48 protein-coding genes and 1 other annotated feature (2 of these 49 running past the window's edge) are annotated in these 57,671 nt (G+C 38.0%); of the genes, 30 read left to right on the top strand and 18 right to left on the bottom strand.

Annotated elements, in window-relative coordinates; translation table 11 throughout:
• From ACIQVU_RS06660 to ACIQVU_RS06630, 7 genes are all read right to left on the bottom strand, one after another.
• A protein-coding gene (locus ACIQVU_RS06660) for an MFS transporter (RefSeq protein WP_340807008.1) crosses the window boundary here: on the bottom strand, window positions 1-239 show its 5' end (the start). The gene continues 958 nt to the left of window position 1, outside the view; 239 of the gene's 1,197 nt are visible here — the first part of the coding sequence; the start codon lies at window positions 237-239; its stop codon lies off the left edge, out of view.
• 12 nt (window positions 240-251) lie between these two features.
• Window positions 252-1,520 carry a TRAP transporter large permease gene (locus tag ACIQVU_RS06655; RefSeq protein WP_340808607.1) on the bottom strand — a complete coding sequence of 423 codons (1,269 nt, stop codon included), beginning with the start codon at window positions 1,518-1,520 and terminating at the stop codon, window positions 252-254.
• Entirely contained in the window at window positions 1,501-1,998 is a 498-nt protein-coding gene (locus tag ACIQVU_RS06650) for a TRAP transporter small permease (RefSeq protein WP_340807007.1), read from the bottom strand. Before ACIQVU_RS06650 ends, ACIQVU_RS06655 begins: the two co-directional genes overlap by 20 nt.
• Before the next feature lie 209 nt (window positions 1,999-2,207).
• Complete coding sequence (locus ACIQVU_RS06645; protein WP_340807006.1) at window positions 2,208-3,254, bottom strand: DctP family TRAP transporter solute-binding subunit; 1,047 nt, start codon at window positions 3,252-3,254, stop codon at window positions 2,208-2,210.
• Window positions 3,255-3,311: 57 nt separating this feature from the next.
• Complete coding sequence (locus tag ACIQVU_RS06640) at window positions 3,312-4,355, bottom strand: DctP family TRAP transporter solute-binding subunit (protein WP_340807004.1); 1,044 nt, start codon at window positions 4,353-4,355, stop codon at window positions 3,312-3,314.
• 223 nt (window positions 4,356-4,578) lie between these two features.
• Window positions 4,579-5,247 carry a response regulator gene (locus tag ACIQVU_RS06635; RefSeq protein WP_340807003.1) on the bottom strand — a complete coding sequence of 223 codons (669 nt, stop codon included), beginning with the start codon at window positions 5,245-5,247 and terminating at the stop codon, window positions 4,579-4,581.
• Window positions 5,244-6,815 carry an ATP-binding protein gene (locus ACIQVU_RS06630; protein WP_340807001.1) on the bottom strand — a complete coding sequence of 524 codons (1,572 nt, stop codon included), beginning with the start codon at window positions 6,813-6,815 and terminating at the stop codon, window positions 5,244-5,246. The genes ACIQVU_RS06635 and ACIQVU_RS06630 overlap by 4 nt, the downstream gene beginning before the upstream one ends.
• An 837-nt stretch (window positions 6,816-7,652) precedes the next feature.
• On the opposite strand from ACIQVU_RS06630, the gene ACIQVU_RS06625 reads away from it, so the two are divergent.
• Together ACIQVU_RS06625 and ACIQVU_RS06620 are read left to right on the top strand one after the other, a co-directional pair.
• The gene (locus ACIQVU_RS06625; protein ID WP_340807000.1) at window positions 7,653-8,924 is read left to right on the top strand and encodes an L-lactate MFS transporter; all 1,272 of its coding nucleotides are present in this window, start codon (window positions 7,653-7,655) and stop codon (window positions 8,922-8,924) included.
• Between the two features lie 185 nt (window positions 8,925-9,109).
• The gene (locus ACIQVU_RS06620; protein WP_340806998.1) at window positions 9,110-9,802 is read left to right on the top strand and encodes an AIM24 family protein; all 693 of its coding nucleotides are present in this window, start codon (window positions 9,110-9,112) and stop codon (window positions 9,800-9,802) included.
• A gap of 39 nt (window positions 9,803-9,841) precedes the next feature.
• Here the strand turns inward: ACIQVU_RS06620 and ACIQVU_RS06615 are convergent, their stop codons facing one another.
• On the bottom strand, window positions 9,842-11,092 hold the full coding sequence (locus tag ACIQVU_RS06615) for a BaiN/RdsA family NAD(P)/FAD-dependent oxidoreductase (RefSeq protein WP_402894497.1): 1,251 nt from the start codon (window positions 11,090-11,092) through the stop codon (window positions 9,842-9,844).
• A 260-nt stretch (window positions 11,093-11,352) separates the two neighbouring features.
• Between ACIQVU_RS06615 and asnB the strand changes: the two genes are divergently transcribed.
• The 4 genes from asnB (at window position 11,353) to ACIQVU_RS06595 (ending at window position 17,571) form a co-directional block, all read left to right on the top strand.
• Window positions 11,353-13,200 (top strand): asparagine synthase (glutamine-hydrolyzing), encoded by a 1,848-nt coding sequence (gene asnB / locus ACIQVU_RS06610; RefSeq protein WP_340808606.1) that lies wholly within the window; start codon window positions 11,353-11,355, stop codon window positions 13,198-13,200.
• A 374-nt stretch (window positions 13,201-13,574) separates the two neighbouring features.
• Complete coding sequence (locus ACIQVU_RS06605; protein WP_340806995.1) at window positions 13,575-15,188, top strand: putative polysaccharide biosynthesis protein; 1,614 nt, start codon at window positions 13,575-13,577, stop codon at window positions 15,186-15,188.
• A gap of 9 nt (window positions 15,189-15,197) precedes the next feature.
• The gene (locus ACIQVU_RS06600; RefSeq protein WP_402894493.1) at window positions 15,198-15,911 is read left to right on the top strand and encodes a pseudouridine synthase; all 714 of its coding nucleotides are present in this window, start codon (window positions 15,198-15,200) and stop codon (window positions 15,909-15,911) included.
• Window positions 15,912-16,074: 163 nt separating this feature from the next.
• The gene (locus tag ACIQVU_RS06595) at window positions 16,075-17,571 is read left to right on the top strand and encodes a GGDEF domain-containing protein (RefSeq protein WP_340806992.1); all 1,497 of its coding nucleotides are present in this window, start codon (window positions 16,075-16,077) and stop codon (window positions 17,569-17,571) included.
• Window positions 17,572-17,617: 46 nt separating this feature from the next.
• On the opposite strand, the gene ACIQVU_RS06590 is transcribed toward ACIQVU_RS06595, so the two are convergent.
• Both ACIQVU_RS06590 and ACIQVU_RS06585 read right to left on the bottom strand, forming a co-directional pair.
• Entirely contained in the window at window positions 17,618-18,787 is a 1,170-nt protein-coding gene (locus ACIQVU_RS06590; RefSeq protein ID WP_340806990.1) for an MDR family MFS transporter, read from the bottom strand.
• 281 nt (window positions 18,788-19,068) lie between these two features.
• Window positions 19,069-19,290, bottom strand: coding sequence for a DeoR family transcriptional regulator (locus ACIQVU_RS06585; RefSeq protein ID WP_053996610.1), 222 nt, complete (start codon window positions 19,288-19,290; stop codon window positions 19,069-19,071).
• Between the two features lie 356 nt (window positions 19,291-19,646).
• On the opposite strand from ACIQVU_RS06585, the gene pepV reads away from it, so the two are divergent.
• From pepV to ACIQVU_RS06550, 7 genes are all read left to right on the top strand, one after another.
• Window positions 19,647-21,053, top strand: coding sequence for a dipeptidase PepV (gene pepV / locus ACIQVU_RS06580; protein WP_340806984.1), 1,407 nt, complete (start codon window positions 19,647-19,649; stop codon window positions 21,051-21,053).
• A 27-nt stretch (window positions 21,054-21,080) separates the two neighbouring features.
• Window positions 21,081-21,935: a D-amino-acid transaminase gene (dat, locus tag ACIQVU_RS06575; RefSeq protein ID WP_340806982.1), complete on the top strand. Its 855-nt coding sequence runs from the start codon at window positions 21,081-21,083 to the stop codon at window positions 21,933-21,935.
• A 178-nt stretch (window positions 21,936-22,113) separates the two neighbouring features.
• The gene (locus tag ACIQVU_RS06570) at window positions 22,114-23,118 is read left to right on the top strand and encodes an NERD domain-containing protein (RefSeq protein ID WP_340806980.1); all 1,005 of its coding nucleotides are present in this window, start codon (window positions 22,114-22,116) and stop codon (window positions 23,116-23,118) included.
• Window positions 23,119-23,120: 2 nt separating this feature from the next.
• Entirely contained in the window at window positions 23,121-24,068 is a 948-nt protein-coding gene (locus ACIQVU_RS06565) for a diacylglycerol/lipid kinase family protein (RefSeq protein WP_340806978.1), read from the top strand.
• A gap of 76 nt (window positions 24,069-24,144) precedes the next feature.
• Window positions 24,145-24,795 (top strand): tRNA (guanosine(46)-N7)-methyltransferase TrmB, encoded by a 651-nt coding sequence (gene trmB / locus ACIQVU_RS06560; protein WP_340806976.1) that lies wholly within the window; start codon window positions 24,145-24,147, stop codon window positions 24,793-24,795.
• A gap of 11 nt (window positions 24,796-24,806) precedes the next feature.
• A complete protein-coding gene (locus ACIQVU_RS06555; protein ID WP_340806975.1) occupies window positions 24,807-25,670 on the top strand; it encodes a YtnP family quorum-quenching lactonase in 864 nt (287 codons plus the stop codon).
• A gap of 120 nt (window positions 25,671-25,790) precedes the next feature.
• Window positions 25,791-27,017: a carboxylate--amine ligase gene (locus ACIQVU_RS06550; protein WP_340806972.1), complete on the top strand. Its 1,227-nt coding sequence runs from the start codon at window positions 25,791-25,793 to the stop codon at window positions 27,015-27,017.
• 62 nt (window positions 27,018-27,079) lie between these two features.
• On the opposite strand, the gene ACIQVU_RS06545 is transcribed toward ACIQVU_RS06550, so the two are convergent.
• A complete protein-coding gene (locus ACIQVU_RS06545; RefSeq protein ID WP_340806971.1) occupies window positions 27,080-27,394 on the bottom strand; it encodes a hypothetical protein in 315 nt (104 codons plus the stop codon).
• Between the two features lie 159 nt (window positions 27,395-27,553).
• Here ACIQVU_RS06545 and ACIQVU_RS06540 point away from each other — a divergent pair, with 159 nt between their 5' ends.
• The 9 genes from ACIQVU_RS06540 (at window position 27,554) to ACIQVU_RS06500 (ending at window position 37,497) form a co-directional block, all read left to right on the top strand.
• A complete protein-coding gene (locus ACIQVU_RS06540) occupies window positions 27,554-28,630 on the top strand; it encodes a M42 family metallopeptidase (protein WP_340806970.1) in 1,077 nt (358 codons plus the stop codon).
• A gap of 59 nt (window positions 28,631-28,689) precedes the next feature.
• Window positions 28,690-29,211: a DUF84 family protein gene (locus ACIQVU_RS06535; RefSeq protein WP_340806968.1), complete on the top strand. Its 522-nt coding sequence runs from the start codon at window positions 28,690-28,692 to the stop codon at window positions 29,209-29,211.
• Between the two features lie 84 nt (window positions 29,212-29,295).
• A complete protein-coding gene (locus tag ACIQVU_RS06530) occupies window positions 29,296-29,814 on the top strand; it encodes a hypothetical protein (RefSeq protein ID WP_340806967.1) in 519 nt (172 codons plus the stop codon).
• 155 nt (window positions 29,815-29,969) lie between these two features.
• Window positions 29,970-30,794, top strand: coding sequence for a DUF1444 domain-containing protein (locus tag ACIQVU_RS06525; RefSeq protein ID WP_340806966.1), 825 nt, complete (start codon window positions 29,970-29,972; stop codon window positions 30,792-30,794).
• Window positions 30,791-31,405 carry a YtpR family tRNA-binding protein gene (gene ytpR / locus ACIQVU_RS06520; RefSeq protein ID WP_340806964.1) on the top strand — a complete coding sequence of 205 codons (615 nt, stop codon included), beginning with the start codon at window positions 30,791-30,793 and terminating at the stop codon, window positions 31,403-31,405. The genes ACIQVU_RS06525 and ytpR overlap by 4 nt, the downstream gene beginning before the upstream one ends.
• Before the next feature lie 253 nt (window positions 31,406-31,658).
• The gene (locus ACIQVU_RS06515) at window positions 31,659-34,712 is read left to right on the top strand and encodes a DNA translocase FtsK (RefSeq protein ID WP_340806963.1); all 3,054 of its coding nucleotides are present in this window, start codon (window positions 31,659-31,661) and stop codon (window positions 34,710-34,712) included.
• Window positions 34,713-34,943: 231 nt separating this feature from the next.
• Complete coding sequence (gene murC, locus ACIQVU_RS06510; RefSeq protein ID WP_340806962.1) at window positions 34,944-36,257, top strand: UDP-N-acetylmuramate--L-alanine ligase; 1,314 nt, start codon at window positions 34,944-34,946, stop codon at window positions 36,255-36,257.
• Window positions 36,258-36,364: 107 nt separating this feature from the next.
• A complete protein-coding gene (locus ACIQVU_RS06505; RefSeq protein WP_340806961.1) occupies window positions 36,365-36,871 on the top strand; it encodes a DUF948 domain-containing protein in 507 nt (168 codons plus the stop codon).
• A gap of 134 nt (window positions 36,872-37,005) precedes the next feature.
• Window positions 37,006-37,497 (top strand): YtxH domain-containing protein, encoded by a 492-nt coding sequence (locus tag ACIQVU_RS06500; RefSeq protein WP_340806960.1) that lies wholly within the window; start codon window positions 37,006-37,008, stop codon window positions 37,495-37,497.
• A gap of 50 nt (window positions 37,498-37,547) precedes the next feature.
• Here ACIQVU_RS06500 and ACIQVU_RS06495 read toward each other — a convergent pair whose 3' ends face one another.
• Complete coding sequence (locus tag ACIQVU_RS06495; protein WP_340806959.1) at window positions 37,548-39,701, bottom strand: cell division FtsA domain-containing protein; 2,154 nt, start codon at window positions 39,699-39,701, stop codon at window positions 37,548-37,550.
• 173 nt (window positions 39,702-39,874) lie between these two features.
• Between ACIQVU_RS06495 and ACIQVU_RS06490 the strand changes: the two genes are divergently transcribed.
• On the top strand, window positions 39,875-40,960 hold the full coding sequence (locus ACIQVU_RS06490; RefSeq protein WP_340806958.1) for a bifunctional 3-deoxy-7-phosphoheptulonate synthase/chorismate mutase: 1,086 nt from the start codon (window positions 39,875-39,877) through the stop codon (window positions 40,958-40,960).
• Window positions 40,961-41,176: 216 nt separating this feature from the next.
• On the top strand, window positions 41,177-42,181 hold the full coding sequence (gene ccpA / locus ACIQVU_RS06485) for a catabolite control protein A (protein ID WP_340806957.1): 1,005 nt from the start codon (window positions 41,177-41,179) through the stop codon (window positions 42,179-42,181).
• 188 nt (window positions 42,182-42,369) lie between these two features.
• Here the strand turns inward: ccpA and ACIQVU_RS06480 are convergent, their stop codons facing one another.
• From ACIQVU_RS06480 to ACIQVU_RS06470, 3 genes are read right to left on the bottom strand one after another with little or no spacing between them, the layout of a single operon-like run.
• Window positions 42,370-43,530 (bottom strand): acetoin utilization protein AcuC, encoded by a 1,161-nt coding sequence (locus tag ACIQVU_RS06480; protein WP_340806955.1) that lies wholly within the window; start codon window positions 43,528-43,530, stop codon window positions 42,370-42,372.
• On the bottom strand, window positions 43,530-44,177 hold the full coding sequence (locus tag ACIQVU_RS06475) for an acetoin utilization AcuB family protein (RefSeq protein WP_340806954.1): 648 nt from the start codon (window positions 44,175-44,177) through the stop codon (window positions 43,530-43,532). Before ACIQVU_RS06475 ends, ACIQVU_RS06480 begins: the two co-directional genes overlap by 1 nt.
• A gap of 26 nt (window positions 44,178-44,203) precedes the next feature.
• On the bottom strand, window positions 44,204-44,836 hold the full coding sequence (locus tag ACIQVU_RS06470) for a GNAT family N-acetyltransferase (protein WP_340806953.1): 633 nt from the start codon (window positions 44,834-44,836) through the stop codon (window positions 44,204-44,206).
• Window positions 44,837-45,161: 325 nt separating this feature from the next.
• Between ACIQVU_RS06470 and acsA the strand changes: the two genes are divergently transcribed.
• From acsA to ACIQVU_RS06445, 5 genes are all read left to right on the top strand, one after another.
• Window positions 45,162-46,889, top strand: coding sequence for an acetate--CoA ligase (acsA, locus tag ACIQVU_RS06465; RefSeq protein WP_402894478.1), 1,728 nt, complete (start codon window positions 45,162-45,164; stop codon window positions 46,887-46,889).
• Between the two features lie 213 nt (window positions 46,890-47,102).
• Window positions 47,103-48,137, top strand: coding sequence for an N-acetyl-gamma-glutamyl-phosphate reductase (gene argC, locus ACIQVU_RS06460; RefSeq protein WP_402894476.1), 1,035 nt, complete (start codon window positions 47,103-47,105; stop codon window positions 48,135-48,137).
• 34 nt (window positions 48,138-48,171) lie between these two features.
• Window positions 48,172-49,404: a bifunctional glutamate N-acetyltransferase/amino-acid acetyltransferase ArgJ gene (gene argJ, locus ACIQVU_RS06455; RefSeq protein WP_340806950.1), complete on the top strand. Its 1,233-nt coding sequence runs from the start codon at window positions 48,172-48,174 to the stop codon at window positions 49,402-49,404.
• Window positions 49,367-50,143, top strand: a complete 777-nt coding sequence (argB, locus tag ACIQVU_RS06450; protein WP_402894473.1) for an acetylglutamate kinase — start codon at window positions 49,367-49,369, stop codon at window positions 50,141-50,143. Before argJ ends, argB begins: the two co-directional genes overlap by 38 nt.
• A 64-nt stretch (window positions 50,144-50,207) precedes the next feature.
• Window positions 50,208-51,338 carry an acetylornithine transaminase gene (locus ACIQVU_RS06445; RefSeq protein ID WP_340806947.1) on the top strand — a complete coding sequence of 377 codons (1,131 nt, stop codon included), beginning with the start codon at window positions 50,208-50,210 and terminating at the stop codon, window positions 51,336-51,338.
• 50 nt (window positions 51,339-51,388) lie between these two features.
• On the opposite strand, the gene ACIQVU_RS06440 is transcribed toward ACIQVU_RS06445, so the two are convergent.
• Window positions 51,389-52,270 carry an NAD-dependent epimerase/dehydratase family protein gene (locus ACIQVU_RS06440; protein ID WP_340806945.1) on the bottom strand — a complete coding sequence of 294 codons (882 nt, stop codon included), beginning with the start codon at window positions 52,268-52,270 and terminating at the stop codon, window positions 51,389-51,391.
• Window positions 52,271-52,524: 254 nt separating this feature from the next.
• Window positions 52,525-55,527: a transglycosylase domain-containing protein gene (locus ACIQVU_RS06435; protein ID WP_340806944.1), complete on the bottom strand. Its 3,003-nt coding sequence runs from the start codon at window positions 55,525-55,527 to the stop codon at window positions 52,525-52,527.
• Between the two features lie 102 nt (window positions 55,528-55,629).
• Window positions 55,630-55,840, top strand: a binding site (T-box leader).
• Between the two features lie 92 nt (window positions 55,841-55,932).
• Between ACIQVU_RS06435 and tyrS the strand changes: the two genes are divergently transcribed.
• A complete protein-coding gene (gene tyrS, locus ACIQVU_RS06430; protein WP_340806942.1) occupies window positions 55,933-57,201 on the top strand; it encodes a tyrosine--tRNA ligase in 1,269 nt (422 codons plus the stop codon).
• Window positions 57,202-57,251: 50 nt separating this feature from the next.
• Here tyrS and ACIQVU_RS06425 read toward each other — a convergent pair whose 3' ends face one another.
• Window positions 57,252-57,671, bottom strand: the 3' portion of a protein-coding gene (locus ACIQVU_RS06425; protein WP_402894467.1) for a cobalamin-binding protein. The gene runs 384 nt beyond the window's last position; only the last 420 of its 804 coding nucleotides appear in the window; its start codon lies beyond the right edge, outside the window; it ends in the stop codon at window positions 57,252-57,254.

The following is a 57,671-nucleotide window of genomic DNA, read 5'->3' as shown; positions in this document are numbered from 1 at the left end:
CCATAGCGATCAGATAAAAACCCTAAAACGATTAAGCCAATAATAATAGAAAGCGTCGTCATAGACATGGATAGGCTTGCATAGGAAACCGAAATTTGAAATTGCTCTGTAAAAAAGGGGAGCAGGGGCTGTACTGAGTACATTGCTGCAAAAACAAATACCGAAGCTCCACCTAGGCTCATAACAATTACCCAAAATTGTCGATCTTTCATGGAATACCCTTTTGTGAAATTTTCCATAAGAAACCTCTCTTACTTCATTTGCTCTGGTAACCATAGTGATAATTGTGGAATTAACACAACTAATGCTAAAAAGATAATCATTAAAATAATAAATGGAATAACGCCTTTGACAACCTCACCAAGCTTCTCCTTAGCAATACCACTAACAACAAAGAGATTTAACCCTACTGGTGGAGTAATCATACCTAATTCCATATTAATCGTCATAATAATCGCAAAGTGAATTAAATTAATGTCAAAATGTGCAAGAATCGGCAGAAGAATTGGTAAAGTGATTAAAATAATCGAAACAGCCTCTAGGAACATGCCCATTACAAAGAATAAAATATTAACAATAATCATAAATATCCATTTGTTCATATCACTTTCAGCAATCCATGCCCCAACTTGCTGTGGTACTTGTGCATTTGTTAAATATAAGCCGAATAATGAAGCCGCACCAATAATTAAGAAAATCATCGCTGTAATATTAATAGATTCTACTAATACTTCACGGAAGTCTTTTAGCTTCATTTCACGATAGATAAATAATGATACGATAAGACCATAGAACACAGCAATAACGGCTGATTCAGTTGGTGTAACAATTCCTGAATAAATTGTTCCTAAAATTAAAAAAGGTAAAAATGCACCCCAAATTGCTTTTAAGGATTTACGACCACGTTCTCCCCAAGAAGCTGGCTCATCTCCTTTAAAGCCATTACGCTTTGCATATACGATGGCTGCAATAATTAAAATCCCTGTTAAAGCTAAACCAGGAATAACCCCAGCCATAAATAATTCACCAATAGATTGCTCTGATGTAATCCCATAAATAATTAATGGAACACTTGGTGGAATTAAAATCCCTAATGTGCCACCAGCAGCTACCAGCCCCATGGAGTAACGTTTTTTATAGCCTGCTGAAATCATAGCAGGAATCATAATAGAGCCGATTGCTGCGGCTGTAGCAGGTGAAGAACCTGAAATCGCTGCAAAAATAGCACAGGCAACAATAGTTACAACTGCAAGCCCACCTGGAAGATGTCCAATCCATGCACGTAAAGCCTCAATTAAATATTTTGAAATACCACCACGTGCCATCAATACTCCAGCAAGAACGAATCCTGGAATTGCCATCATTGGGAAGGAATCCAATGCAGTGAAAACACGCTGTGGAACCATATTCATATTAAAATCAACTTGGAAGAGGACAAAAATTGTTGAGAGTGCTAAGCTAATCGCAACAGGTACGCGTAAAAATAGTAATAAAAAGAAACTAAGTAAGAGGATTAGCATATTCTTCATCCTTTCCTCGTAGAATATTCACTAATCTTTCTACGAACCTTAGTAAAAATAAAATACCTGAAAGTGGTAAAACTAAATAGACAATCCACATTGGTATGCCAATATCAAGTGATACCATGCCAGATGTATAACGATTTTCCACTAAAATAAAGCCGTAATAGGTGTAAATAACACAAAAAACAATGCTTAAGCCTGTTGCCACTAAATCTAGTAGACGCTTCATTGAAGGCTTTAATTTATCGTATAAAATATCTACTTGGATATGTTGATTATGCTTTAAGGCTAAGCCAAAGCCTAAAAATGTACCCCAAATAATTGCATAACGTGCTAATTCCTCTACCCATGCTTGTGGTTCATTGAATATGTAACGCATAAGGACACCATAAAAAATAAGTACAATACCTGCTATAAAAAAAATACCAGCAAGGATTTCCTCTAAGTAGCCCCAAAGCTTATATAAGGCCTTCATATTGTTGCCTCCTTTAGTTAAAGTTTAAAACGGGTGCTTTATTGCGATATCTTAGCACCCGTTTATACAAGATGAATGTAAGCGATTTATAAAAAAAGAATCTGTAGAGATTTTATAGGAGGGCTGGAACAATCTATTTTCTGTATATTCTGATTATTAACAGCGCTAATCTATGAAAATATAGCAGATTCTTATTGTCAAAATGAATATTATTTTAAATCACGGATACCATTAATTAATTCCTCTGTAATCACATCAGTAAATTCTTCATATACTGGCTCAAGCTTAGTTTTAATAGCTTCTTTTTGTTCAGCAGTAAGCTCCGTTACTTCAATACCAGAGTTTTTAATGTTTTCAAATGATTTTTCATTTTCCTCAGTTGCTAAATCCCAAGCTAGTTGTGTTGCTTCAGCTAAAGCTTCCTCAACTGCTCCTGCTAAATCAGCAGGGATGCTTTCCCAGAATGTTTTATTCACAAAGATCGCGTAATCTAGACGACCATGTTCAGATACTGAAAGATAATTTTGTACCTCTTGATATTTTTGTGTATCAAAGTTATTAAATGGATTTTCCGCACCATCTACTGTGCCTTGCTGTAATGCTGCATATGTTTCACCGAATGCGATTGTGGCAGAGCCAGCCTCTAATGCTTTAAATTGTGCTTCTAGCACTTTTCCAGCCTGTGCACGGAACTTTAAGCCTTTAAAATCTTCGACATTCACAAGTGGATGCTTGTTATTTGAAAATTGCTTAAAGCCATTTTCCCAGAAAGCTAAACCTTTAATATCGTTCGCTGCTAATTGATCAGATTCTAAAAGTGTTTTTGCTAAATCAGAATTAAAGAACTTACGAACATGCTCTTGGTCTTCAAAAAGATATGGCATATCAACATATTGCCAACGTGGGTCGATTTTTACCATTTTTGTTACAGAAGGCGCAATCATATGAACATTACCAGATACCAATGCATCTAATTCATCATTATCACCATATAATTGAGAGGAAGGGTAAACTTCTACTTTTACTTTTCCTTCTGTTTTTTCATCTACTAATTTTGCAAATGCATCTGCTGCTTTTCCTTTAACACTATCAATTGATGTTACATGTGAAAACTTAATGACAAGTGGTTTTTCCTTTGTATAACCACCATCACCTTCTGCTGCTGGAGCAGAGGTTTCTTTTTTGTCACCGCCACCGCAAGCTGCTAATGCAAGCACTAGGACAGCCATCAGTGTCATAAGAAGCCATTTTTTCATTACATATCCCCCTAAATGTTATGATTATAGTTAAAAGGTTGCCCTTTTGAACCCAAGTTAGTGCTGTGATTGATTTTTTGGAAGTGCTTGAATATACTTTTTGCCATAGCTATTTGTGTAATAGTGATAGACAGGCTCAAAGGCAGCTGCCCATTCCTCCATCTCTTTCTCAGATAGATGATGAATTTGGATACAATTACATGCTTCCATTTCTTCTAGCCGCTCCATTGTTAAATCCTCTGCAAGCTGCCATTCGTATTGTTGTACGTCCTCTAATGTTTCAATTAATAATGTTTGCACATCCTCTGGAAGGGAGTTCCAAAATTCATGGTTCATTAATAGTAAATAACCAAGATAGCCATGATTACTAATTGTTAAATAGTCTTGCAACGAATATAAATTTTTGCTCGTAATATTCGTTAGCGTATTTTCCTGACCATCAACATTGCCTTTTTGGAGCTGGTGAAAAACAGTATTAAAATCAATACGTTTCGGATAGGCGCCAACAATCGAAAATTGTTCATCTAAAATATCACTAGGCATAATTCTTACACGCAAGCCCTTTAAATCTTGCACAGCTTTAATTGGTCGAATGCTGTTGCTAAGCTGCTTAAATCCACTATCCCACACGCCCATTGGCAATAAATTATGGGCATTTAATTTAGCCATTAATGCTTGACCAACATCACTCTCAACATATGTATGAACTTCATCTGCATTTTGAAATGCATAAGGTAAATCCATAACAGACCATTCCGGTACAAGTGTTGTAATTTTTGAAATAGCAGGGGCGATCATTTGAATATCACCACGTAATAGTGCATTTAGCTCCTCGCCATCTTTATAAAGAACACCATTTGGAAACACTTGAACTTCGATATAGCCATTACTACGTTCTTTAATTAGTTCTGCAAATTTTAAGGCTGCCATGCCTTTTGGTGTGTTTTCACCAACTACATGCGAAAATCGAATAACGATTTGTTCCTCATGACTTAACTGCTCATTATCAGTAGGGTAAAAATCTTCTTGGCATGAAACTAGCAGAATTGTCAGCAAAATGAGAACGCTAACAGAAATGTATATTAAACGATTGATCCACATATAAATTCACTCCTAATACTATAAGATGTGAACAGTTTTTATTGTAGCTTATTCCATTCAATACTCAATATTATGGTTTTAATGAACATTTTGGTATTTATGGTATATAACAATTTGCTATTTTAATAAACTGTTACAAAACAGATATGCTAATAAATAAAAAAAGAATCTGCCTTTTCCTATGCGATTGTCAATAGAGCTTTAGGAAAAGGCAGATTGTTAATTATTTAATAGAATAATATTTGGTTGGACGACCAACTGCTCCATACTGTAATTCAATTTTTACAGTTCCCTTTGTCGCTAAAAAATCTAAATACTTTCGTACAGTCACTCTAGCCATTCCAACATTTTGAGCAAGCTGCTCAGAAGTAATGGCTGTTTGGTGTGTTGTTAAATAGTCAAGAATTTGCTGCATTGTTAGCTCATTTAACCCTTTTGGAAGCTCTAATGATTCAAGCTGGATACCAAGCCATTGATCGATATCCTCTTGGCGAAATGTTTGTGAGCTTTGAAGCTTTTTCGTAGAGTTTTTATATTGTTGCAGAGCTCTTTCAAATCGTTCAAAGCGAAAAGGCTTAATAAGATAGTCAATAGCCCCTAATCGAAGTGCTTCCTGTACTGTAGGTGCATCTCTTGCGGCAGTAATCATAATAATATCAGAGGGGATACGCTCTGCACGAAGTTTTAAAAATAGCTCCATGCCTGTCATATCTGGTAAAAACATATCTAATAAAACCAAATTCGGTTGTTTTTTTAGAATTTGTTGGTAGGCATCATGTCCATTTACAGATTCACCTACAAGCTGAAAACCGTTCAATCTTGTTAAAAAAACTTTATTTACTTCAAGTACCATTGGATCATCCTCTACGATAAATACGGAAAGATTACTCATTGTTCTTCAGTCACCCCTATTTCGATTGTAATAATTGTTCCAATGTTGACGGTTGACTCTACCTGAATCACTCCATTATTCGATTCAACAATTTGTTTAACAAGAGCAAGCCCAATACCATGTCCGCTTTTTCCTTTTGTACTAAAGCCATACTCAAAAATTCGCTCTGGTCTGCCAGCAATTCCTTTTCCACTATCTTGTACCTCAATAAATAGATGGCGCTTATTGCCAATCAATGTAAGATGAACATCTTTATGTGTACGGTCAAAGCAAGCTTCCATGGCATTGTCCAATAAATTACCGATAATGGTTATCATATCTCCGCTGGAAAAGCCGCTGATAAAATCAACAAGCATTGAGCTGTCATCGATAGTTAGCTCTACACCAAGCTCTTTTGCACGTGAAAATTTACCAAGTAATAAACCTTGAATAGAATAGTCGTGAATCTTATCATGTAAGCTTTGAATAATTTCCTCCTCATCTGTTATTTCATCAATAATTAAGCTTAATGCCTCTGTATCCCGTTCCAATTGAATTAATCCTGCAATGCTATGTAGGCGATTCATATATTCATGCTGCTGGGCACGCAATGAATCCACAAGTATTTTAATGCCTGTTAATTCCTCCGCTAACATATTAGCTTCTTTGCGATCTGTTAGCATAATAAGGTAGCCAGCATTTTGTTCCATAATGCGTATAGGGAAGGTGCGTACTAAATACATTTGGTCAAACATTAAAAGTGGTCGATAAGCTTCATGCTGTTGAAGTATATCCTCTGCCAGCCAAGTTCCTTTAAATAAAGTCTTTCTTGAAATTTGATGCCCAAAGAAATGCGTATACTGTCTTGCGAGTCCATTAATAAAGGTGACATTTGCATGTTCATCTGTAGCTAAAATACCAATATCCATTGCCTGAATAATACCAGAGCGTTCTTCCACTAAACGAGCTATTTCATATGGCTCTAAGTTAAGGGTTTGTCGTTTTAAATGGTTGGCAACCAATACAGAGCCGCCTAATCCAATTGCTAATCCCCAAAAAAGGGACATCAATATATCGAGCTGATATTCCTCAACAAGGTCATACCATTTTGGTGCAAGTAGTCCAACGGTAGTAACACCCACTTGCTTTGTACCTTCTTCATTCATAATAGGTACAAATGCTCTGACGGAATAGCCTAAAACACCCCGTGCCTTTGATATATACTCATGCTGAGAAAATGCTTCGATTTCATCTCCTCCTTCAAAAACTGTGCCAAGTCGTTTTTCAGAAGGGTGTGAGTAGCGAATACGGTTCATATCAATAATGACAATATAATCTACATCCGTTGTTAGGCGAATGCGCTCGGCAATGGGCTGAATAACAGTAAAACCCGCAGGCTTTCCCACGTTGTTTTGAACATCTGTCAGCTGAGATACGGTTCTTGCAATTGCGATGGCTCGTGCACCAAATTCCTTTTCAAGCGCTCCAGCAAGATTATGAATCATAATGGCTCCACTTGTGGCAACCGAGAAAATAACAATAATAAATGAAAAAATAAACATTTTTAATCGTAGTGAAATATTTTTCATAGGACGCTGGATACTCCTTTAAACAAATTATCACCTCTTTATATACATGAAGCATTTCGTTCTATTATAAATTAACATAAATGAATCATTTGTTGTAATACAATATTGATTGAAAGGAACTATTTTTAATTGTGTAGTATAACAGTTTTCGCGCATAATGCGAAAAGAATCATAAATAAGCAAATCAATATAAGAAAGCTTGTGCGGCTAACTAAATAGCAATTTTTAATAATATGAATATCGTTGCTTATAGCGGATTGTTTAAAAATATATATATTTGAATAATAAAAAAATAACAATAAATATTCATTATTATTGAATATACAAAGTATAGAGATAATTTATTTTCCTGCAAATCCCTTAAAAGGTTGATAAATCATTTCTTTTTGTTTTTTTACGTTCGTTTATCATGATAAAAATTATTTCTTTGTGAGTTAAAATTCTCTTTTATTCCTAATATTTCTTATTGATGAATTTTCGCGATGAAAGAAAATAGCACTAAAATTTATATACAAGAAGATAAATAAATTGTGATAGTATGTGAAAATATACACAGAATTAATTATTTTAATATAATTACATAGAATTTATACAATAGAGTGGAAAAGTAATATTATCTAAAAAATGTTGTAATTTTTGTTAGATAAACATCGTTATACTTAGAGGCTGTTAGGTTTTAATGATAGATATGAGTGATTGGAAAATAAAATACTTTTTGGAGAAATAATATTTTTTAGAAAAACATCTTGCATTTGAATAATTCTTAATGGTAAATTGTTTTACATGGACGTTCATAGAATTTTCACAGGTAGCAAAAGAGGGGAGAAATGAGAATTTATGAATAAAAATAGATGGTTAATTGCATTATCTGCAATTGCGATTCATCTTTCAATCGGTGGAGCCTATGCATACAGTGTGTATAAGCTACCGATTGTTACAGAAATGGGATGGAGTGAAACGAACGTAACGGTTGCCTTTACAATTATGATGGGGCTTGCAGGTTTTGCAGCTGCTTTATTTGGTAGTTTAGTAGAAAAAATGGGACCACGTAAATCTGCGATGGTAGCAGCTGTGCTGTTTGGAGCAGGACAAGCTGGTGCAGGCGTAGCGATTGCAATGGATTCGGTTGTAATGTATTGGTTAACATATGGTGTTTTAAGTGGATTAGGTATGGGGATTGGCTATATTGCGCCTGTATCGACACTCGTAAAATGGTTCCCAGACCGCCGTGGTTTAGCTACAGGTATGGCTGTACTTGGATTTGGCTCAGGTGCGCTTATTACAGCACCCGTTGCAGCTAACTTAATGGAGGCAGTTGGCATTTCTACTACATACTTTATTTTAGGGGCAAGTTATTTCACGTTAATGATTTTAGGGGCTTCCTATATAGCACCGCCTAAGCCTGGTTATATGCCAGCAAATATGAAGGCTGCGGCTGAAAACGGCAAAGCGGTTGTCAAAAAAGATTTAGCTGTCATGTCAGCGCGCGAAGCTGTAAAAACAAAGCATTTCTGGATGCTATGGTCGATGCATTTAGTAAATGTAACAGCAGGTATTATGATGATTTCTGTTGCTTCTCCAATGGCGCAGGAAATTGTTGGTCTATCAGTGGCAGGAGCTGCAGCAATGGTAGGCATCATGGGGTTATTTAATGGTGGTGGCCGCTTAATCTGGGCTGCTGTGTCTGACTATATTGGTCGCTCAAACGTTTTTGTTATTTTCTTTACAGCACAGTTAATTACATTTATTGTTTTACCACATACAACAAACGTTATACTTTTCCAAGCACTTATTTTCTTAGTTGTTAGTTGCTATGGTGGTGGCTTCTCAAACTTACCTGCATTTGCAAGTGATTTATTTGGCACGAAGCAACTTGGTGTGATTCATGGTTATTTATTAACAACTTGGTCATTAGGTGGTATTTTTGGACCGCTGTTAGTAAATACGATTAAAAATACTTATGGTAGTTATATTCCTGTTTTCTATGTATTTGCAGGATTAATTGCTGCTTCCTTAATTATTTCTATTACATTACGTGCAAACGTACGCAAACAAGCAGCGTTAAAAGCAGCGGCACAAAATGTTGGAAATGTGTCAACAACACAATAAGCATCAAGACTATATAGATGTCCTACTACAGGGGCATTTATATGGTCTTTTTTTATCAATATTGTTATATAACAATTAATAACTAATATATAACAGTGATTATTGATTGTCAATTCTATCAGCATAAAAACTTGAATCTTTTTCTAAAAATGAACGTATATAAGGTAATTAGGGAGGGATTTATTATGGGGAAATTTTCTTTAAATGAATTTGTTCGTCAAACACAGCAGGATGATAATGAGAACGATTATTTTGAGTTAGAAACAGAACGCGTATTAGAGGTTAATTTAAATGGTGATGTCTGGTCTAAAATGGGTGCAATGATTTCCTATACAGGTGATATTAAATTTGAACGTGAGCGTGTACTGGAGCATGGGCTTGGTAAAATGTTTAAAAAGGCATTAACAGGTGAAGGCACGCAATTAATGAAAGCGAGCGGAAAAGGTCGTCTATATTTAGCAGACCAAGGAAAGAAAATTACTGTTTTTGATTTAAACAATGAAAGTCTTTGCGTCAACGGTAATGATTTATTAGCATTTGAGCCTAGCATTGAATGGGATATACGTTTAATGCGAAAAATGGCAGGGATTATGTCAGGTGGCCTATTTAATGTCACATTACAAGGTAAAGGCAAAGTTGCCATTACAACACATTTTGAGCCATTAACATTATTAGTAAAGCCGGGGGAAACGGTCTATACAGACCCACATGCAACGGTTGCATGGTCAGGCAATTTAACACCTGAGTTTAAAACAGATATTAGCTTCCGTACATTTATTGGTCGTGGTAGTGGTGAATCGATCCAAATGGCATTTTCAGGAGAAGGTTTTGTGATTATCCAGCCATTTGAAGAAGTATATATGTCAGGTGAAAGCTAAAGAAGCGTGTCCATTCTTTTTAGGACACGCTTCTTTATATTATAATGCTGCATGCATACCTGCAATGCGACCTGTTACAAGGGCGGAGGTGATATTGTAGCCACCTGTATAGCCATGAATATCGAGAATTTCACCGCAGAAGAACAAGCCCGCTTTTTTCTTAGAAGCCATTGTTTTTGGCTCAATTTCTTTGACGGAAACACCACCACCTGTGACAAACGCCTTCTCAAGAGATTGTGTGCCATTTACTGTAAATGTAAAGTTGACGAGTAAACGTGCTAGCTGACGCATTTTCTCTTGGGACAAGTCAGCACCTATTAGCTGGACATCAATATTTGCTCGTTGACATAAAAATAATAGCCAACGTTCAGGAGCAATGCCTTTCCAAATATTTTTCACAGCTTTTTTTGGCTCTGCCTTTATAAGCTTGTTTAAGTATTGCAGACACGTTTCTTCATTATAGTTCACGAGCGTTTGAATACGCATTGTGACTGGCTCATAGCCTGTTTTCATCAATTCCTTGACAACAAATTGACTACAGCGTAAAACAGCAGGACCACTTAAGCCGAAATGGGTAAATAGCATATCCATTTGGTGGGTGACAAGCACCTTCCCTTTGTTGTTTAACACGGATACAGCGACATCTCGTAATGCTAGCCCTTGTAGTTCACGTGTTTGAATAAAGCCCTCTTTGGAGGTAACAGGAACCTCTGTTGGAAATAATGTTGTGACAGTATGACCTGCACGCTCTGCCCATGGGTAACCATCGCCTGTTGAGCCTGTTTGTGGTACAGCTTTTCCACCAACAGCAACAATGACCGCCTGACTGCGAATTTCAGTGCCATCTGCAAAGCGTACACCTAAAATTTTTTCATCATCCATTAAGAGTTTATTAACGGCTGTATGCAAGCGCACCTCGACATGTAAATGTTGAAGCTGACGGATTAGTGCATCCACAACATCCTGTGCACGGTTGGATACAGGGAACATACGTCCATGATCCTCTTCCTTTAATGCCACACCGAGCCCTTCAAAAAATGTAATAATATCTTCATTATTATAAACGGTAAACGGGCTATAAAGAAAACGACCGTTACCAGGGATATGTTTGACGATTTCTTCAACAGGCAAACGATTTGTGACATTACAGCGCCCACCGCCAGAAATAGCTAACTTTTTGCCAAGCTTTGCGCCTTTTTCTAGCAATAATACCTTCTTGTTACGCTCTCCTGCCGCAATTGCCGCCATTAAGCCAGATGGACCGCCACCAATTACAATTACATCATACATAGTTAGAAACTCACTTTCTGTTCAAATTAGGAACTTTTCCTATTATACATGAAGTCTATAGAAGGGAGGGCTTCTTTCGCATTGAAAATAAGAGAAAAGTGCTTTATAATTTTTTATCTCTTCTCTCAAGATGAAGAGTCGCTTATAGTAGAGTGAAACATAAACATTTTGTTATACAATTGGATTGTCGGAATGAAATAAATGTCTTTTCATGCTATTATGGTAAAGGTTATGCACTAAATTATGAGGTGAAAAATAGAATGTGCGGATTTATTGGTTATATTAATGGAACAAATGTGATTGATCATCATCAAACAATTGAAAATATGATGAATACAATTATTCACCGTGGACCAGATAGCGGTGGTATTCACAGTGACGATAAAGTAACATTAGGTTTTCGTCGATTAAGTATTATTGACTTATCAGAAGTAGCGAATCAACCATTATATAGTGAAGACGGCAATATTGTGCTTGTTTTTAATGGAGAAATTTTTAATTTCCAGGAGCTACGTGCAGACCTAATTGAAAAAGGTCATACATTTAAAACACAATCTGATAGTGAAGTTCTTATTTATGGTTATGTAGAATATGGCGTAGATTTTGTGAAAAAGCTACGTGGAATGTTTGCCTTCTGTATTTGGGATAAAAAGAATGATTTACAGTTTATTGCTCGTGATGGCTTTGGGATTAAGCCATTGTATTATTCTGAGCATACAACAGACGGTACATTTATTTTCGGATCGGAAATTAAATCATTTTTACCACATCCTTCATTTATTAAGGAATTAAATAAAAAGGCATTGCGCCCTTATTTAACATTCCAATATTCTGCAATGGATGAAACATTCTTTAAAGGCGTTTTTAAATTGCCACCAGCACACTATATGCTGATTCAAAATGGTCAAAAACAGCTTGTCCAATATTGGGATAAAAAATTCCATGCACAGGAAGCGCCAATTGACAAATATATCGCGGATATACGTTCAACAGTGAAAGAATCTGTAGAGGCACATAAAATTAGTGATGTAAAAGTTGGCTCATTCTTATCAGGTGGTATTGACTCAAGCTATATTACTTCTTTATTGCGCCCTGATAAATCTTTCTCAGTGGGCTTTGCAGACTACGAGGATATGTTTAATGAAACACATCATGCAAAGGCATTGTCAGATGAATTAAATATTCAGAATGAACGTAAATATATTACAGCAGAAGAGTGCTTTGAGGCTTTACCGAAAATTCAATGGCATATGGATGAGCCACAGTCCAATCCATCTTCTGTACCGCTTTACTTCTTATCAGAGCTTGCCTCTAAAGATGTAACGGTTGTACTATCAGGTGAGGGTGCTGATGAAATTTTCGGTGGCTATTCTTGGTATCAAAACTCAGGCAGAATGCAAAAGTATGAAAAGCTTCCACAAGGCTTACGTAAAAAGCTACGTGGTATTGCAGAAGCTCTACCGAAAAATGCCTATACGAACTTCCTTGTCAAAGGCGGCCAAACAGTAGAGGAGCGCTTTATTGGGGAAGCGGTTGTTTGGGATGAAGTAGATGCTATTCATGTATTAAAGCCAGATTATAAAAATGCGCCATCCGTTAAGTCGATTACAAAGCGCATTTATGATGAAGTGCCTGGTGATGACGATGTCACAAAAATGCAATACTTAGACTTAAACCTTTGGATGCCTGGCGATATTTTATTAAAGGCAGATAAAATGAGTATGGCACACTCGATTGAACTACGTGTACCATTTTTAGATAAAGAAGTGATGGAATTAGCGAAAAATATTCCATCAAGATACCGTGTCAATGATATTGATACAAAATATGTACTACGTCAGGCTGCACATCAGGAATTGCCAGAGGAATGGGCAAAACGTCCGAAGCTTGGCTTCCCAGTACCGATTCGCCATTGGTTACGTGAAGAGAAATATTATAATATGGTTAAAGAAATGTTTACAACTGACTTTGCCAATGAGTTTTTCGATACAAAGCAATTAGTCGGCTATTTAGATGAGCATTATACAGGTAAAGCAAATCGTGCGCGTTATATTTGGACAGCCTATGTATTCTTAGTATGGTATAAAAAGTTCTTTGTGGACATGTAATAGAGAGGCACTGAAATCGGTGGGGATGTTACAATCCTCACCGATTATTTTAAGCTTTTTTATCACGTGTTAACAAATATTTTCTGTGCGACAGCAATAGGCTGTGGGAGGCTTACTTCAAAATGGAAGTTAAAACCGAAATGTTTGAGCGAGGGATCCATAGCCTATCAAAACAAAGATTGGTGAAATGTTCATTTAATGGGGAACGTGTGAAAGTTTCACTGATTAAAGATTCACTTTAAGTAAATTTTTTCATAGATTTGTGCGTTCCATTTTCTGAAATTATGGTAAGATTACAGTTGGTTTACTTAGCACAAAATGATGTGAAAATGTGACGATAAAAATATTGAATTTACAATGAATGGATGGGTATGATGTCCAATTTAATGAAAGGTACTGCGATATTAACAATGGGAATGTTTTTATCGAAGGTACTCGGATTAATTTATATTTTTCCGTTTTATGCAATTGTAGGTGAGCAAAATATTGCGCTTTATCAATATGCCTACATTCCCTACTCTATTATGCTAGCCATTGCGATTTCAGGTGCGCCGATTGCTGTTTCTAAATTTGTTTCGAAGTATAATGCAATGGGTGATTATCAATCAGGCCGCAAACTGATGAAGTCGGGCATCCTTATTATGATGGTAACAGGTTTTGCTGCGTTTCTAGCACTCTTTTTTCTTGCAACACCAATTGCAGGACTTGTTATTAAAAGTAAGGAGCAGGTTTTTACTGTTGAGCAAATCGCTACCGTTATTCGCTGGGTAAGCTTTGCCTTGATTGTTGTGCCATTTATGAGCTTATGGCGTGGTTTCTTCCAAGGTTATAATAAAATGGAACCTACTGCTGTTTCACAATTAGTGGAGCAAATTGTACGTATTGTTGTGCTGCTTGCAGGCTCCTTTATCGTGGTTGTTATTTTTCAAGGAAAACCAGAAACAGCCATCTCCTTTGCTGTGTTTGCAGCCTTTATTGGCGCGATTGGCGGCTTAGCTGTACTTTATTATTATTGGAAAAAGTATCAGCCTGAATTTAATTTATTGCGTAGTCAAAGTGTGACCTCCACACAGCTACCAATGTCGAATATTTATAAAGAGGTTATTACCTATTCGATTCCAATGGTATTTGTAGGGGTAGCTAATCCATTATTCCAATTAGTTGATATGCTAACATTTAACGGCGCTATGACATCTATTGGGTTAGCTGAGGTAACAGATACTTACTTATCAATGATCAACTTTATGACCCATAAGGTTGTGATTATTCCAGTTATGCTTGCTACAGGGTTTTCAATGGCGCTTGTGCCAACGATTACAAAATATTTTACACAGGGTGAATATTTAGCACTGCGTCATGCAATGGATAAAACGTATCAAATTTTAATCTTTATTACATTGCCAGCGGTCGTAGGTATTTCGCTACTGGCGAATGAAATTTACTTTATGTTGTATTCTGAAAGTGAAATGGGTGCAACGATTTTAGCGCATTATGCACCTGTCGCTATTTTATTTGCACTATTCCAAGTAACAGCAGCGTTATTACAAGGAATCGACTTTCAAAAATGGATTGTTTTTAGCTTACTATCAGGGATTTTAGTGAAGCTAGCGCTAAATATTCCATTAATTCGTTGGTTGGAGGCGGATGGTGCGATTGTGGCAACAGCTATAGGCTATAGTGTATCCATACTTATTAATATGTGGGTGCTGCGTAAAACGCTAAATTACCGCTCTGAATTGGTGCTGCGCCGTGTTGCATTAATTGTTTTATTGACAATAACAATGGCGATTAATGTGCTGCTTGTACATAAGCTATTGGAAGTCATCATGGGGCCTGTTGATAGTAAATTATCAGCATTGCTATACTCGATTATTTGTGCAGGTGCTGGTGTTGCAGTCTATGGCTTCTTATCGCTACGTTTAGGATTAGCACAAAAGCTATTAGGTGAACGATTAACACGTATTACAAGCAAGTTTGGAATAAAATAGGGAGGTATTATGCGTTTAGATAAATTATTAGCAAATATGGGCTATGGCTCTCGTAAGGAAGTTAAACAGCTATTAAAACAAAAAGCTGTAACAGTAGATGGTAATTATGTAAAGGATGCAGCATTGCATGTTGATCCTGATCAACAAATTGTCACTGTATATGGAGAGCGTGTTATTTATACAGAGTTTGTTTATTTTATGATGAATAAACCGCCTGGTGTTATTTCTGCTACAGAAGATTTACGAGATGAAACGGTCATTGATTTATTGGAGCCTTTACATCAGCATTTTCAACCTTTCCCTGTCGGTCGTTTAGATAAAGATACAGAAGGCTTATTATTATTAACAAATGATGGTGTATTAGCCCATAATCTATTATCTCCAAAAAAGCATGTGCCAAAGGTTTATTATGCACAAATTGATGGTGTAGTAACAGCGGATGATGTAGAGAAATTTGCTGTTGGCGTTGAGCTAGATGATGGCTATGTAACAAAGCCAGGTAAGCTTGTTATTGTAACATCTGCACAACAATCAGAAATCGAGCTAACAATACAAGAAGGAAAGTTTCATCAGGTCAAACGCATGTTTGAAGCTGTCGGTAAACATGTCACATACTTAAAGCGATTATCGATGGGACCCTTAAAGTTAGATGATCGTCTAGCATTGGGTGAGTATCGAGCGCTAACGCCAGAGGAACTAGAGCTTTTACAACATTCACAATAAAAATCTCTCGGTGCTAGTTATATAGCACTGAGGGATTTTTTCTATACAGTGCATCATCTGTCACGGTATAATATGAAATGAGCGATGGTGATATAGTCATGGTATCAATCAGTCTCTAATGTTTCCCAAAAATGATAGCGAAAATAAGTAGAGGACAATGATAATGAAAAACCTGCGTATTAAATTATTACTATCTTTAATAGCTTTTGCGGTTATACTCGTAGCTGTTATTTCATATGTAAACAGGCAAATATTAGTAGCGGATATCGAAAAACAAATGGCCATTAATCGAGGTTTAATTGAAAGTCATATTTTAACAGATATGCAAGCTGTAGATTCAGCACAATTTTATTTTGATCAAAATACCTCAGATAAGTTAGAGCAGGAGCTGAGAGATTTAGCTTCCTACTATCGAGAGAATCCGAATATTGCTACTTGGAACCTAGAGCAAATGAAAGATAGAATCGGCATGGATATATACATATTAGACCAAACTAACACGGTCGTTTATACAACCTTTTACAAAGACTTAGGCTTAAACTTTGCTGAATGCTGTCAACGCTTCTCAGCATTATTGGATGAGCGCCGTGCCAGTGGTGAATTTTATACAGATGGTGTTGATATTTCAACAACTACTGGAGAATACCGAAAATATGGTTATCTCGCCACACATGATAAAAAATATATATTGGAGCTTGGCATCAATTTATTGGACGATCCAATCTTTCAAACCTTTAATTTTGAAAAAACCGCAAATTATTTAATAGCAAAATACACAGATTTAATGGATATTCAAACAATTAATGCTGGTGGTATATTTTTTAATAATGCTAAAGCTAAAAGAATTACAGTACAGGATCAATCAGAGCAGTTTCAGCAATATTTTGGGCTTGCCTTAAAAATGATGAAGCCTGTTGAATATCAAAAGACCTTGGATCATGGTCTTAGTGAAACACATCTTTTTTTACCATATGAAGCGGAAACGGTAAGAGGGGAGTCCTCCAAAAGAATTGTCTATGTAAAGTATGGGAATTTTACAAAATTGGAGGCGCTTCAAAAAAATACGCGGCAATTTTGGTTTACATTGTCGATTGCTTTGCTAACATCCTTTATTATGCTGTTAGTAATTAATAAAATTTTATCCAAAACGATGCAGCTGGCTACATTCGATCCGTTGACGGGTGTTTATAATCGAGCAGCTTACGTTAGAAAGCTTGATAAATTAATAAGAAAACGCAAAAAGAAAATGCTAGGCTTATTGTTAGTTGATTTAGATAATTTTAAACAAGTCAATGATCAATTTGGTCATGCAGAAGGGGATAGCATTCTAATTGACACCGCGAAAATTTTAAAGCAGATCGTGAAAAATAGCGGCTTTGTTGTTAGGTTTGGTGGAGATGAATTTGCCATTGTGCTGCATCATGCAACAGAGCAGCATATGCAACAAATGGCAAACGCCATTTTAACACAAATACGAGCAGCCAGATATAAGGGCAAGCAATGGTCTATTTTATCCGTTAGTATAGGCGGTGCAATTTATCAAAGCGGAGATACAGAAACAAGCTTATTTATGCGAGCAGATCAAGCACTCTATCAATCCAAACATGCTGGAAAAGACCAATATTCTAGTTATGCAGAGGTTGCAGCTACCAAAGAATAATACAAAGCTCCACTTCTATGACTAATTCAATAGAAGTGGAGCTTTTTTAATGACCAACTTTTTTGGCTTTATAAAATAAGCAGCTAAACAGTACAAGGATGGCGATAGTTGGGAACATGGCATCCATATAATGGCTTAATAGCCAGCCGCCAATAATAGGACCAAGAAAGCCCCCTAAATTTTTAAATTGTGCAGCACCTAAATAAGTAGCCTTTTGTGTTTCAGGTGCAATTTCATCAATCATTACATTCATTGTTGGGAAGGCGAAGATTTCACCGATTGTAAAAATAATCATTGCACTAATATAGAGTGCATAATTGTTGGCAAATCCAAATAATAAAAGACCAGCCGCAAAAAATACAACACCTACTAATAATATTGCTGATGAGGAAAAACGTTCTGACAGAATGCTAATTGGTAATTGTAATAATAGCACTACTGCTGCATTTAGTGAGATTAATAACGAATAGAGCTTTGCGCCATCTTCAATTGTTAGCTCAATAATTTGCGGCAATGTAGAGTCAAATTGCGAGTAGCCAATATTAATTAAAATAGCACCAAAGATAAAGCTAAGCAGCACACGATTTGTTAACAAAATCGTGAAAGTATGGAGTATTTTTGTTTGAACAACTGCCTTTTGCTGCTGCATAGGATAATGATTTAAGACGAAAAATAAAAATATTGCATAAATAATATACATAATACCAGTAAGCATAAAGGGAATACTTGGGCTTGCTAATTGTGAAATATAGACACCAATAATGGGGCCAATAACAGCGGCAATATTAATAGCTGTGTAACGCAATGAAAATAATCGTTTGCGTTTATCGGCAGGTGTAAAGTCAATCATTAAAGCCTGTGTAGAAGGCTCGAAAAATGAGCGACAAAGACCATTGAGCGCATTGAATACAATAAATAGCCAAACAACATGGACCGTTGCAAAGCCAAAGAACACAAGGCTCCAAACAATAATTGTTAGTAAAATCACACTTTTTCGGCCAAAGCGGTCTGTTAAATACCCACCAAAAAATCCGCCAACTGTAGAAATCAGTGGTGCAATACCAATGGTCAATCCTATTTGTAGTGGAGAGGCTTGGATTTCATTATGTAAATAAATTGCTAAAAAGGGCATTGCCATAAAGCTCGCAATCCGTGTGAAAATCGTTCCACCTAAAATAATCCATACTAATGGATGAAACAATTTTGATAATTTCATCGAAAATCCCCCTCTCAAGATGTAGAATGTTTCGAGTTTAACGGATTGTAAAGCAACTGTAAATAGTGAAAATGATTGTAAGAAGGATAAATGGTGCAGAATAAGCCTGAGATTGAGCGACGGGTGCTGATAATTGGGCGGAGAGAATCAGAATTGAGTGAGTAGCCCCAATAAATGAGTGAAGAAAATCCAAGATTGAGCAGCTTTCAAAACGACAAAAAAGAATGACCCCGACGAAAGGTCATTCCTTTTCCATACTCAATGTTTTACGTAACATAAAACTAAGACGTCAATTTTACTTTTTTCTTCGTCGTTGTCCATCTGCCTCGACTTGGACTCATCACCAAATCGTTAAAGGCTAACACGTTCAAATCTCTTTGAACAGTGCGAGGAGTGATACTAAACTCTTCGACTAAATCCTGTGTAGACACGGTTCCTTTGTCTAAAATAAACATGTACACGTCTTTAATACGATTAAGCATTCGATCAGTAGTTGGTTTCATAAATGAACCACTCCTTCATCTTAATTCTCTTGGCAAAGACTAGCGGACGACAATATGTGCGGAGTGCACTTAGGCTTTTAAGTTGCTGCCTTAGACATCCCCTTTTCTAATTTGATGATCAGAACAATTATTCTGATAACTTTATTATATAGAAAAACTACTTGATTTTCTAGTGAATACAAGAGAAATTTACAATTGAAATATAAAATTTATACTGTATTTTGTGGAGAGATGGGTAAATCATGCTATATATGGTAGTGTTCGTCTAAGCGATTGCAAATAGTTGTTAGCAAGATAGTTGTCATCTATGTTGGAAGGTGTAGAATAATGTTATGACATTGAAGGAGGTACATCATATGGATTGGTTACAAGCTGCAAAAGACAGACAAGATGAATTAATACAAGAACTACAGGAGCTTGTGCAAATTAGGAGTGTTCTCGATGAGGATACAATTACTACTGAAGTACCTTTTGGTGATGGTCCGCTACAAGCGCTAGAATGGTTATTAGCGAAGGGTCAAAATGAAGGGCTACAAACAAAAAATATCGATAACTATGCTGGGCATATTGAAATGGGTGCAGGTGAAGACCTGTTAGGAATCTTATGCCATGTTGATGTTGTGCCAATCGGCGATGAAGTGGATTGGACATATCCACCATTTAGCGGCACGGTTGCGGATGGCAAATTATATGCACGTGGTGCAATTGATGATAAAGGTCCTACGATTGCAGCATGGATGGCAATGAAGCTTGTCAAGGATGCGGGCATTCCATTAGAAAAAAGGGTACGCATGATTATTGGTACAGATGAGGAAACAGGATTCCGCTGTGTCGACCACTATTTTAAAAAAGAGGAAATGCCAACAATTGGCTTTGCACCAGATGCGGATTTCCCGCTCATTAATGCTGAGAAGGGCATTGCAGAGCTTGTGTTCTCTCAACAGCAAACTGGTAATGCAGCGAAAGAACAGCTACTACTATTTAATGCAGGAAAGCGCCCAAATATGGTACCTGATTTTGCAAAAGCAGTCGTTCAACATGTTGTAGTACCATTCGAACAGAATTTTCGAACATTTTTGAACAAAAATCAGCTAGAAGGCTCTTTATTATTAGAGGACTCTCGCTATATAATAACTATCAAAGGTAAAGCGGCACATGCAATGGAGCCTGAAAAAGGTGTCAATGCAGCCGTTTATCTTGCAAAATTTTTACAACAAGAGGTAACAACAGAAGCAAGTAAACAATTTGTTGATTTTATCGCAGATGTTTTTTATCAAGATCATTATGGCAGCCAGCTTGATTTACAGTTTAAGGATGCCATGTCTGGTCCAACAACATTAAATCTTGGAATTGTTAGCTATGATGTTCAAAAGGGTGGCAGCTTGGTAATTAGTATGCGCTATGCTGTGTCATATCCATTTGATGAAAAAATAACAGCTGCACAACGTTTAGCTGCTGAAAAAGGTTTTTCACTTGATGTTCAAGATGATTCAAAGCCACATTATGTTAGTGAGGATGATCCATTTATTCAAACATTGGTAGCGATCTACCGACGTCAAACAGGTGATACAACAACACCTTTATTATCTACAGGCGGTGGCACGTATGCACGTGTGATGAAAAAAGGAGTAGCATTTGGTATGTTATTCCCAGGTGAGCCAGATGTGGCGCATCGTGCGGATGAATTTGTCGTTATTGACAACCTTGTAAAGGCAGCAGCTATTTATGCTGAAGCAATTGTTGAGCTTGCAGGAAAAAAATAATTTAAAGACGAAAAGGATGAACAAAACATGGCATATTCATTATGGAATGATCAAATTGTTGAAGAAGGATCTATTGCAATATCACCAGAAGATAGAGGCTATCAGTTTGGTGATGGTATTTATGAAGTAGTTAAAGTATATAACGGAAATATGTTTACAGCACAAGAACATATTGATCGTTTCTATGCGAGCGCCGAAAAAATTCGTCTTGTTATTCCTTATACAAAAGACGTGTTACACAAATTATTACACGACCTTATTGAAAAAAATAATTTAGATACAGGGCATGTTTATTTCCAAATTACACGTGGTGCTAATTCCCGTAATCATGTTTTCCCAGATGCAAGTGTTCCAGCTGTATTAACGGGTAATGTCAAAGCGGGTGAACGCGCATATGAAAACTTTGAAAAAGGCGTAAAGGCTACGTTTGTAGAGGATATCCGTTGGTTACGCTGTGATATTAAATCGTTAAACTTACTTGGGGCTGTACTTGCTAAGCAGGAGGCGGCTGAAAAAGGTTGCTATGAAGCCATTTTACATCGTGGGGATATCGTAACAGAATGCTCGTCCGCAAATGTATACGGCATTAAAGATGGCAAGCTTTATACACATCCAGCGAATAACTTCATCTTAAATGGTATTACACGTCAAGTTATTTTAAAATGTGCGGAAGAAATTAATTTACCTGTTATTGAAGAGCCAATGACAAAAGCAGATGTTCTTACAATGGATGAAATAATTGTGTCATCTGTATCATCTGAAATTACACCTGTCATTGATGTGGATGGCCATCAAATTGGCGCTGGAGTTCCAGGCGAATGGACACGTAAATTACAGCAAGCTTTCGAGGCAAAACTGCCGCTTGCTATAAATGCAAAATAAGAGAATCTTGTAAAGAAGAGGAACTATTCTATATGGATAGTTCTCTTTTTAATGGTAAAATATAAACACAGCAATTGAACAATTTTACATATTGAACATTGTAGAACAAATGTCGATGTAATGAGTATAACTGCCTCTTTTAGTACAACAAAAGTAAGGAAGAATGGAGTGACCTTGCATGGCACAATTGGTGAAATTACAAGATTATATTTCACGCTATCAAATTGATTTAGCGAGATATCCAACACAATTTGTCCGCCTAAAGAAAAGCCAATGGGAGCGCATTAGGCGTCAGTGGGAATTGGGGGAGGATATTAGCGAATGGCAACATGTCGACAATGAGGCAGAAACAGATGTTTTCGAAGAAAAGGAAAGGTTTTCTTTCTTGAAAAAAATATTTGCTGGACGTCAAAAAGAAGTATCAGAGGATGTAGAACAATTAGAAATCTCAAATGAACTGATGAGTGATGAGGATATCATTCCAGAGGAGGAAACAACCTTAACATTTGAGCCTAAAATTGTCTATGCACCACAATCAATTCATGAGCTTAAACGAATGTTTATCGATCAATTTTTCCATTTTCAAATAAAATGGGCGAGCTCAACATTACGAGAAAAATCGTATGTGGACCCTCGCTTTATGCGTGATTCTTTACTACGCATGTTATTGCAAACATTACCAGATAACTACTTGTTATTTTATTACCCGATATTACAAATAAGAAAAGCGCCGATTGAGCTTGATGTAGTGCTAATGTCGCCGACTGAATGCATTTGTATTACGGTTTTAGAGGCTGAAAATCAAGCTGTATATGTTGGCGGCAGCGATCGTTTTTGGCTCAAAAAAGTAGGCACAAAGGATGCAAAAGTGCTAAATCCTACGATTAATTTAGGACGTATGGAATCAGTGCTTACACAATTATTTAAGCAAGATCATATTAATATGCCTATTCGCAAGGTTGTGTTAACGCGCAATGGCTATTTTGACTATCCTGGCTCACCATTCGGGGTACGTTTTGTGGATCGCCGCAATTACGGAGAATGGATTGAGCATTTACGAAAAGCATCTTCACCGATGAAGCATATGCAAATTCGCGCTGCCCAAACCATTTTAAATAATGTACAAACAACATCCTTTAATCGCGATATTTGGCAGCAAACGAACTCATCACCAGAGGATTAACTATGCAGCTTTTATTTATTGTGAATGAAGCTGCTGGCAATGGTCGAGCAAAAAAGGTTTGGCAACAGCTTCAACAGCAACTAACAATTGCCTATGAAGTCGCTTTTACAGCATATGAAGGGCATGGAACGAAAATAGCCAAGCATTGGGCACAGCAACATCATAGTAAAAAGCTAATCATTGTTATTGGTGGTGATGGCACAATCCATGAGGTAGTTAGTGGTATAGTACATAATGAGTTTATTGTAATCGGTGTTGTACGTGCTGGTTCTGGCAATGATTTTGCACGTTATTTTCCAATCTTTCGCAATGCTAATCAAATTGAAGCGTATGTGAAAACAGCGATGGCAAGTACAAAGATGGATATTGGCATTATTGAGCCTAGCGATAGGCAAAGTGACATCTTTGTTAATAATACAGGTGTAGGGTTTGATGCATATGTAGCAAAAGCTATTAATACATCTCGCATCAAGTTTTACCTCAATAAAGTCGGGCTAGGTAAGCTTTCATACGCTGTTGCTGTTATAAGAGGGCTATTTCATTTTAATTGTTTTAATGTAACAGTACATTCAGTTGAACAAACACGGCATTTTCAGCGAGTATGGTTTGTCGCAGCGAGCAATCAGCCTTATTTTGGCGGAGGGATGAAAATTGCTCCTGCTGCTAAGGCAGATGATGGGCTTGTTGATCTAACAATTGTCCATGGAATTTCTCCCATAAAGTTATTATTCGCCTTTGTTACAGTATTTTTTGGCAAGCATACAAAATTTAAGGAAATTACCTTTTTACAAGAACAGTATTTTAATATTGTTGTAGAGGGGCATCAGGTGGATTGCCATACAGATGGTAATTATATTGGAGTGATGCAGCAGGGCACTACTATTCATTGTACAGTGAAGCAACAAGCATGGCAGGTTATAGCACAAAATGGAGATAACATTTCGCAATAATTTTATGCGATTTAAAGAGGAATACGTTATACTATAAAAAATTAATAATTTTACAAGAAAGAAATGAGGAAAAACATTGAGATTACGAAATAAGCCTTGGGCGGAGGAAATGATTGAAAATCATCCAGAGGTGATTATTCCAAATCCTGAAGACTTTAAAGGAAATTGGCAGGCTGTTTTTGGTAATGACCATCCCATCCATATTGAGGTAGGTACTGGAAAAGGGCAATTTGTAAAAGGAATGGCTCTGCAAAATCCGCATATCAACTACATTGGCATTGAGCTTTATGATAGTGTGATTGTTTGTGCATTAGAGAAAATTTTAGAGGCAAATTCTCCAGCGAATTTACGATTATTAAAAGTAAATGGCGCGGACTTAAATAAATTCTTTGATAAAAATGATGTATCACGTGTATACCTGAATTTCTCAGATCCTTGGCCAAAAAAGCGTCATGCTAAAAGACGTTTAACACACGAGGGTTTTTTGAAATTATATGAGTCGATTTTGGTGGATAATGGGGAAATCCATTTTAAAACGGATAACCGTGGTCTGTTTGAATATTCATTAATCAGTATGTCTGAATATGGTATGTTATTAAAATATGTTTCGCTTGATTTACATGCTAACATGCCAGAGGACAATGTGATGACAGAATATGAGCAGAAGTTTTCTGCAAAGGGGCAGCCGATTTATCGATTAGAATCGCAATTTATCACTAAATTGTAGGGGGAGTATGGATGGATCAGTTACAGTTTCACAGTATGTCATTATCATGGCTAAACGGGGGTGTTACATGCCTAGATGGTGGTGCAATGTTTGGCGTTGTACCAAAGCCGCTATGGTCACGCAAATATCCTGTAAACGAAAAAAATCAAATTGAGTTGCCAACAGAGCCAATTCTTATTCAATATGAGGGGAAAAACTATTTGATTGATACAGGTGTAGGCTTTAACAAATTAAATGAAAAGCAATTACGAAACTTTGGTGTCACAGAAGAAGGCTCATTGGCAGCTAGCTTACAGGAGCTTGGCTTAACAGCAGCGGATATTGATGTTGTATTAATGACGCATTTGCATTTCGATCATGCAGGAGGCTTAACACGCTGGGAGGGGGATGTCCTTGTACCAACATTCCCAAATGCTAAAATTTTTGTCACGAAAATTGAATGGGATGAAATGCGTAACCCGAATATTCGCTCCAGAAATACGTATTGGAAAGAGAACTGGGAGCCTGTACAGCACTTAGTGGAAACGTATGAAGATACAGTAGAGGTAGCACCAGGTATTGAAATGATTCATACAGGTGGTCATAGTGAAGGTCATGCCATTATTAAACTAACGCAAAATGGTGAAGTATTATTGCATATGGCTGATATTATGCCAACGCATGCTCACCAAAATCCTTTATGGGTATTAGCATATGACGATTACCCAATGACAAGTGTCTTTGCCAAGGAACGTCTTATGAAGGAAGCACTTGCCAATAACTATGGCTTTATTTTCTATCATGATGCGTACTACCGTATGATTAAATGGGATGCAACAGGCAAGGAAATTGTAGATAAGCTAGAGCGTGGCAGACAAGCTGTTATTACGTTTTAATACAAGACGAGGTACTTGGCATCATAAAATGTCGATACCTCGCCTTTTTTGTTCGTGAACAATATGGAAAATATGATACACTAAACACGATACTAAATTATAAAGAGAGTTGAAATAAACATGGCAACTGAGCAACCATTTTTACCTGTTTTACTAGGATCAGATATGAATGCATACGGTATGGCACGTGCATTTTACGAGGCGTATGGCATTAAACCGCTTGTGTTAGGGCGTTCTCATTTAACAGCCACACAAGATAGCCATATTTTACATTTTCAAGAAATTGATCGTTTAAATGAACAAGATGTTTTTGTCCCTGCACTTGCACAGGTGGCAAAACAATATGGGGATAAAAAATTATTACTATTAGCATGTGGTGATGATTATGCAAAGCTTATTATTAAAAATAAGCCTGCACTACAGGAGCATTTTACTGTTCCGTATATTGATGAGTCATTAATGGATGAAATTTTACTAAAGGAAAATTTCTATAAAATGTGTGACCAATATAATTTCAAATATCCAGGTACAACAACGGTAACAGCTGATAACTATGAAAACTTTACACCACCATTCGATTACCCAATCATTTTAAAAGCGTCCAATTCTGTAGAGTATTGGGCATGTACATTCCCAGGCAAGAAAAAGGTTTTTGTCGCTTATAATGAAGCAGAAAAAACAGCTATTTTAAAGGCGATTTATAGCTCAACCTATCAGGATACAATGATTATTCAAGAATTTATCCCTGGTGATGATTCCTATATGCGCGTGTTAAATGCTTATGTCGGGAAAGATGGCAAAGTGAAGCTCATGTGCTTAGGTAATCCAATACTTGAGGAGCATTCGCCTGAAGGCATTGGCAGTTACGCAGCCATCGTGACAACATATGATAAGGAATTAATGGATCAAGTACGCTTCTTTTTAGAGGATATTGGCTATACAGGCTTTGCGAATTTCGATATGAAATATGATATTCGAGATAAGCAGTATAAGCTATTTGAAATTAATTTGCGCAATGGTCGCTCCAGCTATTATGTCACAGCAAGCGGTCATAATTTAATGAAGTATGTGGCAGATGATCATATGCTAAATATTGAGCAGGAAACAACTTATGTGGAGAATAAGCATTTATGGATGGTTATTCCAAAGGGCGTACTCTTTAAATATGCATCGAATGAAAAGCTAAAATTAGAGGCGAAGAAATTAATTCGTGAGGGTAAATATACAAACTCACTATACTTTAATGAGGATATGAATGCTAAGCGCTGGGCAAAGCTTACACTTAATAACTTAAACTATTATCGAAAGTATAAAAAATACTTTAATAATAAAGGCTTATCTGAATAAATGAAAGAAGGGGCTATTGCAAAAAAGATGTTTACCTTTTGCATAGCCCCTTCATTTGTTAGTTATACTTCTGTTAGTTCTACAACAACACCTGAGCGTGCATCAGCAGCAAATTCGAAGGTTTGTAGTTCACCTTCATGCATACGGGAAATGCCTCCACGATAGACTGGGATTGTCATAATACCATTTGTATAATCCTCAGTTTTCATAAAAATCCAAGAGCCGTCAATTGGCGCATCCTTTTTAAATTCTCTTTTTATGTTTTCAAGTACTTGTCCTGCGGGTACGAATGGAGAAACTTTTTCACTAGCTTCTTTAATAATGACTGCGGCAGCTAAGCCAGTTGCAACACCGATTAAAAAATCACGTAATTTCATGTTTCCTTCCTCCTTTTCTATATTTTTTATTTTAGCATAGCCTATAGAGTGAATGCACGTTCACGATTTGAAAGAAATGGTTCAATATTTCGAATTCAGAAATAAATATGATACAATAGGCAAGAAAAATATTCTACTTCGTAGGGAGAGATAGGCATCATGGATAAAGAAACATTACAATTATTTCAAACATTAACAGAGCTACCGGGTGCGCCTGGGAATGAACATGCTGTTCGCGCATTTATGCGTTCCGAGTTAAAAAAATATTCAGATGAAATGATTCAAGACAATTTAGGTGGTATTTTCGGTGTTAAATATAGTGAGGTTGCTGATGCGCCTAAAGTGTTAGTAGCAGGGCATATGGATGAAGTAGCGTTTATGGTGACATCTATCACAGACAATGGCATGCTGCGCTTTCAAACATTAGGAGGCTGGTGGAACCAAGTCATGCTGGCACAGCGTGTAGAGGTATTTACGAAAAACGGTGCAATTCCAGGAGTTGTATCATCTATTCCACCGCATTTATTAACAGATGCTGAGCGTTCTAAGCCAATGGATATTAAAAATATGCTGATTGATATTGGTGCTGACAATAAAGAAGATGCAATCGCTCTTGGTGTTCGCCCAGGGCAATCCGTTATTCCAATTTGTCCATTTACACCAATGGCAAACCCGAAAAAAATTATGGCAAAAGCTTGGGATAATCGCTATGGCTGTGGTCTAGCGATTGAATTAATGAAAGAAGTACAACACGAAAAACTCAGTTCGCATTTATATGCAGGTGCAAATGTGATGGAAGAGGTTGGCTTACGTGGCGCACAAGTATCTGCCAATATGATTAAGCCAGATTTATTCTTTGCATTAGATGCTTCGCCTGCAAATGATATGTCAGGAGATAAAAATCAATTTGGGCAGCTCGGCAAAGGTGCATTGCTACGTATTCATGATCGTACAATGATTACACATCGAGGCATACGAGAGTTTATTTTAGATACAGCTGAGTCCAATCATATCCCATATCAATACTTTATTTCACCAGGCGGCACAGATGCAGGGAAGGTGCATATTGCCAATGATGGTGTACCAAGTGCAGTAATTGGTATTTGCTCACGATACGTTCATACAGCAGCGTCGATTATTCATATTGATGATTATGCAGCAGCGAAAGCATTAATTATTGAATTAGTGAAAAAAGCAGATCGTTCGACATTAGAAACGATTCGCGCTAATGTATAGGAAGTTAGAAAGATGCCTTTAGCGGGCATCTTTTTCTATGGAAAGAAAGTAGGGGTTAGATGAAGATTGCAATTGGAACAACAAATAAAGCAAAAGTAGAGGCAGTTGAAGCAATTGCTCAACACTATTTTAAGAATGCAAGCTTTTCTCATGTAAAGGCGGCTTCTGAAGTAGCAGATCAGCCAATCGGCAATGAGGAAACACGAGCAGGCGCTATAAACCGTGCCCAAAATGCTATGGTACAAACAAATGCACAGCTATCATTTGGCTTAGAGGGTGGTGTTGTGGAAATTGCTGATGCTATGTATATTTGCAACTGGGGAGCACTTACTGTTGCAGATGGTACAATATTGACAGCAGCAGGTGCACAAATTATATTACCAAAAGAAATTGCCCAGGAAATAAAAGCTGGTGGAGAACTTGGACCCATTATGGAGCAATATACAAAACGTCAAGATATTCGGCAAGGTATGGGTGCTGTAGGTATTTTTACGCAAGGTTTAGTTAGTAGACAAGTAATGTTTGAGCATATTGTATCACTTTTAATCGGACAATATTTATTTACATATTCACAAAAATAAATGATAAGAATAAAGTCGTGAGGTTGCAACTTATGAAAGATTTTTTTAAAATAGAAAAAACTTAGTAGTGAAGGGAAGAGAGAAATGTCATATAAGTGGCTAAAAGCTATTGGCTTAATGCTTTTACTTCTGGGACTTGCTGGCTGTAGTCAATCTATTGATGAGCAAATTGCGAACGGACTTCAAATAACAGAAACTGTTTTTGCTGAAGAGCCAGAACAGCATACAGAACAAGTTGGTCAAATCAAATTATACCTGCCTTCAAAATTTAACATTGAAGATAGTTCAGATGAATACAATATTGTGATTTCAAAAGGAAAAGAAAGCTATATTCTTTTTATTAATGATCGTGAAGCACAAGATAGTAAGCTATATTATAATCTTTTACAGGAAAACGATGCCGCTAAAATTATTGAAGAAATGACCTATGAAAAGGATGGTCGTTTTGGCTTTACAGCAGTTCTTCAGACAGAGCAAGAGGATGAAATGGAGCTAATTGTAAGCAGTGGCGGCATAAAAATGACAACGATTTCACAAGCAAAGCATATTGAGGATAATTTGCGAGACATGACGAAAATTGTTCATTCCGTTAAGATAAAGTAACTGGATAGGATTTTTGATAGATGTAATAGACCAATTACACCCAGCTTATATGAACGTGTTAAAATCCACATAAACTCCTGCGAGAAGCTTGCAAGCAATGTGGATTTTTATTATTGTTAGAAGCTGTGTTAGCTAAAAATAGGATGTGAATAAAAATGAAGCAAATAAAGTCAGAACAGCTTGCAGAGCTACTAAAAGAGCGGTTAAATACAGAGAGCTTTGAATTTCACTATGATAAAAAGCATGATAAATTACGCTTAAATCATAGAAAGCTTGGGAAGGGAATGGAGCTTTCCTTGCCGGGCATTGCGGCTAAATATAATGATAAACAAGAAGCGGCTATTGCAGAAGTTGTCTATACAATTGAACAAACCTTTCATGCAATGGAGCAAGAGGCAGAGCAAGGCTTCCAGCAAACAACACAAATTTACCCTGTGATTCGTGCAACATCATATCCACAAGCATCAAAAGAGGGACATGCATTTATTACGACAGAGCATACAGCCGAAACGCGTATTTTTTATGCGCTTGATTTAGGAAAAACATATCGCTTTATTGATGAATCCATGCTTGAAGCATTACAATTAACAGTGGAGCAAATTCGCGAAATGGCTAGATTTTCCGTTAAGCAGTTACCAACTACGTATAAAAAAGATGAAGTAGCAGGCAATCTATTTTATTTTGTCAATGTGAATGACGGGTATGATGCAAGCCGTATTTTAAATGAGAGCTTTTTAAAAGAAATGCGTGCTCAGGTAGAGGGCGATATGACATTGTCAGTGCCTCATCAAGATGTGTTAATTATAGGTGATATTCGTAATGAAACAGGGTATGATGTATTAGCACAGATGACAATGCATTTCTTTACTGTCGGTACAGTACCGATTACATCGTTATCATTTATTTATGAGGATGGCGAACTAGAGCCAATTTTTATCCTAGCAAAAAACAGAGTGAAAAAGGAGCAAGAAAAACAATGAATGTATTTTACAATAAAGAGCATGTAGGCGATGTATTATTAGTTCAATTGGCGACAGAACCAATCGTTAAAACAGTTGTAGAGCGTGCTGGTGATTTTGCCATTTTAAAGGAGGCACAAACAGGGGAAATTAAAGCCTTTAATTTATTTAATGCAAGTAGCTATGTACAAACGGATGCAAAAGGCGTAGTGGATGTAACACCAGAGTTAGTAGCACAGCTAGAAGCAGCGATTGAAAAAAATGGTGCTACGATTCGCCTTGATGTTGATTTTTCACCAAAGTTTGTGGTGGGCTATGTAGAAACAAAGGATAAGCATCCAAATGCCGATAAACTAAGTATCTGTTCTGTAAATGTTGGTAATGAAACATTACAAATTGTTTGCGGAGCACCAAATGTAGAAGCAGGGCAAAAAGTAGTTGTAGCAAAAATCGGTGCAGTGATGCCCTCTGGCATGCTCATAAAAGCAGGCAACTTGCGCGGTGTAGATTCTTTTGGCATGCTATGCTCAGCTCGTGAATTAGCGATTCCAAACGCCCCTTCTGAAAAAGGCATTTTAGTATTGCCTGAGGATGCGGTTGTTGGTAGTGCCTTTGAAGTACCGAGCAAATAAAAATGGCATAGAAAATACTTATTTATTGATATGGATTACAAGACAATAAATAGAATAACAGCTCATCTAACGAGGTGAAACATTTGAAATCGTTATGTTACAAATATGACAGTAGCATAACGATTTTTTTGTTTAGAATAAGCCTCTAAATGCAAGTTTTGAACACATTTTTATGGTATGCTTTTGGGTGAAGACATTGTGCTAGTAATAGGCAATGCTATAAATGAAGTGTAATAGAAATGAGTGAAATGAAGTGAACTGGTTTAAAAAACAAATTAATAAAATTTTAAATAAAGAAGACTATGAATATGATTATGAAGAATACTATGAGGACTATGAGCAGGAGCAACAAATACCAAATGAACCACCAGCAGCAAAACAAAAAACGTTTCGCTTTCCATTAATTGATGATGAGGAAATGATGCCTCAATCGTCGCAAAAAGAAATGTTCCAGCAAGTGGATAATGATGACTATGGGCAAATTGGGGATTTATCTTTACCGAAGCATCTAAATAATCACATTGTAGATTCTCGGGTGTACGATGTAGAGGTTTCAGGAATTCGAGAATTATTGGAAAGTCGTTCAAAGCGTACGGGACGAAAAACAACTATAGCTAAAACTAAAAGTCAGCCTATGGAGCAGGAGCATTCATCAAGGGCAAGCCTTGTTTTTCGAGATGCACAATATGAGCCTGTCCAACCGAAGCCTCCTGTACCAAAAGAAACATTTCAACAGCAGGAAAAAACGGTTAAAAGTAGCTTACCAGAGAACCGTAAGCGATTTGTGCCAACAGACGTGCCATCACCTGTCTATGGTTTCGCAAAGCCAAGCCCAATTAAGGAGCTATTGGATAAACGCAAGGAAGAACACAACAAGCTAACAACAACAGAGTATGTAGCTGAAATACAACAAGCTACTCAGCCAATAAAAGAAGCGACAACAAATACGACCAATGAAAATATACTAGAAGAAAAAGAGTCGGTTAACATCAACCAACAGACTGTCGTGGAGCAGTCTAAACTACTTAAAACAGAAGAGCCGCCTATACATGAACCGATTATTTTTGATGAAGAGCTAGCGGATGAAGCAAATGATATGAAGGAGCATATACAGCCTGATGTAGCTGTGCCTCAAACAACAGCCTACGCAATGGAATTTGAAGAGCCTGTGCAAGAGGATATTGCGCAAGAGCAAGCTGTTCAAAAGCTGTCAGCAGATCAATCTGAAATTCATGTTAAAGAAATGATTGTTGAGCAGGTGCAAATTGAAAATTCCACAATTCATATTGGCGAAGTAACGGTTATGCAGCCAGCAACAAATGACAAGGATGAGCAACTGCTTGTTGGGGAATCATCTACATCTACTGATACAGTGCAAAAAGAAGAAAAAAGTCGAATTCCTTTTAATGTCTTAATGCTAAAAACAGATAAAGAAAAGTGGAGAATCCAGCAACAGCTGAAAATGGCACAATCCTCTAATACCGCAGAAGATCAGCAACCACCTTCTAATAAGGTAGTGGATGTGAAACCAGTTGTAGTGGAAAAACATACAGAGGATAGCGCTGATATAGCGGATGTCCCACAACATAAAGAAGCAGACAATTCAACAACTGTTGAGCAATTGCATGCAGAAACGAATACAAATAAGCACCATATAGATAATCATCAAACGGTTATTACAATGGCTCCTGTTACAACGATGTCCAATGTTGCTACTTTAGAAAAAACAGAAACAGAGCTAGCTAGTGCGGATGAAATTTCAGCAACGATTGAGTTAATGGAAGAGCCTATTACTGAAGTTGTGTCTACCCCTGAAGAGCCTGTGCAAGTAGAGGTGGTGGAGCAGCAAGAACCACAGGCTATAGCAGTAGCCGAAAAACCGACAAAGCCCGTGCATGTTTACCAAAAGCCTGCTGATGAGTATTTAGAGCCACCAGAGGAAAAAACACAGGATACAGAGTGGATGGAGCAACAGGGAGATACATTGGTGGAGGCATTATCTTATTTCCAAGTGTCTGCGCAAATAGAATCGATTATGCAGGGACCTGCTGTTACACAATTTGAAATAACGGTGAGTCATGGCACAAAGGTTAGTAAAATTCGCAACCTAGCAGATGATTTAAAGCTTGCCCTAGCCGCAAAGGATATTCGTATTCAAGCACCGATTCCTGGAAAAAGCTCCATCGGTATTGAGATTCCAAACCGAGTATCACGAGCTGTTCGCTTATCAGAAGTGACAAATAGCGCAGCCTTCCTTGAATCAGATTCGCCGTTAGAGGCAGCGCTCGGTCTTGATTTAACAGGGAAGCCTGTTACGCTGGATTTACGGAAGATGCCTCACGGTTTAATTGCTGGTGCGACAGGTTCTGGTAAATCTGTTTGTATTAATTCGATTTTGGTTAGTTTATTATATAAAGCTGCGCCACATGAATTAAAGCTTATGCTGATTGACCCGAAAATGGTAGAGCTAGCACCATTTAATCATATTCCACATTTAGTAAGTCCAGTTATTACAGATGTGAAGGCTGCAACGGCTGCGCTGAAATGGGCAGTGGAGGAAATGGAGCGCCGCTATCAATTATTTGCGCATGCAGGTGCACGTGATATTACACGTTATAATGCAATCGCTGATAAGAATAATGAACATAGCCTGAAATTGCCTTATATTTTAATTGTGATTGACGAACTGGCTGATTTAATGATGATGTCTCCAGCAGATGTAGAGGAGGCAATTTGCCGTATTGCACAAAAGGCTCGTGCTTGTGGTATTCATTTAATTGTTGCTACACAAAGGCCATCTGTCGATGTTATTACAGGGTTGATTAAATCGAATATTCCTACACGTATTGCTTTTGCCGTTTCCTCACAAATTGATTCACGTACAATTTTGGATGGGCAAGGAGCAGAAAGATTGCTTGGTCGAGGGGATATGTTATATTTAGGTAATGGTATGTCAGCGCCTGTCCGTTTACAGGGAACATTTGTCACAGATGATGAAATTGAGGCGATTATTGAGCATGTTCGGGAACAGGGCGAGCCTGATTATATTTTCGATCAGGAAGACCTTTTAAAGAAAACAGAGGTAACTGCAGAGCAGGATGATCTGTTTGAGGATGTGTGCCGATTTGTTTATGAGCAAGGTGGCGCTTCTACCTCATTAATTCAACGAAAATATCATATTGGCTATAATCGTGCCGCCCGTTTAATTGATATGTTAGAGTCACATGGCTTTGTATCTGAGGCGAGAGGCAGTAAACCACGTGAAAGCTATATTACGGAAGAGGATTTAATGACAATGTTTGACTAAAAATTACGTTGTTTACGTTTAGATTAACTTATTAATACTAAAATTAATTTTTTTAGAAAACTTACACATTTATTCTTATGCTTAAAAAGTGCTATAATAGACAAGATGTGTTGAATAGTACGTATTTTTTAACACTTGTAAAGGTATTAATACCTAACCGGTTGTACAATAATACGTTACACCTACTAGAGATGATAGATGGGATATTGAAATTCCCGGGGGGTTTAATTAATGACAGTTTTTCATTTCACAGGCATTAAAGGCTCTGGTATGAGTCCACTTGCACAAATCTTATTTGATGCTGGTGAACGAGTGCAAGGCTCAGATGTCGAAAAATATTTCTTCACGGAGCAGCCGTTACGTGAACGTAATATTCCAATTTATCCATTTAATGCAGATAATATTCAAGAAGGGATGACCGTTATTGCAGGAAATGCTTTTCCTGATGACCATCCCGAATTAGTGCGTGCACGTGAAATTGGTGTAGAGGTTATTCGTTACCATAAGTTTTTAGGTGAATATATTGGTAACTATACATCCATTGCCATTACAGGAGCACATGGAAAAACATCTACAACAGGCTTAATGGCGCATGTAGTAGGTGGTTATAAACCGACATCTTACTTAATTGGAGATGGTACAGGAGCTGGTCATGAAAATGCTGACTTTTTCGTGATGGAGGCATGTGAATACCGCCGTCATTTCTTAGCATATAGTCCTGACTATGCCGTGATGACAAATATTGATTTTGATCATCCTGATTATTTTGCCAATATAGAGGATGTTTATTCAGCCTTTCAATCATTAGCAATGCAAGTGAAAAAAGCAATTATTGCATGCGGTGATGACGAGCAGCTTCAACGTATTCAAGCGAAAGTACCTGTTGTGTATTATGGCTTTGGTGCTGAAAATGATTTTGAAGCGCGCAATGTTGAAAAAACAACAGAAGGTACAAAATTTGATGTTTTTGTTCGCAATGAATTTTATAGCACTTTCTTTATCCCATTATTTGGGGATCATGCGGTGTTAAATACGTTAGCAGTAATTACACTATGTGAGTATGAGGGAATGTCACCTGAGCTTATTCAGGAGCGTCTAAATTCGTATAAAGGCGTAAAAAGACGTTTTACAGAAACAGATATAGGGGATACTGTGTTAATAGATGACTATGCACACCATCCAACAGAAATTCGTGCTACGATTCAATCTGCACGACAAAAATTCCCTGAGCGTGAACTAGTCGCTATTTTCCAACCACATACATTTACACGCACACAAGCTTTTTTACAGGATTTTGCAGATAGTTTAAGCCTTGCAGATACAGCCTATTTATGTGATATTTTCGGCTCTGCAAGAGAAACACAAGGCGCTCTTTCGATTCATGATCTAGCGTCACTTATTGAAGGCAGTGCAGTGATTACCACTGAAGGAATTGATATATTAACAAGACATAAAGGCGCAGTCTTTTTATTTATGGGCGCTGGTGATGTTCATAAATTCCAAGATGCTTTTGAAAACGTGCTAAAAAGTAATGAAACAGCTTAGTCCGTATGGGTTAAGCTGTTTTTTTAAACTTTAGCAGGAATTTTGTTTTTTTTGTCGAAGTTAGGGAAAGTAATAGTAAAGAGAATTTACTAGCAGGAGGTCAATTTATGGAAGTCATTTTGTATATTGCAGCCATTATTGCTGCAATCGGATTTTTAATTTTATGTGTGAGTGTAGGTATGACATTATTTTCACTCAAGTCTATTTTAAACAGCTTAGCTGGGACATTATCAGGCATTGAAGGACAAATGGAAGGCATTACACGTGAAACAACGTCCTTATTAACAAAAACAAATAGCTTAGCAGAGGATATTCAACATAAATCTGAACAATTAAATTCAGTTGTTCATGCTGTTAAAGGTATTGGTGATTCTGTGAATGGTTTAAATCAATCTGTACAGCAGATTACATCTTCTGTTTCTAAAAGCGTAGAGCAAAATGAAGAGAAAATTGCGCAGGTTGTACAGTGGAGTAATGTGGCAATGGGCATCGCTGACAAATGGAAAAAGCGCAAAATTATTGAGCAGGCTGAAGAAGCTGTCGTGGAGAATGCATATGCATTTGAAGAGGTACAAGCTGAAAAGCCGAAACGAAAATGGGGTCGTAAAAAGTGATAATTATTTGGTGAGTATACAATACTGACCGAATAAAAATAAAGTCTTAGACATAAGTTGAAGATGCATCTGTAAAAGAAGATGAATAACTTGTCTGGACAAAATTGACTATTAGATGGGGAGGAATTGTTTGCATGACAACTCAAAAGCCGAATTTTAACGAAGTAAAGGAACAGCAGCTTGAAAGTTCACTGCCACAGCTTTATCATCCGCAGGAATCGATTTATGAAGAGGAGCGTGTAAATATGAAAGATTTTGTGATTGGTGCATTAGTTGGGGGAATTGTTGGAGCAGCAGCAGGTCTATTATTAGCGCCTAAATCAGGAAAAGATTTACGTAGCGATGTAGCTGTACAAGCTGTTAGTTTAAAAGATAAGAGTGCAGATTTCTCTACAACTGCAAAAGATAAAACATTACAGCTTTCTAAGCAATTGCAGGAGCAATCTTCACAATTAGTGGAGAAGGTGAAAACATTAAAAACAGCGAAAGCACCGACTGTTTTTGATGATGGTACAGTGTCATTTGAAGGTGAAGAGCCACTAGAGGATTATACACCGAATGAGGAACCAACAGCAGAGGCAACACCAGAGCAGGCCGAGGAAACAACGGAAGAAGTACGTGCATAATAGATGATAAAAAGGCTATGTTACATGGGAAAATGTAACATAGCCTTTTGTTAAGTAATAGGTGATTGTTCTAATAGAATTTCCAATTTATCCCCACCGAAAATTTCCATATCAAAGCTAGCAGGTTGCCCATTTCTTAAAATGGTGAAGTTTCCTTTAAAGCTAGTAGGTAACTGCCAGTTGGAGAAACGGAATACATCCTGGTAAATCCAACGGCTGCGATCTTTTTCTCTAAATATAACAGCAGCACCATTTGGCACAGTTGATAGTGGTGAAACAACCTGTTCATTGACGAGAGCCTCATTGACTATTTTCGTTAGTTCTAGCACTTCATTTTGGAAATGCACCGTTATTTTATCTTCAACTAAAAGATTCATTTGGTCTGCAATTCGTTGCACGGTCGGCAAAGCTTGTTGCTGGAAGCTAATGATATCCCCATCCTGCACCGTATAACTTAATTTAGCTGCTTTATCATTAATCATTAACTGTGATGAAAATTCAGGTAAATATAAAGGCTGTCCATTTACTTGAATCGTATAGGATTCGAATTGCTTCAGTAAATGCCAATTATTTGTGATTTTAAAAATATCTTCGATGGTTTCTGCAATATCAAATGTCACAATATCACGGTCATTTAAAACAGTATCCAATGATGCTGGTGTATGATTGACCAAAATTTTTGGTTCAATCACATATTTAGTATTTTGGATAGTGACGGTTTTAATGGCTGCAGGATCAACAATATCTCGTACACTTGCTGTTGCAGGCTGTCCATCCTGTCCCTCAATAAGCTGAATGGCATCCCCTGTTTTAATCAGCGTTTTAGTCGTTGCTGGTTGCCCATTTACAAGTATTTCTGCAGGCTGTCCATGACCACCCGGAATAAAAATATCCTGTCCATTAACATGAACAGATAAGCCGTGACCGGGCTTGCCATATAATTGCTTTGCTCGAATATTTGCCGCTAAAAAAGCATCTGCCACAGTCATTTCCTTTAATTCAAAAAGACGTACAACTTGATTATTAACAGTAAGGCTCATATACTGAATCGGCATTTTTTTAGCCGCAATCGCAATTCCTATTGGCGTCACTAATTCTGGGGATGCCTGTATATGCTCTTCCCTTGTAAGGTTTTGAATAGCATCAATACCTCGAACGGCTATACGATTTGCTGGTAAATCAAGAATATATCCAAGCTCTGCTGGCAGGTTTGGCGTTAAACTACCACCACCAACAAGCATCACCGCTTTAGGCGCTGTTTGATTATTTAAACGTAAAATTTCCTCTCCAATGGATTTTGCGAGCTGCTTAACGGCTGGTTCAATAGCTAATAAAACTTCATCCTTTGGGAAATACTGATCAAAGCCTAAAATATCTTGAATCAATATGTTTTCTTCTGTTTGAAGCTGACGCTTGGCATTCTCTGCGATGGGAAAATCTAGTAAATAATGGTCACTCAATGCTTCTGTAATTTCATCGCCTGCTGTTGGTACCATTCCATAGGCAACAACAGTGCTTTTATCGGTAATGGCAATATCGGATGTACCAGCACCTATATCGACCAACGCCACATTTAAGCGACGCATCGTAGGTGGAATGAGCACGTTAATCGCTGCAATAGGCTCTAATGTTAGGGCTTCCATCTCTAAATCAGCACGCTTGAGCGCAGCAATCAACGATTCTACAACAACGCGTGGTAGGAAGGTAGCGATCACTTCAATTTGTGCCTCATCGCCTTGCTGATCAAGCAGGCTACCAATTTCCTCGCCATCTAAGCGATAATAGAGTACCGAATAGCCCACACAGTAATAATGACTAATTTTCGCATCCTCTTTTTGTTGTAAGAGCTGTTGCTGAGCTTGCTGAACAGCTTGAAGCTCTAAGCGACTAATATCTTCCTCTGTAAAAATTGGGCGATTTCGTATATTAATGGTCACGCTTGCTTGTTCTGTTTTTAAAGAGCGCCCCGCTGCCGCAACACTTACTTTTGTTAAAGGGCCATGCTTTTCTGTAAGCTCTTGTTTTATTTCGTTAATTAGTTCTGCCACATACATGACATTATGTATTTGCCCATCTACCATGGCACGTTCTTTATGCTCTTTCACTAAAATATCTTCTACATGAAAATGGTCGTTTTCTTCTTGAAGAATAATCCCGACTACTGAGCGTGTACCAATATCAAGTGCGAATAATTTAGAACTCAATGTAATCGCTTCCTTTCTTGTCATACCTGAAAACAATTTAGCGAGTTGAAGCGCTAAATTAAAAATGCGTGACATTCTGCACAACATTGATTATAATATTGCTAATATCTAAAAATGTAACATACATTTCAGAGTTCTGAAAGTGTCTGTCATAAGGAGAGGAGCAACAAAGCATGAGCCAGAAAGATTTAGAAAGCCTACGTAGTCAAATAGACGGTTTAAATTTAGAAATTCTTCGTCTAATTAACGAACGTGCAGCTGTGGTTGATGAAATTGGTAAAATTAAAGAAAAGCAAGGTGTAAATCGCTATGATCCATTACGTGAAAGACACATGCTTGATCTTATTAAGGAACACAATCAAGGGCCATTAAACCAAATGACGGTTGATTATATATTTAAGCAAATCTTTAAAACAGCTTTAAAACAGCTTGAAGCAGATAAGAAGAAGGAATTGCTTGTATCGCGTAAGAAAAAGTCTGAAGATACTGTTATTAATATTAATGGTGAATTAATTGGACAAGGTAAACCATCATTTGTGTTTGGTCCTTGTGCGGTTGAATCTTACGAGCAAGTAGCAGCAGTTGCCGCTTCTATTCAAGCAAAAGGTGAAAAATTAATTCGTGGTGGTGCATATAAACCACGTACTTCTCCATATGACTTCCAAGGCTTAGGATTAGATGGCCTTAAAATTTTAAAACGTGTATCAGAGGAATATGGTTTAGCCGTTATTACAGAAATCGTAACACCAAGCCATTTAGAGGAAGCATTAGATTATATCGATGTTATCCAAATCGGTGCACGTAATATGCAAAACTTTGAACTACTAAAAGCAGCAGGAGCTACAAATAAGCCTGTATTATTAAAACGAGGCTTAGCTGCAACAATTGATGAATTTATTCATGCAGCAGAATACATTATGTCTAAAGGCAATGAAAATATTATTCTTTGTGAGCGTGGTATTCGTACGTATGAAAAAGCAACACGTAATACATTAGATATTTCGGCTGTACCAATTTTAAAACAAGAAACACATTTACCTGTTATGGTAGATGTAACGCATTCAACAGGTCGTCGTGATTTACTATTACCATGTGCGAAAGCAGCGATTGCGATTGGTGCTGATGGTGTTATGGCAGAAGTGCATCCAGACCCATCTGTAGCGCTTTCTGACTCACAACAACAAATGGATATTCCAACATTTGACGCATTCTATGATACGCTACAAAAATTCATGAAAAATCATGAAATTCATGCGTAATGATTAACAGTACACACCGCTTGCTTACTTTGGCAGGCGGTGTTTGCTGTATCGTGACAAATTAATGGCTAGAATAGGACTATTTGTACTTGGCTTTATGTAGTTCTTCTTGAAAATGCTATGAAAATTATCGTATGATAAAGCTATTAATGGTTCGTCATCAAATCTTTATTAGTGATGAGAAGTTTTATAATAAGAACAAGGGAGGCACGTACGATGACTGTTACAATTTATGATGTTGCAAGAGAAGCAAATGTTTCAATGGCAACAGTTTCTCGTGTAGTGAACGGCAATCAAAACGTTAAGCCAGCGACACGAAAAAAAGTATTAGAAGTAATTGAACGATTAGAATACCGTCCAAACGCAGTAGCGCGAGGTTTAGCAAGTAAGAAAACAACAACAGTTGGCGTGATTATCCCAGATATTGCAAATAATGTTTATGCTGAGCTGGCTCGTGGGGTAGAGGATATTGCCACAATGTACCGTTACAATATTATTTTAGCCAATTCGGATCAACATGAAGATAAAGAGTTACAGCTACTCGATACAATGCTAGGGAAGCAGGTAGATGGTATTGTTATGATGAGTGATGAAGTGACAGAAAAAATGCAACAAACAATGGATCATTCGCCAGTGCCAATTGTACTTGCGGGCTCTGTAGATGAATCCCAAACAATCGCTACTGTGAATATTGATTATTTCCAAGCAGCCTATGAAGCAATTTCTTTACTTATCCAAAATGGTCATACACGTATCGGCTTTGTGACAGGTCCACTATCGTATACAATTAACGGAAAATTTAAACTGGCTGCCTATAAGAAGGCATTAGAGGATGCTGGCTTGCCAATTGATGAGGCCTTAATTGCCGCAGAGGAATCGAGCTATGATATGGGCTTAGAGGCTTGGGAGATACTATCTGCGCTTGATAATCCGCCCACAGCTTACTTTGCAGGTAGTGATGAATTAGCAATTGGTTTAATCCATGGAGCACAGGATGCAGGGAAAGATGTGCCAGGTGATATTGAAATTATTAGCTTTGAAAATTCAAAGCTAGCACGAATGGTTCGCCCACAGCTTACAAGTGTTGCGCTACCGCTCTATGATATTGGGGCTGTTGCGATGCGCCTGCTTACGAAATTAATGAGCAAGGAGCCTGTAGAGGATGAGGCGGTCATTTTACCGCATCGTATCGAACATCGACAATCTGTTAAAAGTAAATAATGAAATAGCAACACGTAAATTTGATGATAGCAGATTTACGTGTTTTTTTGTTGCTAGACGGATAGAAATGCGAAAGTGGTGGATAGACAGCTCAAATTGATGGATAAAAACTTAAAAGTGACGGATAGAGCCTAGACGTTGCTATGAATCCACTGAAAAAAGCCCCACAACTATTGTGAGGCTCAAGGTTAATCTCGTTTTTCATTGCGAATAATATGTAGCGCTTTTGCTAACATTTGTGCATTTTTTTCCTCAATTTCAGCTTTTCGTGGAATGGCCTCATATAAGGGACTTGGGTCTTCCCACGTTGGAATCAATGGAACGGGTGCTTCAGGCTGCCAACGATCCAGCCATGCTTGTGGCAGTGGACCGATTGGTAGTGTTTGATCTGTCATTTCTAACCATAACATTGCCCAGGCACGAGGCACTACACGCCAAATATCATAGCCCCCACCACCAACAGCTATCCATTTACCATCACAATACTCATGGGCTAATTGGTGTGCAAGCTTTGGAATTTCACGATAAATATTCATTGTGCCATGTAGATGTGTTAATGGATCAAAGTAATGAGCATCAGCACCATTTTGAGTTAATACAACATCTGGCTTGAAAAATTCAAAGATTTCACGCATGGATTGCTTATAAATATCTAGGAAACTTTCATCCTCTGTAAAAGCATCCATTGGAAAATTAAACGAAGTTCCATAGCCTTGCCCATTGCCTCGTTCAGTGATGTTGCCCGTGCCAGGGAAAAGGTAGCGACCTGTTTCATGGATGGACAATGTACAAACATTTGGGTCTTCGTAAAAGCTCCATTGCACACCATCTCCATGATGTGCATCTGTATCAACATAGAGTACACGGGCATTGTATTTTTCCTGTAAGTAACGAATGGCAACCGTACTATCATTATAAATACAAAAGCCCGATGCCCGACCACGAAAACCATGATGCAAGCCTCCGCCCAGATTCAAGGCGTGTCTTGCCTTGCCTTCCATCACATAATCTACAGCTGTTAATGTCCCACCAACAAGCTGTGCACTGGCTTCATGCATATTTTCAAAAATGGGTGTATCTTCTGTACCGATGCCATAGCTTTCGCATTGAGCTTCTGATAATTCACCATGTCCTGCTTTTTTGACAATATCAATATACTTAGGATCATGTGCCAGTAAAAGCTCTTCTTCTGTTGCTACACGTGCAGGTACAATATCGCTATCATCGAGTGCATCTATATTTTTTAATAAGTCCATTGTTAGCGTCAAGCGTTTATGATTGAATGGATGTGTATCTGAAAATTTATATCCGAGTTGTTCAGGCGAGTAAACAAAAACAGCCTTTTTCATTATAATGAAACACCTGGTAAATTAGGCCACAATACATCAAAGCCTTCTTTGCGAAGGTCTTCAATCATGACTAAAGGATTGAGTGTTTTTACTCGGATACTTAAAATTTTATTTTGTGTATTTTCAGAGTCAGGATAAACTAAGACGCTTTGGACATTGGCATGATGCTGATGAAAGATTTTAGTAATTTCAAATAAAATTCCTGGCGTATCGGATACGCGAATATCGATTTTTGAACCAGGCTCTGTAGCACCTGTTAACTCAATATAGGTATAGAGCAAATCAGTTGTTGTGACGATTCCGACTAATTTTCCCCCAGAAACAATAGGAAGACAGCCTACTTTTGATTCATAAAATGTAAGTGCTACCTCCTCAACAAAATCAAGTGGATGAGCAATCAGTGGATCCTTTACCATGATGTCCTCTACTTTTGCATGAAAAACAGGAGAGTTAGGCTCATCCTGTAATGAGGAGGGGAGGACTTCTTTAATATCACGTTCTGTAATCACCCCTAAAACATGTTGCTCCTCATCGACTACTGGTAAATGACGCACCTTTTTTTCACGCATTAGCTTGAGCGCTTCAAGCACTGTATTGCTTGGAGCTAATGTGTAAGGTGCATCATTCATAATTTCTTCTACGATCATCTATACATATCCCCCTTGTGTTGATGTTAATACATGAAACGATTGCGAAAACGTAGCTTATCAAATCTTTCCATTGTTTCAGTGGGTACACGTTTGCCTTCACGTGCCATTAAGCAGTTTGCTGGGTGTGATGTAATTTCAGGATCGTCTGTAGCAAAATACTCAAAACCTACTGAACTCATCATTTTCTCCATCATTTTACGATAATCCCAAACATTTAGACCAGTCCCCTTTAAATCCCAATGCCAATAATATTCAGTCGTAATCACAAGGTAATCCTCCATTTCATCTCCCATAAATGAAACGGCTAGCAATGATTTTCCTGCCCCTGTACCACGGTATTCTGGAATCACTTCGATAGCACCAAGTTCAATCATATTATCGATACGATCCTCTGCCCATCGTTCAAGTGGATCAGGATAGAGATAGGTCACATAGCCTACAATAATATCCTCTTTACGCATAATAACAATGCGTCCTTCAGGAAGTCCTGCAATTTCTATAATGGCTTGCTGCTGTTGCCTTGGAGGTCTAAAGGCAACTAAGCCTTCGTGGAAGGAATATGTAGCTAATTTTTCTGGAGGAACAGGTCCTTCCACATAAACAGTACCATGCTTTGTTTCCTTTGTGACAGAAAAAAAAGTTTTTTTATGTTCCATAATTACACCACCTGATTTTAATAATTACATTATAGCTGATTTCTTGCGGAAAAACGCTTATTTTTGCAAAATATACCTATATTTTTGGAAAAATAAAAATATTAGGACATTCCATCTGAATTCGTGTAAAATAGTATTATATTGCTTCTGTTATTTAACAGATGAAAGTAGTGTAAACGACGTTTTAATTGTTTTCACTATTCTAAACTGTTGTATAACAAATGCTGCATCATTATTTTCTTTGACGTCAATCATAAGGCAATAGAGGGGATTATTGTTATTTATGGCTAGCGTCAAAGGTGAATGTAAAGAAAGGGGTAGTTTTATGGGGATGAAAATGAAGGAGAAGTTAGCCGCTTTACCTGGTCAGCACCACCTAACAAATTATGAGGAAGTCGCACAAAAACATAATTGGGCTGATACAGAAAAGGCATTTAGCTGGTTTGAAACAGGTTTAGTGAATATGGCGTATGAGGCAATTGATCGCCATACAGAAACGTATCGAAAAAATAAGATCGCGCTTTATTTTAATGACGGGCAACGTAAAGAGGCATACTCTTTTAACGACATGAAAAAGCAAACAAATAAAGCGGCAAATGTTTTTAAAGCAACTACGAATCTACAAAAAGGTGATCGTCTATTTATTTTTATGCCACGTTCACCTGAACTTTATTTTTCATTATTAGGTGCATTGAAAATGGGCGTTATTGTTGGCCCGTTATTTGAGGCTTTTATGGAAGGCGCTGTCTATGATCGACTGGCAGATAGTGAGGCAAAAGCAATCGTTACAACACCAGAGCTACTTGAGCGTGTACCTTTAGCTAAATTACCAAAATTAGAACGTGTATTTTTAGTAGGTGAAGGAATAGAAGAAACAGAGCAAATATTAGATTTTAAGAAACATTTAAATAAGGCTTCAAGCCAGTTTGATATTGAATGGGTAGATCGAGAAGATGGGATGATTCTTCATTATACATCTGGTTCAACAGGTGCGCCGAAAGGGGTATTGCATGTTCATAATGCAATGATTCAGCAATATCAATCAACACAGTGGGTGCTTGATTTACGTGATGATGATATTTACTGGTGCACAGCCGATCCTGGCTGGGTAACAGGCACAGCCTACGGTATTTTCGGCCCATGGCTAAATGGTGTAACAATGTTAATTGTTGGTGGCAGATTTTCACCGCAAGCATGGTATCAAGCTATTGAGGATTATAGTGTAACGGTGTGGTATAGCGCGCCAACAGCGTTCCGTATGCTGATGGGTGCAGGCAGCGGCTTACTTGAAAGCTATGATTTATCGTCGCTACGACATGTTTTATCAGTAGGTGAGCCATTAAATCCAGAAGTAATTCGCTGGGGAGTAGAGGAGCTAGGACATCGTATACATGATACATGGTGGATGACAGAAACAGGGGCACATATGATTTGTAACTATCCTTCAATGGATATTAAGCCAGGCTCCATGGGGAAACCGCTCCCAGGTATTTATGCAACGATTGTTGATGATACGGGTGAGGAAGTACCTCCATTTACAATGGGGAACTTAGCGATTCGTCGAGGCTGGCCAGCGATGATGCGCCAAATTTGGGGCAATCCAGAGCGCTATGAATCCTATTTCTTAAAAGGTGAATGGTATGTATCTGGCGATTCTGCTTATATGGATGAGGATGGCTACTTCTGGTTCCAGGGACGTGTAGATGATGTTATTATGACGGCTGGTGAGCGTGTAGGACCATTTGAGGTAGAAAGTAAGCTACTTGAACATCCAGATGTAATAGAAGCGGGTGTCATTGGTAAGCCAGATCCAGTGCGCGGAGAAATTATTAAAGCCTTTGTAGCATTGCGTGAAGGGGTTGAACCTTCTGAGGCATTGATTGAAGATATAAGGGATTTTGTGAAGAAGGGCTTATCGGCACATGCAGCGCCACGAGAAATTGAATTTAAAGACAAGCTGCCGAAAACACGTAGTGGGAAAATTATGCGTCGTGTATTAAAGGCGTGGGAATTAAATTTACCAACAGGCGATTTATCAACAATGGAAGATTAAGAAAGAGATTGATATTTATACAATAGATGCATAAAAAGAAGGCAAGAATTCATTCGATAAGCGAAAGAATTCTTGCCTTATTTTTGTAAACATACAATGCTATAAAAGAAAGCGGTATCGTTTAAGAAAAAAATATAGATTAAATAAAAATTCAGTTGACTTAATATTTATGCAGACGTATACTATTTTTAACTTATTTCAGAGGTGAGCGCATTGAAAGTAGGTATTGTTGGAGCAACAGGATATGGTGGATTGGAGCTTATTCGATTTTTACATAATCATTCAGCTGTAGAGCAAATTGAGCTATTTACATCTTCTGAAGAGGGTGTTGTTTTTTCCTCCAAGTTTGGGCACCTTGTCCAAATTGCTGATACACCATTACAAAAAATTGATTATGATATTTTAACGCAATATGATGTTGTGTTTACAAGTACACCTTCAGGGGTAACAAGTGAGCTATTACCACCATTAGTAGGCAAAGGACCTAAACTAATTGATTTGTCTGGTGATTTCCGATTAAAGGACCCTACAAGCTATGAAACGTGGTATGGCAAAAAAGCTGCACCATTAACAAGCATTCAGCAAAGTGTTTACGGTCTAACAGAGTGGAATACAGCATCGATACAGCAGGCAACATTAATTGCAAATCCAGGCTGCTACCCAACGGCTGTGTTATTAGCATTGCTACCATTATTAAAAGAACAGCTAATTGATCCAAACTTTTTAGTCATTGACGCAAAAAGTGGTATTTCAGGAGCTGGTAATAAGCCATCACAAGCAACGCATTTTAGTGAAACAAATGAGAACTTTTCGATTTATAAAATGAATACGCATCAGCATATCCCTGAAATTGAACAGGCTATTTCGATGTTTGCGGATGTAGATACAACCATTACATTTAATACACATTTAGTGCCGATGACGCGGGGAATTTTAGCAACAACCTATGCACCTGTCTTACCGGGTATTACTGAGGAACAATTAGTGGCTTGCTTACAGACAGCCTCTGAAAAACATCCATTTGTTCGAGTTGTAACAGATAGTAATAGCTTAGCAACTAATCGTGTAAAGGGCTCTAATTATTGCGATATTTTAGTGAAAGTGGATAGCCGTACAAACCGTGCCACAATTGTTAGTGTTATTGATAACCTTGTGAAGGGCGCAGCGGGACAAGCAATCCAAAATATGAACGTTCAGTTTGATTTACCACAAACAACAGGACTAGATGTTGTACCGTTCTTTATTTAGCAACTGTGATTTTTCAATTGAAGGAGGAAATGGAATGACCATGACGACATCCACAAATAGTATGAAAAAATTATCAAGTAAAAATATTGTTTCACCAAAAGGCTTTAAGGCAGCAGGATTACACTGCGGTTTAAAGCATAAAAAAAAGGATTTAGCGCTTTTAGTAAGTGATGTTCCAGCTAGTGTTGCAGGTGTTTTTACAACAAATGCTGTGCAGGCAGCACCATTAAAAGTAACCAAAGAAGTGGTTTACACAACACAAAAAATGCAGGCGATGATTGTGAATTCTGGTAATGCAAATGCCTGCACGGGTAAACAAGGCTTGCAAGATGCACAAGCAATGCAACAACTCACGGCTGAAAAATTAGGGATTGCCGCAAATTTAGTAGGGGTTTGCTCAACAGGCGTAATTGGGGAAATCATGAAGATGGAACCAGTAACAGCAGGTATTCAAAAGCTAGAGCCAAAGGATAGTTTAGAAAGTGCCATTGATTTTGCACAGGCTATTTTAACAACAGATACGGTGATGAAAAACACAAGCTACAGTACGACTGTGGATGGCAAAGAAGTGATTATTGCTGGTGTAGCCAAAGGGTCAGGCATGATTGAGCCGAATATGGCAACGATGCTTGGTTTTATTACAACAGATGCCAATATTGAAACAGATGTTTTACAAAAAACACTTGTTGATATTACGAATTTAACATTTAATGCGATTACAGTGGATGGAGATACATCTACAAATGATACGGTTGTTGTTTTGGCAAATGGCTTAGCGGGCAATGCTACGCTAACACCTGAACATCCAGATTGGCATCATTTCTACTATACATTGAAAACAGTAGCGGAAGATTTAGCAAAAATGATTGCAAAAGATGGCGAAGGTGCAACAAAGCTAATTGAAGTAGAAGTTGAAGGGGCTGTGTCAGACGAGGAGGCACGTAAAATTGCTAAATCCGTTGTTGGCTCACCACTTGTTAAAACTGCTGTATTCGGCTGTGATGCCAACTGGGGACGTATTATTGCGGCAGTAGGGTATAGTGGTGCAACAGTTGATCCAGATAAAATTACCATTCAAATAGGCGGCGCTACAATGGTTGAAAATGGAGAGCCAGTGCCTTTCTCAGAGGATGAGTTGATTCAAATATTAAAAATGCATGAAGTAAAAATCTATGTGTCCCTTGGTATTGGTGAAGGTAAGGGGCATGCTTGGGGATGTGATTTAACATATGACTACGTTCAAATCAATGCATCATACCGCTCATAAACGTATGGTTATTAAGCTTGGAGGCAGTACGTTGGAGGGCTTGAATGAAGCTTTTTTTGAAAACTTTAAAGGGCTTCAAGAAAGTGGTGTAGAGCTTATTATTACTCATGGTGGCGGCCCTGCCATTAATCGTGAACTAGCTGCTCAAGGCATTACGTCACATACGTTAAATGGTATACGCGTGACAACTAAAGACGCTATGGAAGTTGTCCAGTCAACGCTAATAGGGAAAGTAAATCCAGCATTAGTTCATGAATTAACAAGCGCTAATATTACAGCAATTGGCTTAAATGGCTTTGACGGTCAGCTAATGGTAGCAGATTTTTTAGATAAAGATACCTATGGCTATGTGGGCGCTGTTCAAGCTATCAACACAGCATTGCTTGAGGCGCTCTTACAAGCAGGCATTGTTCCTGTGATTGCCTGTGTTGGAGCCAATACAGAAGGACAGGCTTTAAATATTAATGGGGATACAGTCGCAAGTGAAATAGCATTAGCGGTAGGAGCAGATAGTCTATTGCTTGTAACAGATGTGAGTGGTATTCGTATTGAGGATGAATATCAAGCAACAGCTACACCCGCCTTAATTGAACAATGGATAGAGGAAGAGCATATATATGGAGGGATGATCCCAAAAGTACAAGGTGCTCTTGATTGTTTACATGCAGGTATTCCATCTGTACAAATTGTAGGAGAAGCGTTAGTAGGGACAACAATTATCACTTCAAGTTCTTCATAATATATAAGCTCTTGAAGTATAGTGTGATAAGAAAAGCATTTTAAATAATGGTGGAGATGATAAAATGAGTGCTTTATTTGGAAACTATGGGCAACGTCGCGCACAAATTGTGAAAGGGCAAGGAACGATTGTAGAAGATGCTGCGGGCAAGCAATACTTAGATTTTACAAGTGGCATTGCTGTTGTAAGTCTTGGTCATGCCCATCCAGCTATTGTGCAGGCAGTACAAGCGCAAAGTGAAAAGCTTTGGCATATATCCAACCTTTTTGATATTCTTGGTCAGGAAAAGGTAGCCCAACAATTAATCGCTAATACACATTTTGCTCATGCCTTTTTTTGTAATAGCGGAGCAGAGGCTAATGAAGCCGCGATTAAATTAGCGCGTAAGCATACAGGCAAACATCATATGATTACATTTGAAAAATCATTCCATGGTCGTACATTTGGAGCAATGTCTGCGACAGGTCAAGGCAAAATACATAATGGCTTTGGACCACTTGTTGAAAAGTTTACGATTTTACCATTTAATGATGTTGCGTCATTGGAAGCCGCGATAGATGACTCTGTCGCAGCTATTATGCTGGAGATGATTCAGGGAGAAGGTGGCATTCATAATGTTACGCCAGCATTTGCAGCAGCTATTGCAAAGATTTGTGATGAGAAAGGGATTTTACTGATTGTTGATGAGGTACAAACAGGTATTGGACGTACAGGAACACGCTACGCCTTTGAGCAAACGGTATTAAAGCCACATATTATTACATTGGCAAAGGGCTTAGGTGGTGGCTTCCCTGTTGGCGCTATGCTTGGGGTAGCAGACCTTTATTCGACATTTAGTCCAGGTACACATGGCACTACATTCGGAGGTAATCCTCTTGCTATGAGTGTGGCGGAGGCTGTGTTAAGCCATGTTTTTGAGCCAGTATTTTTACAGCAAGTTCAAGACAAGGCTGCCTATTTTATGGAACAATTAACAACACAGTTACCTTCTCATTATACGCTTCGAGGACAGGGTCTATTATTAGGCATTGACTGTGGTGACACAGAGGTGGCCTCTTTGATTGCAACAGCAGAAGACAAAGGCTTATTGCTAGTAAGCGCAGGGCCAAATGTTATTCGTCTTTTACCACCATTAACAGTAACAAAGGAAGAAATCGATAAGGCTGTAGCTATTTTAAAGACCATTTTACCTTAATGTATAAAGAATCTGCTGGTTATCTAGCAGATTCTTTATGTTTTAGCGCATTATTGAAACTGCTTTACTAAGGTTGTTACTAATTCAGGTAGCCACTCATGGAGCTGACTAAAGGTAAATCCTGCTGTAGTTGCTTTTGTATTTGACATATACCAATGGGCAGGAACATTATAAGGTGATTGGGATGCCTGATCACCGCCAACAAGAGCAATTTTCGCCTGCTTACCACTGGCTTGTTCAATAAGCGCAATTAATTCCTTTAATGAAATTGTACCGTTTGCTGTTGCATTGTAAGGGCCTTCAATTGGATACATTCCAGCAAAGTATAAAAATGCGGCAGCCTCTTTGTCTGTAATATAGCTCATTTGTGCATCAATATTGGTTACAGTGATAGGCTTGTTGTGTAAAATACGCTCAATATGAACATGTAAACGTCGTGTATAATCATCCTCACCCATTACAATTGGAAAGCGTACAGTAACAACAGGAAATGTAGCCTTTTGATATAAAACAGCCTCTGCTTGTCGTTTTCCCTCACCATAGGAGAAATCTTCACGCTGTCCCATACGAATTGGATAATGGAATGGGTCGAAGTCTTCCTCTTTTTTTATTTTGCCATCCACCTCGTAGGTTGCCAGTGTAGAAGTGAAGATAAGCTTTTTTGTTTTCCCCTTTAATACCTCACAAATAACCTGTGCTTCGTTTGGAGAATAGCAAATATTATCATAGACAATATCCCATGTTGAATTAACAAGTGCTTGTGCTAATGCCTCGCTATTATTGCGATCAACAATGAATTGCTGTACATTTGAGCCGAACGGATGCTTCGTTTGACCACGCGTTAAAATGGTAACATGATGCCCCTCTTGAAGACAGAGCTCCACTAGCTTTTGACCAAAAAAGCGTGTACCTCCTAAAACTAATATATTCATGATATGCCCACCTCTTTAAAATAGTAGTCCTCTCTATCATGACAAAAAAATCAACCTACTACAATTTAAAGATGAAATGTAGTAGGTTATCTTAGTTCAGCAAATTCTTTTTGTATCGAAAGCGAAGCGTCAGCAATAGATACAGAAAACTTCTTCCTCTGTACTAAATTTAGCCATAGAAAAACTGCACCTGCCAATTGTTAGATGTGTCTAACAATTGGGATGCAGTTTATACGCTGGGGCGTAATTGATTGTTATTGAGTTGGTGTATCAGTAGGAGGAGGGGGGCTGGTATTTCCTCCGTTTGATCCTTCTTCAGGATTAGCTGTACCACCATTTCCATTGTTATTGCTAGGGTTTGAGCCATTGCCATTATCACTAGACCCATTGCCATTTGTAGAGCCGTTACCATTCCCTTCAGTGTCACCTTCATTACCCTCAGCAGGTGGTGGTGTTTCTTGATCTGGCTCTTGTTCTTGTTCCTCTTCACTTTCTTCTGGCTCAGGCGTGTTTTCACTACCGCCTGTAGAAACAACATTAGATTGCGCAGAGGTTAAACCTGTAATATCAACAGCGACAACAACATAGGCTTGTCCACTAGCAACAGTAATGCTTTGTGTTGACTCCAAGACAGAGGTTACTAATGTTTTGCCCCCATTTGTTACATTGTAAATGCGATAGCCTACAACGTCATTGGATGAACCTGACCAAGACAATCTTGAGCCATTAATCGAAGCACTTACAGCCGCTGGTGGGCTACTATCTGCTGGGAAATCCGCTGCTGATACAGATGACGTAGATAGTGATGAATTTTTCGGTAATAGGCTTGCAGGGTTCCCACCAAGTCTTCCTAACATTCGTTTAATAAAGTCTTGGTTAAGACCTACACCACCAGAGCGTACAAATTCAGCAGGTGTACTTGATAGCGCATTATATGTTTTTCCTTTAATTGTTACAACGCTGCCGCTTCCAGAGCCAAAGCTATTATCTGGCTGTGACGGGACAAAGACCTTCGCATTAAATAAATCTGAGCGTACAAGGCCAGCGTTTGCACAAGCTGCAGAAGGTGCTAAGCCTGAAATACCACAGAATGAAGCAGTGATGACATTTGGCGGTCTCGCAAAGCTTGTTGCTGGATCAATAAATTGTGGATCCACATCGTAAACAGCATTCATCAGTGTTGCCCATAGTCTATTAACACGAACACTAGGCTGTGAATACGTATTATTAAATGCATATAAGGTACGTGGCTGATCGTAGCCCATCCAAACACCAAGAGAGATATTCGGATTATATCCTACTAACCACACATCTTTATAATCTTGAGAAGTACCTGTTTTTGCAGCGAAATCAGAGGAGAATTTCAATGAATTTCGTGCAAGTGTACCCGTTCCTTGTGTTAAAACATCACGTAGCATATCTGTAATGATATACGATGTTTCTGGACTAAACACTTGGGTAGGTGCTACCTCATGCTGATAAATGATATTGCCATCTTGATCTTCAATTCGATCAATCATATAGGAATCAATAAACTGTCCACCATTTGCAAAGGTTGCAAAGGCATTTGTATTTTCTTCAACAGTTACACCTTCATGTAAAGCACCAATACCTGTTGCAAGGTTTGTGAAATCATCAGGATGTAATTTGCTGAAGCCCATTTTGACTAATAGATCAGCAGGACGTCTATTTAAAATGTCATTATATAAACGTAATGCTGAAATATTTTGAGAGTCTGCTAAAGCCTCACGCGCAGGAATAATCCCTCGTTCATCACTTGCAATATAGTTACTTGGACTCCATGAACCGATGGAGAATCTTACGTCAACTAAGGGGCTACCTGCACCAATTACACCATATTCAATCGCTGGTGCATAAACAAGTAGTGGCTTCATTGTAGAACCATTCGAACGATAAGCTTGTGTGGCATGGTTTACTTGTGTTGTTTTAAAATCTCGTCCACCGACAAAGCTTAAAATTCGACCTGTTGTGTTTTCAATTAAAATACTACCTACCTGTACTGGCATTTCGATATCAGTTTCCTCACCAGTTACAGGGTCCTTGCCTTTTCCAGTATACGTATGACCATAATATTGGAAGTTTTGCGCTGCTTTTTGCATAGCATCGTACATATCTTTATTAATCGTTGAATAAATACGATAGCCCTTCGAACGAACATCACGATCAGCTAAGATTCTATACTTTTCCCTTAGTTTCTTTTCGGATTTTAAACGCTCTGGATCAATACCATCCTCTTGTGCTAGTTTTTCTGCAATAATATCTATTGCACGACTTTCAAGCTCATATGTAAGCCATGGATAACGATCCTCCGCACGCATTTCTGGTCCGCGGAAATCGGCAGTAATATCGTAGTCGAGCGCTGCTTGATATTGTGCATCATCAATATAACCAGCTTCTTTCATGCGGTAAAGCACTGTTTTCATACGATCAATACCTGGTTGTAAAGCTTCCTCACTTTTTAGCTCACCTGTATTTGTAAATGGTGTATAGGCAAATGGAGCTTGTGGAATACCAGCTATGTATGCTGCCTGCGGAAGTGATAGCTCTTTCGCTTTGATGCCAAAAATCCCTTCAGCGGCTGTTTCAATACCTGCAATATTTCGACCTGATGAGTTACGACCATATGGAATAATATTTAAGTAAGCCTCTAATATTTCCTCCTTTGTCATAAAATGCTCTAAACGCATCGCAAGTAAAATTTCCTTTGCTTTACGTTCATAGGATACTTCATTTGTTAATACTTGGTTTTTAATAAGCTGTTGTGTTAGAGTAGAGCCACCTGTCTGTGTAGCAGAGTTTGTGACATCTTGTAATAATCCGCGGATAACCGCTTTTGGTACGATGCCATTATGCTCGCGAAAATATTCATCCTCTGTTGCAAGAACAGCATTGATAACATCTGGTGCAACATTGCTAAGTGAAGTTTCACGACGATCTAAATCTGTACGTAGTTTCCCAATATAAATATCATTAGCAAAATAAATCTCACTGGTTTCCTCATAGCTAAAAATTTGATTTCGCAACTCTTCTTTTGAGCGTAATGGCTCATCTTTCACAAGAGAAGCAAAATAACCAGCACCAACTGAACCGACAAATACAGTACCAACCAATGCGAAGACTAAAAATAGTAAAAATAAGTTCCAGGTAACACTACCTGAAATGCGTAATCTCTTCATCCATGTTCGTTCTAGTAATTCATCGATCTTTGCATTGATTTGTTGAATCTTATCTTTCAATGTATCGACCTCCTAAAATCTTGTTTATTATAGCACATATTGTTTTAGTAGGAACATAGTTATTGACTTTGAAAAAGATTCGTATAGAATAATGTGTATAGTTTTCTAGTGAGGAAGAGCTTGCAGTAGTATCTATACTCCCTGTTTAGAGAGCCAGTGGTTGGTGAAAACTGGTCATAGTGTAGAAACGAATTACGTGCTTGGAGCTTAGACGTGCGCGCCTGCGATAAAGGCGGTTGAATGAAGTGGAAGATGGTAGACACATCTTCAAGCTGGGTGGTACCGCGTTAATTGTCGATTTAACGTCCCTGCATGCAATTGTTTGCGTGTAGGGACTTTTTTTATCTTATTTGCAATTCAAGCCCCTACACGTGATAAAGTTCAACCATTTTAGGAGGAATCAAGATGACAAACGAATTATTACAAGATTTAGAGTGGCGTGGCTTGCTTTACCAACAAACAGATGCGGAAGGTATGGCTAAATTATTAGAGGAGCAATCCGTTTCTCTATACTGTGGCGTAGACCCAACGGCAGATTCTATGCATATTGGACATATTGTTCCTCTGTTAACATTACGTCGCTTCCAAAAAGCAGGCCATCGTCCAATTTTACTTGTTGGTGGTGCAACAGGAATGATTGGTGATCCATCTGGTCGTTCTGAAGAACGTCAATTACAAACGGTAGAGCAAATTGATAAAAATGTTCAAGGTATCCGTAGTCAATTAGAGCGTATTTTTGATTTTGCAGAAGACGGTAATGGTGCACAGCTTGTCAATAATCGTGACTGGATTGGCAATATGAACACAATTGAGTTTTTACGTGATTACGGGAAATTAATTAATGTGAATTACATGCTCGCAAAGGATACAATTGCTTCACGTCTTGATACTGGTATTTCGTTTACAGAGTTTGCGTATACATTAATTCAAGGTATTGATTACAATCATTTATACAATCACTACAATTGCCGTATTCAAGTAGGTGGCTCTGATCAATGGGGTAATATTACAACAGGCTTAGAGGTTATTCGCAAAACACATGAGGAAGAAACAAAAGCCTTTGGGATTACAATTCCTTTAGTGACAAAAGCTGATGGTACAAAATTTGGTAAAACGGCAGGTGGTGCAGTATGGTTAGATGGCACGAAAACATCACCATACGAGTTCTACCAATTCTGGATCAATGCTGCGGATGCGGATGTTGTAAAATACTTAAAAATCTTTACATTCCTTTCTCGTGAGGAAATTGAAGCATTAGCTGTTTCTGTAGAGGAGGAGCCGCATTTACGGAAGGCACAAAAGGCACTTGCTGAGGAAATGACACGTTTAATTCACGGACAAGAAGCATTAGAGCAGGCAATTCGTATTACAGCTGCCTTATTCTCAGGCGACCTAAAAGCTCTTTCAGCGGAAGAAATGAAGGATGCTTTTAAAGATGTTCCTTCTATTGAAATGGCAAAAGAGGATAAAAACATTGTGGACCTTCTTGTAGAAGCGGGTATTTCATCATCAAAACGCCAAGCACGTGAGGATGTATCAAATGGTGCAATTAGTGTAAACGGTGAAAAGGTAACAGATTTACAATACGTAGTAGATGGCAAAGATCGCTTAGAAGATGCATTTAGCATTATTCGTCGTGGTAAGAAAAAATACCATATGGTGAAATTTGGCTAAATACAATACGAAAAACAACATCCCGCATGTATATTGTGGGATGTTGTTTTTTATAAGAAGCTTGGATATTCTATATGCTTATATGCCTTGGGATGTAATAGTTTTGCAAGCTTAATGGCCCCTTCAATAAGGCGGGGAGAAGGGCGACAATAAAGCCATTCCTCCATGACATATAGCTGTTGCCTTTGGATGGCATGCAACTCCTTGGCATCTGGACGCTTTAAGACATGGGCTGGCTTTATACGTTCAATAGCAACACCAACCCAAGCCAGCATAATATAATCAGGCTTACGCTGTACCACATCTGCCCAATCCGTTTGGACACTGGCCAATTCTACATCCTGAAAGAGATTGATACCGCCGGCGATTGCACTAATTGCTGTGAGCCAATTAATGTTGCCGGGGGTAAAAATAGGGTTTGGCCACCATTCCCAATAAAGCGTGGGCTTATCTGTAATTGTTTGTGCAAT

Origin of the sequence: Lysinibacillus sp. NPDC098008, assembly GCF_044760715.1 — a bacterium.
Lineage (GTDB): Bacteria > Bacillota > Bacilli > Bacillales_A > Planococcaceae > Lysinibacillus.
The sequence above is the reverse complement of the archived record's forward strand: the minus strand, read 5'-3'. Positions and strand labels throughout refer to the sequence as shown.

Excerpts from the sequence above, each read along its gene's own strand:
- ACIQVU_RS06595 (WP_340806992.1), top strand. The coding sequence starts at position 16,075 with ATGAAAAACCTGCGTATTAAATTATTACTATCTTTAATAGCTTTTGCG.
- ACIQVU_RS06625 (WP_340807000.1), top strand. The coding sequence starts at position 7,653 with ATGAATAAAAATAGATGGTTAATTGCATTATCTGCAATTGCGATTCAT.
- argB (WP_402894473.1), top strand. The coding sequence starts at position 49,367 with ATGACTACGTTCAAATCAATGCATCATACCGCTCATAAACGTATGGTT.
- ACIQVU_RS06585 (WP_053996610.1), bottom strand. The coding sequence starts at position 19,290 with ATGAAACCAACTACTGATCGAATGCTTAATCGTATTAAAGACGTGTAC.
- ACIQVU_RS06555 (WP_340806975.1), top strand. The coding sequence starts at position 24,807 with ATGGATCAGTTACAGTTTCACAGTATGTCATTATCATGGCTAAACGGG.
- ACIQVU_RS06505 (WP_340806961.1), top strand. The coding sequence starts at position 36,365 with ATGGAAGTCATTTTGTATATTGCAGCCATTATTGCTGCAATCGGATTT.
- ccpA (WP_340806957.1), top strand. The coding sequence starts at position 41,177 with ATGACTGTTACAATTTATGATGTTGCAAGAGAAGCAAATGTTTCAATG.
- ACIQVU_RS06525 (WP_340806966.1), top strand. The coding sequence starts at position 29,970 with ATGAAGCAAATAAAGTCAGAACAGCTTGCAGAGCTACTAAAAGAGCGG.
- ACIQVU_RS06655 (WP_340808607.1), bottom strand. The coding sequence starts at position 1,520 with ATGCTAATCCTCTTACTTAGTTTCTTTTTATTACTATTTTTACGCGTA.
- ACIQVU_RS06635 (WP_340807003.1), bottom strand. The coding sequence starts at position 5,247 with ATGAGTAATCTTTCCGTATTTATCGTAGAGGATGATCCAATGGTACTT.
- murC (WP_340806962.1), top strand. The coding sequence starts at position 34,944 with ATGACAGTTTTTCATTTCACAGGCATTAAAGGCTCTGGTATGAGTCCA.
- ACIQVU_RS06440 (WP_340806945.1), bottom strand. The coding sequence starts at position 52,270 with ATGAATATATTAGTTTTAGGAGGTACACGCTTTTTTGGTCAAAAGCTA.
- ACIQVU_RS06645 (WP_340807006.1), bottom strand. The coding sequence starts at position 3,254 with ATGAAAAAATGGCTTCTTATGACACTGATGGCTGTCCTAGTGCTTGCA.
- ACIQVU_RS06565 (WP_340806978.1), top strand. The coding sequence starts at position 23,121 with ATGCAGCTTTTATTTATTGTGAATGAAGCTGCTGGCAATGGTCGAGCA.
- acsA (WP_402894478.1), top strand. The coding sequence starts at position 45,162 with ATGGGGATGAAAATGAAGGAGAAGTTAGCCGCTTTACCTGGTCAGCAC.
- ytpR (WP_340806964.1), top strand. The coding sequence starts at position 30,791 with ATGAATGTATTTTACAATAAAGAGCATGTAGGCGATGTATTATTAGTT.
- ACIQVU_RS06620 (WP_340806998.1), top strand. The coding sequence starts at position 9,110 with ATGGGGAAATTTTCTTTAAATGAATTTGTTCGTCAAACACAGCAGGAT.
- ACIQVU_RS06545 (WP_340806971.1), bottom strand. The coding sequence starts at position 27,394 with ATGAAATTACGTGATTTTTTAATCGGTGTTGCAACTGGCTTAGCTGCC.
- ACIQVU_RS06570 (WP_340806980.1), top strand. The coding sequence starts at position 22,114 with ATGGCACAATTGGTGAAATTACAAGATTATATTTCACGCTATCAAATT.
- ACIQVU_RS06535 (WP_340806968.1), top strand. The coding sequence starts at position 28,690 with ATGAAGATTGCAATTGGAACAACAAATAAAGCAAAAGTAGAGGCAGTT.
- pepV (WP_340806984.1), top strand. The coding sequence starts at position 19,647 with ATGGATTGGTTACAAGCTGCAAAAGACAGACAAGATGAATTAATACAA.
- argJ (WP_340806950.1), top strand. The coding sequence starts at position 48,172 with ATGACCATGACGACATCCACAAATAGTATGAAAAAATTATCAAGTAAA.
- ACIQVU_RS06530 (WP_340806967.1), top strand. The coding sequence starts at position 29,296 with ATGTCATATAAGTGGCTAAAAGCTATTGGCTTAATGCTTTTACTTCTG.
- ACIQVU_RS06590 (WP_340806990.1), bottom strand. The coding sequence starts at position 18,787 with ATGAAATTATCAAAATTGTTTCATCCATTAGTATGGATTATTTTAGGT.
- ACIQVU_RS06540 (WP_340806970.1), top strand. The coding sequence starts at position 27,554 with ATGGATAAAGAAACATTACAATTATTTCAAACATTAACAGAGCTACCG.
- ACIQVU_RS06600 (WP_402894493.1), top strand. The coding sequence starts at position 15,198 with ATGCGTTTAGATAAATTATTAGCAAATATGGGCTATGGCTCTCGTAAG.
- ACIQVU_RS06445 (WP_340806947.1), top strand. The coding sequence starts at position 50,208 with ATGAGTGCTTTATTTGGAAACTATGGGCAACGTCGCGCACAAATTGTG.
- ACIQVU_RS06500 (WP_340806960.1), top strand. The coding sequence starts at position 37,006 with ATGACAACTCAAAAGCCGAATTTTAACGAAGTAAAGGAACAGCAGCTT.
- ACIQVU_RS06470 (WP_340806953.1), bottom strand. The coding sequence starts at position 44,836 with ATGGAACATAAAAAAACTTTTTTTTCTGTCACAAAGGAAACAAAGCAT.
- ACIQVU_RS06615 (WP_402894497.1), bottom strand. The coding sequence starts at position 11,092 with ATGTATGATGTAATTGTAATTGGTGGCGGTCCATCTGGCTTAATGGCG.
- ACIQVU_RS06480 (WP_340806955.1), bottom strand. The coding sequence starts at position 43,530 with ATGAAAAAGGCTGTTTTTGTTTACTCGCCTGAACAACTCGGATATAAA.
- ACIQVU_RS06630 (WP_340807001.1), bottom strand. The coding sequence starts at position 6,815 with ATGAAAAATATTTCACTACGATTAAAAATGTTTATTTTTTCATTTATT.
- ACIQVU_RS06605 (WP_340806995.1), top strand. The coding sequence starts at position 13,575 with ATGTCCAATTTAATGAAAGGTACTGCGATATTAACAATGGGAATGTTT.
- ACIQVU_RS06475 (WP_340806954.1), bottom strand. The coding sequence starts at position 44,177 with ATGATCGTAGAAGAAATTATGAATGATGCACCTTACACATTAGCTCCA.
- tyrS (WP_340806942.1), top strand. The coding sequence starts at position 55,933 with ATGACAAACGAATTATTACAAGATTTAGAGTGGCGTGGCTTGCTTTAC.
- ACIQVU_RS06550 (WP_340806972.1), top strand. The coding sequence starts at position 25,791 with ATGGCAACTGAGCAACCATTTTTACCTGTTTTACTAGGATCAGATATG.
- asnB (WP_340808606.1), top strand. The coding sequence starts at position 11,353 with ATGTGCGGATTTATTGGTTATATTAATGGAACAAATGTGATTGATCAT.
- ACIQVU_RS06640 (WP_340807004.1), bottom strand. The coding sequence starts at position 4,355 with ATGTGGATCAATCGTTTAATATACATTTCTGTTAGCGTTCTCATTTTG.
- ACIQVU_RS06490 (WP_340806958.1), top strand. The coding sequence starts at position 39,875 with ATGAGCCAGAAAGATTTAGAAAGCCTACGTAGTCAAATAGACGGTTTA.
- dat (WP_340806982.1), top strand. The coding sequence starts at position 21,081 with ATGGCATATTCATTATGGAATGATCAAATTGTTGAAGAAGGATCTATT.
- ACIQVU_RS06650 (WP_340807007.1), bottom strand. The coding sequence starts at position 1,998 with ATGAAGGCCTTATATAAGCTTTGGGGCTACTTAGAGGAAATCCTTGCT.